The following is a 57,144-nucleotide window of genomic DNA, read 5'->3' as shown; positions in this document are numbered from 1 at the left end:
GCGGAGCGCGAGGGAATACTGGGGGGACGGTGGAGCCGGTCATTCCGGTAAGACCGAAGATCCACAACAGGAGCCTTGAGACCATGACCGAGACGGCAACCAGCGAGCTCGACGACTCGTTCCACGTCTTCGACACCACGCTGCGCGACGGCGCGCAGCGCGAGGGCATCAACCTCACCGTCGCGGACAAGCTCGCCATCGCACGGCACCTGGACGACTTCGGCGTGGGCTTCATCGAGGGCGGCTGGCCCGGCGCCAACCCCCGCGACACCGAGTTCTTCGCCCGCGCGCAGGCCGAGATCGACTTCAAGCACGCCCAGCTGGTCGCCTTCGGCGCCACCCGCCGCGCCGGCGCGAAGGCCGCCGAGGACCCCCAGGTGAAGGCGCTGCTGGAGTCCGGCGCCCCGGTGATCACCCTGGTCGCCAAGTCGCACGACCGGCACGTGGAGCTGGCGCTGCGCACGACGCTCGAAGAGAACCTGGAGATGGTCCGCGACACCGTGTCGTACCTGACCGGGCAGGGCCGCCGGGTCTTCGTGGACTGCGAGCACTTCTTCGACGGCTACCGCGCCGACCCCGAGTACGCCAAGGCGGTCGTCCGCACGGCCGCCGAGGCCGGCGCCGACGTCGTCATCCTCTGCGACACCAACGGCGGCATGCTCCCCGCCCAGGTGCACGCGGTCGTCTCCACCGTCCTCGCCGACACCGGCGCCCGGCTCGGCATCCACGCCCAGGACGACACCGGCTGCGCGGTCGCCAACACGCTCGCCGCCGTCGACGCCGGCGCGACCCACGTGCAGTGCACCGCCAACGGCTACGGCGAGCGCGTCGGCAACGCCAACCTCTTCCCGGTCGTGGCGGCCCTGGAACTGAAGTACGGCAAGAAGGTGCTGCCCGAGGGCCGGCTGCGCGAGACGACCCGCATCTCGCACGCCATCGCCGAGGTCGTCAACCTGACGCCGTCCACGCACCAGCCGTACGTGGGCGTCTCCGCCTTCGCGCACAAGGCCGGCCTGCACGCCTCCGCCATCAAGGTCGACCCGGACCTGTACCAGCACATCGACCCCGAGCTGGTCGGCAACACCATGCGCATGCTGGTCTCCGACATGGCGGGCCGCGCCTCGGTCGAGCTGAAGGGCAAGGAGCTCGGCATCGACCTGGGCGGCGACCGCGAGCTGGTCGGCCGGGTGGTCGAGCGGGTGAAGGAGCGCGAGCTCAAGGGCTACACCTACGAGGCCGCCGACGCCTCCTTCGAACTCCTGCTGCGCGCCGAGGTCGAGGGCCGGCCGCTGAAGTACTTCGCCGTCGAGTCCTGGCGGGCCATCGTCGAGGACCGGCCCGACGGCACCCACGCCAACGAGGCCACGGTCAAGCTCTGGGCCAAGAGCGAGCGGATCGTCGCCACCGCGGAGGGCAACGGCCCGGTCAACGCCCTCGACCGCGCCCTGCGCGTGGCGCTGGAGAAGATCTACCCGCAGCTCGCCAAGCTCGAACTGGTCGACTACAAGGTCCGCATCCTGGAGGGCAAGCACGGCACCTCCTCCACCACCCGCGTACTGATCTCGACCTCGGACGGCTCCGGCGAGTGGTCCACGGTCGGCGTGGCCGAGAACGTCATCGCCGCCTCCTGGCAGGCCCTGGAGGACGCGTACACGTACGGCCTGCTCCGCGCGGGCGTGGCGCCGGCCGAGTAGCCACAGTGGAGGCATGACCTCATACGAGAGTGACGTGCTGTCCCGGGCCCGCGTCGCGACCCGGCTGCCCGCCCGGGACCTGGACCGGGCCCGGCGCTTCTACGCCGAGAAGCTCGGCCTGTTCCCCGTGGACGAGCGGCCGGGCGGGCTGCTGTACCGGTGCGCGGGCGCGGACTTCGTCGTGTTCCGCTCGACGGGGGGCTCGCCCGGCACCTTCACCCAGATGGCCTTCGAGGTGGACGACATCGAGGCGGCCGTAACGGAGCTGCGGCGCCGGGGCGTGGTCTTCGAGGAGGTCGACGTGCCCGGCTTCCGCACCCGCGGCGGTATCGCCGAGATCGAGGGCAACTACCCGAGCAGGGGCGCGCGCGGGGAACGCGGCGCCTGGTTCCGCGACAGCGAGGGGAACCTGCTGGGCATCGGCCAGCTGATCCTGTGAGCGGCCGCGCCGGGTGTCCGGCCGGGGCTCAGGGCGCGCGCCAGATGTTGTCGAAGGCGATGTTCTCGATGCGCCGCCGCTCGCGGACGGCCTCCAGCTCGGTCACCGCGTCGCCGACCGTGGCCAGCACGGTGACCACCGCCTCGTCGGCGGGATCCTCGGGGGCGGGGCGGTCGTCCTCGATGCCCAGGGTGGCGGCGAGGCCGGTGAGGACCGGGTCGCGGTTCTCCCAGCGGTCGGCCGCGTGGCGCCGGGCGGCGGTGTCGGCCGGGACGTCGTCCTTGCCCCGCGGGAACAGCCGGGGCCGGCGCCTGCCGGTGAGCTGCCCGGTGGACTCCAGGACGTCGCGGTAGGCCACGGCCAGCCCCTGCCCGCGCCGCCACAGCCAGTCCTCGACCGTCTCGTACGGCTCCTGCCGCACGAGCGCCGCCCCCGCCTCGTCCAGCAGGCGGTCGCCCGTGGTCAGCACCGGTCCGGGCACGATGGACTCGCCCTCCAGGGTCAGCGCCCGGGCCCCGAGGAGGTCGATGAGTTCGGCGCCGGCGAGCGCCAGTGACAGGTCGCCCTGCTCGACGGGGTGCTCGCCGGACACATCGAGACTGACGAGGAACAGATCCTGCGGTGTGGTCATACCCCCCACCATGGTCCGGCGGCGGCCGATGCGCAGCACGGCACACCGTCGCGGCCGGCACGAGCCGCGAGGGTGTGCCGCTCGGCCGCGGCGTCCCGCGCGGCCCCCGCGCGGCCACGGCCGCGTCCTACCGCCTCACCGCAGGGTCCACTTCTGGTTGGCGGCCCCGGTGCACGACCAGATCTGGATCCGGGTCCCGTTCGCGGACGAGTTGTCCGTGACGTCGAGGCACTTGTCCGCCGCCGTGTTCACCACGTCGCCGGTGGACGCGTTGTACGACCACCGCTGGGCACCGGTGCCGTTGCAGTCGTACAACTGCACCTTGGCCCCGTCCGCCGTCGACCCGGAGGTGACGTCCAGGCACTTGCCGAGCGCCCGCACCGAGCCGTCGGCCTGCACGGTCCACTGCTGGGCGGCGCTGCCGTTGCAGTCGTAGAGCTGCACCGCCGTGCCGTTGGCGTCGGAACCGCCCGCCACGTCCAGGCACTTGCCGGCCAGTCCCGTGAAGGCGCCGGTACCGGCCCCGCCGCCGGACTGGGTGCCGGACCAGGTGAAGGTGGCCGAGGTCTTGCCCGGCAGCGAGTACGTGGCGTGCTGGGAGCCCCAGTTGACGGTCACCGTCCTCGCCGAGGACCCGTCGTTGTACGCGATCAGCGCCTTGCTGCCGTCCGGGTTGCGCCAGGCCACGTTCGGCACGGCGGTGGACGCGGTGGAGGCGATGCGCTGGGCGCCGGGGCGGACGAACTTCGTCAGGTGGCCCATGGTGTAGTACTCGACGGTGTAGTCGACGGTCCCGCTCGCGCCGTCGCCGTTGTGCACGGTGATCAGGCCGGTGCAGGTGCCGCAGCCGCCGTTGTGCGGTCCCCTGTTCTGGTCCACGGCCAGCGACCACTTGGTCACCGACTTCGCCCAGTTGCGGGTGTAGTCGATGATGTTGTTCATGTCCTCGCGCTGCTGGTTGGTGATCCAGGTGCCGCCGGAGTGCTCGGTGCCGAACGCGTCCAGCGCGGGGTACCGGTCGTGCACGGCCGTCTGCTTGCCGACGTCGCCGCCGTAGCCGTGCCACGCTATGCCGCCGAAGTTGGGGTGGCTGCGGACGGCCGGGTCGTCCACGGTCTGGGCGGCGTAGGAGTCGTAGACGTCCCAGTTCCAGTCGTGCGCCAGCACCTTCGTGGTCAGGCCCGCCGACTGCAGCTTCGGCAGCAGCTCGTTCTTGGTGAAGTAGGCGAGCCCGCCGGCGTTCCAGCTCATCGACGGGTAGCCGGAGCAGCAGGTCGGCTCGTTCTGCGCGGTGACGTACGAGACGTCGATCCCCTGGCTCTTGTACGCCTGGAGGTACTTCACGAAGTAGGAGGCGTAGGCGCCGTAGTCCTCCGCCTTCAGCCAGCCGCCGTTGAGCGAGTCGCTGTCCTTCATCCAGGCCGGTGCCGTCCACGGCGAGGCCATGACGGTGAGGGACGGGTTCAGCTGCAGCGCCTGCTTCGTGAGCGGGACGACGTCGGCCAGGTCGTGCGCGATGGAGAACTTCGCCAGGGACGGGTCGCTCTGGCCGGCCGGCACGTCATCGTAGGTGTAGCCGTAGCGCGCCAGGTCGGAGGCGCCCATCGGGTTGCGCAGGAACGACAGGCCGATGCCGTCCACGGGCGAGAACAGCTTGCGCATGGTCGCGTCCCGGGTCGCCTGGGACAGTGCCCCGCTGCTGTTCATCAGCCAGGCCGCGGTGTCGGTGAAGGACGCGCCGCCGCCGGTGAAGGTCTGGTACCGGGTGTTCTCGTCCACGGTGATGTTCTCGCCGCTGCCGCCCGCCCCGGCCTGGAAGGCGAACGGCGCCTGCGCCTGGAGGCCGCGTACGACGTGCCGGCCGGCGGAGTCGTCGGTGGTGGTGAGATAGGCGGTGACCTGCTCACCGGCCGCGTGCGCGGGGGGTACGGCCATGCCGGCACCGGCGGCGGAGAGCAGTCCGGCGAGCAGCAGCCGGACTGCGCGGGGGGTTCTCCTCATGGTGCGTCGCCCTTCCTCTCGGATCGGCAGAGCTGACGGGTCGTCTTGACGGGGGTGTGGCCCCCTAGTTAACTCACGGCGTGAGCTAAGCCCTGAGTGAACCATGAGAGCCGAGGGAAGGTCCATGCGAAGAACCGCCCTGCTCGCCTCCGCCGCACTCCTCGCCGGTCTGCTGCCCTGGGCGGCGACCGCGCGCGCCGCCGACGAGCCGGCCCCCGTTCCCGTCGACCGCTTCGAAGGCGAGGTGCCCTTCGCCTCCCAGCCCGCCGAGGGCATCTTCACCTGGGGCGGCGACACCGACGATCCGCCCACGCTGCGCCTGGCCGACCGCGCCGACGCCCCCGAGGGCGCCAAGGTCCTCGCGGGCGACTACGACATCAGCGGCTACGGCGGCTTCACCCACGACTTCGCCGCCACCGCACCCGCCCACGACTGGTCCGCCCACCAGGGCGTCCGGTTCTGGTGGGAGGGCCGGAACAACGGCAAGAAGATCACCTTCGAGATCAAGGACGGCGGCGCCCACGGCGAGGCCTCCGAACTGTGGACCACCTCCTTCACCGACGACTTCACCGGCTGGAAGCAGATCCGGCTGCCCTTCACCGACTTCGCGTACCGCACCGACTACCAGCCCGTCGGCGGCATCGACCACGTCCTCGGACTGGGGGAGACGTGGGGGTACGCCGTCACCCTCCCGCCGGGCGGCAAGGGCGACTTCGCCATGGACGGCGTGGAGCTGTACGGCCGGGCCGACCAGGCGCTGCGCGCCTCCGTCACCACCGACGCCCCCGTCCACCCGGTCCGGGAGGGCGGGACGGCCGAGGTGAAGGTCACCGTGGCCACCACCGGCGAGCAGCCCCTCACCGCCCCGGTGACCGTCACCTACGCCACGGCGGACGGCACCGCCACCGCCGGCCAGGACTACACGCCCGTCTCCGGCACCCTCACCTTCCCGGCCGGCACCGCGTCCGGCGCCACCCGCACCGTCGAGGTGCCCACCCGACGCGACCGGACGGCCGAAACCGCCGAGACCGTCCCGCTGAAGCTCACCGTCGACGGCGCGAAGGCCCCCGCGGAGACCCCGCAGGTCGTGATCGATGCCCACGGGCTGCCGTACCTCGACGCCGGGCTGCCGGTGAAGAAGCGGGTCGCGGACCTGCTCGGCCGGATGTCCCTGGCGGAGAAGGCCGGCCAGATGACCCAGGCCGAGCGCGGCGCGGTGGGCCAGGGCGGCGACATCACCGCCTACGCCCTCGGCTCCCTGCTCTCCGGCGGCGGCTCCACCCCCACGCCCAACACCCCCGAGGCGTGGGCGAAGATGATCGACGCCTTCCAGCTGCGCACCCGGCCCACCCGCCTCCAGATCCCGCTGGTCTACGGCGTCGACGCGGTCCACGGCCACAACAACCTCTTGGGCGCCACCGTCATGCCGCACAACATCGGCATCGGCGCCACCCGGGACCCCGCACTCGCCTACCGGACCGGCGCGGTGACGGCCGCCGAGGTCCGCGCCACCGGCATCCCCTGGGACTTCGCGCCCTGCCTGTGCGTCACCCGCGACGAGCGCTGGGGCCGCTCCTACGAGTCCTTCGGCGAGGACCCGGCGCTGGTCGAGTCCATGGAGACCGTGATCCAGGGCCTCCAGGGCCGGGCGAACGGCAAGGACCTCGACCGCGGCGACAAGGTGCTCGCCACAGCCAAGCACTTCGTGGGCGACGGCGGCACCGCCTACGGCTCCTCCACCACCGGGACGTACACCACCGACCAGGGCGTCACCGAGGTCACCCGCGAGCAGCTGGAGGACATCCACCTCGCGCCGTACCGGGAGGCCGTCGACCGGGGCATCGGCACGGTCATGCCGTCCTACTCCTCGCTGGACATCGCCGGCGACGGCAAGGGCGCGGTGAAGATGCACGCCCGCGGCGACATGATCAACGGCGTGCTCAAGGACCGGATGGGCTTCGACGGCTTCGTCATCAGCGACTGGAACGCCCTCGACCAGCTCCCCGGTGACCACGCCGCCCAGGTCCGCGCCGCGGTCGACGCGGGCGTCGACATGATCATGGTGCCCTACGGCTACAAGGAGTTCGCCACCACGCTCGCCGACGAGGTGCGGGCGGGCCGGATCGGCGAGCGCCGGATCGACGACGCCGTCTCCCGCATCCTCACCCAGAAGTTCCGGCTGGGCCTCTTCGAGCACCCCTACGCCGACACCTCCGGCGCCGCCGCCATCGGCTCGCCCGCGCACCGGGAGGTCGCCCGCCGGGCCGCCGCCGCGTCGCAGGTGCTGCTGAAGAACGCGGGCGGGCTGCTGCCGCTGAAGAAGAGCGAGAAGGTGTACGTCGCCGGGTCCAACGCCGACGACATCGGCAACCAGACCGGCGGCTGGACCCTCACCTGGCAGGGCTCCTCCGGCGACACCGTGCCCGGCACCACCGTCCTGGAGGGCCTGCGGAAGGCGGGCGGCAACGTCACGTACTCCAAGGACGCCTCGGCGCCGACGGCCGGCTACGACGTCGGTGTGGTCGTCGTCGGCGAGACCCCGTACGCCGAGGGCGTGGGCGATGTCGGCAACGGCCACGACCTGCGGCTGTCCGCCGCCGACCAGGCGGCCGTCGACAAGGTCTGCGCGGCCATGGAGTGCGCGGTGCTGATCGTCTCCGGCCGCCCGCAGATCATCGGCGACCGGCTGGACGGGATCGACGCCCTGGTCGCCTCCTGGCTGCCCGGCACCGAGGGCGAGGGCGTCGCCGACGTCCTCTACGGCCGGCGCCCCTTCACCGGCCGGCTCCCGGTCACCTGGCCCAGGTCGGAGGCCCAGCTGCCGATCAACGTGGGCGATGCGGCGTACGACCCGCAGTTCCCCTACGGCTGGGGCCTGACCACCCTCACCCCGGCCCCGAAGGGCGGTGCGGCCGCCCTGCGCGACCTCGCGGCCCGGGCGGCGGCGGCCGAACGGCACGGGGACGAGCGGACCGGACGCGCGCTGGTGACCCGGGCCCGGCTGATCGTCCAGCAGAAGGCGGCCGGCCACCTCACCCAGGCCGTGGCGAAGCCCTTCGCCGACGCCGAGCACCTGCTGCTGACCGGCCGCTACGGAAAGGCGGTGCAGAAGCTGGCGGAGGCCTACCGCGCCTCCTGACCACAAGAAGGAACCGGACGGAATGACCGGTTTGGGGAGGCTTCGGGTAGCTTCGAAGTATGAAGGCCGTGCTGCGGACCCGAAGTCTCCCCGCCCTGCTGCTGGCCGCCCTGGCCCTGGTGCTGGCGGCCCTGACCGCGCCCGGCGCGAGCGCGGACACCGGCGTCTCCGCCATCGCCCGGTCCCTGCGCGCGAGCCCGGTCTACGTCGACCCGGCGGCCACGGACCAGCTGTCGGCGGCGGACGCCGAGACACTCTCCGAGCGGATCAAGGACGCCGGCAAACCCTTGTTCATCGCGGTCCTCCCGGCCGGCTATCCCACCGCGGACCTCTTCCGCGACCTGCGCGCGGCGACCGGCGTCACCGGCCTGTACGGCATCCGCCTCGGCGACCGCTTCGACGCCCGCGCCGACTCCTCCGTCATGTCGCCCACGGCCCGGCAGAACCTGGTCGCGAGCGTGCAGGGCGAGGACGCCAAGGCCCAGCTGGCCGACTTCACCGACCGCGCCCTGGCCAACATGGGCGGCCACGCCCCGAGGAGCTGGGGCGGCTCCGGCGGCGACGGCGCCTCGACCACGGCGCTGATCACGGCGGGCGCGGTGCTGGTCGCCGGCGGAACGGGCGCGTACCTGCTGGTCCGCCGCAACCGCAGGCGCCGCGAGGAGGAGCAGCGGGCCGCCCTGGACCGGCTGCGGGTGGTGGTGGACGAGGACATCACCGCGTTCGGCGAGGAACTGGACCGCCTGGACTTCCACCCCTCCGAACCGGGCGCGGACGACGCGATGCGCGCCGACTACGAGCGCGCCCTCGACGCCTACGAGACCTCCAAACAGCGCATGACCGCCGCACGGAGGCCGGAGGACGTCCGCACGGTCACCGAGGCGCTGGAGGACGGCCGCTTCTCCCTCGCCCGGCTGGCCGCCCGCCGCGAGCGCCGGCCGCTCCCGGAACGCCGGCCGCCGTGCTTCTTCGACCCCCGCCACGGCCCCTCGGTCGCCGACGCCACCTGGGTGCCGCCCGGCGGCGCCCCGCGCGAGGTCCCGGTCTGCGCGGCCGACGCCACGCGCCTGGCCGACGGCCGGGACCCGGTGATCCGCGAGGTCGACACCGACTACGGCCGCCGCCCCTACTGGGACGCGGGCCCCGCCTACGGCCCCTGGGCCGGCGGCTACTTCGGCGGCGGCCTCCTGCCCGGCCTCCTCGTCGGCACCATGCTGGGCGGCATGATGGCGACGCCCACCTACGCCGCCGACTACGGCGCCGGGTACGGCGACTTCGGCGGTGACTACGGGGGCGGGTACGAGGGCGGCGACGTCTCCGGCACCGACTTCGACGCCGGGGACTTCGGCGGCGGCTTCGGCGACGGAGGCGGCTTCGACGGCGGCGGCGGCGGGGGAGGCGACTTCGGCGGCGGCTTCTAGCGGGCGACGCCGTCGAGGAACTCGCTCCAGGTGGCGGGCGAGAGGCTCAGGACGGGGCCGGTCGGGTTCTTGGAGTCGCGGATGTGGATGGCGGCGGGGTGGGCGGCCATCTCCAGGCAGTTGCCGCCTTCACTGCTGCTGTAGCTGGACCTGCGCCAGGTGTAGGCGAGTTCGAGGCAGTTGCCGCCTTCGTTGCTGCTGTAGCTCGACTTGAACCATGCGAGTGCTGCTGCGGTGTTCATGACTCTCCTAGCAGTCCATTCAGCAGGCGCACGCTCTCGCTGGTTGAGAGGGCCTGTGACCGCAGCATTCCATACTTCAGGTGGTAATCGCTGACCTCGTCGGGGTCGTCCACGAGGAAGCTGGCGCGTTGCACTTCCAGGTACGCCAAGCGCTCGTGTTCGGGAGTTTCCAGCAGTGTCATGGGGCCCGCGAGCCCAGCGTGCGGCATGCGATCCATGGGCATGATCTGCACACTCATGTGGATGGGCTTCATGTACTCAAGGATCTGACGGATCTGCGCCCGCATGACTTCCGGTCCGCCGACCTCCCGTCGCAGGATGCTCTCCTCCAGGACGAAGTGGCCCACGGGCGGCCTGTCCCGCTGCCAGATCAACTGCCGATCCATACGTGCGTTCACCCATTGCTCGGCGGTCTCGCTTCCGAGCGCGGGGTAGCGGGAGTCGAAGGCGGCCAGACAGTACTCCCGGGTCTGAAGCAGGCCCGGCACCATCTGGGTCTCATACGCGAGGATGCTGACCGCCTCCTGCTCGTGATCCACCAGCCCCTGCGCGAACTGCACGATCCGGTCCCGTACCGGCAGCTTGGCCACCACCACGGCCAGTGCGCCGCCGGTGTCCAGCAGTTCGTCGAACTGCTCGGCCCGGTCCGGCTGGAGGGCCAGCCTCCCCTGCTCGATCGACCTCACCGTGTCCACGGCGAGGTTCGCCGACTCCGCGAACTGTTCCTGCGTGAGACGCGCCTTCTTCCGGAAGTGCGCCACCAGCGCACCGACCGCGTACCACGAACCGACCTTCTTGGGCCTCGCTGCCACGTGCATGGCCGTTCCTTTCCCCCATACGCACGCCGAGCTCTCGTAGTGGACTCGTAGTAATCAGGACTACGACTTCACTCACTGACCCACTGTAGTGACGCACAGTGACAATCGCTCTATGAACGCAGAACCCCAACACCCCCACACGCGCCGGGCGTTCTACCGCCGGGACCGCAGGTCGGTACGGCTCGCACGGGAGTTCGCCCGCGCGGCGCTGAAAGACTGGGCCGCGGGCGGGCGCGACGACGACGTACTGCTCTGCGTGAGCGAGCTGGCCACCAACGCCCTCGTCCACGGAGCCCCGGCCGGCCGGGGCTTCCTGCTTGTGCTGGAGCTGCATGCCGACGGTGTCCTCCACCTGGAGGTGCACGACAGCGGGGCGGGCGAGGTCAGGGTGCCGGAGCCCTCCCCGGACGCGGAACACGGCCGGGGCCTGCTCCTCGTCACGGCCCTCGCGGACAAGTGGGGCGTGGGGGAGCGGGACCCCGGCAAGATCGTGTGGTGCGAGTTCGCGGGTGTGCGGTGACCGCGTGGCGGGACGCGGTCAGGCGTTCCGGATCGCCGAGACGTCGAAGACCAGCCTGATCTTGTCGGAGACCAGGACGCCGCCGGTCTCCAGGGCCGCGTTCCAGGTCAGGCCCCACTCGGAGCGCAGGATCTCGGCCTTGCCCTCGAAGCCGACGCGCTCGTTGCCGAAGGGGTCCTTCGCGGAGCCGTTGAACTCCAGGTCGATGGTGAGCGGCTTGGTGACGCCGAGGATGGAGAGGTCGCCGGTGATGCGGTAGTTCTCGCCGCCGAGGGCCTCGGCCCCGGTGGAGCGGAAGGTCATGGCCGGGAACTCGTCGGTCCTGAAGAAGTCGGCCGACTTCAGGTGGCCGTCGCGGTCGGCGTTGCCGGTGTCGATGCTCGCCATCCGCACGTCGAGCGTGGCGGTCGACCGGGACGGGTCGGCGCCGTCCAGGTGCAGCGTGCCGGTGAAGTCCTGGAAGCTGCCCTTGACGTTGGTGACCATGGCGTGCCGGGCGACGAAACCGATCGTGCTGTGCGCCGGGTCGATGGTGTAGTCGCCGGTCAGCGCGGTCAGGTCGGGGCCGGCGGCGGCGGGTGCGGCGGTGGCCGGTGCGGCGGGGGCGGTGGTGGCGGTCCTGCGGCCGAAGAGACCCATGGCGTGCTCCTTGTTGAACGTTAAACGAACTCCGTGGCTCCGACGGTAGACCCATTCAGTTTAGTTTTCAACTTAATCCGCCGCGTGATTCGCTACTCGCGCTCGGTGACACCGGCCGTCCTCTGGCGCACCGGCGGTGCACTCGGGCACCATCTGCCTGCACCACCTGCACAGCCGACCCCACCCCGCACGGCCCACCGCAGGAAGGTCCCCCATGAAGCCCCTCAAGGCCCGCTCGCTGCTGACCGCGCTCGCCCTCGTCGTCGCCCCCGGCGTCGCCGTCCTCGGCACCGCCGGCGACGCCTTCGCGGTCACGAAGATCAGCCACGCCACCGCCACCCAGATGTTCCGCGACGTCGGCATCACCTGGTCGTCCTCCGGCAACTGCTCCGACCGCAACAACCCCACCTGCACCTCGTTCGAGCAGCTCAACCTCGCCACCGCCCAGGGCGCCCAGACCCTCAAGCGGGCCGCCGGCTGCGCGCTCAACATCACCGGCGGCACCGAGACCGGGCACGCCTCGGGCACCTACTCCCACTGGAACGGCTACAAGCTCGACTACGGCAAGACGACGTGCGTGACGTCGTACATCAAGAACAACTTCACCTACATCGGCCTGCGCGGCGACGGCGCCCCGCAGTACAAGTCCGGCTCCGGCAACATCTACGCCGACGAGGGCAACCACTGGGACGTCCTGTACTACAACTGCGGCGGCTGCTGAGCCGGGAGCCGGAGGGAGAGGACGGTGACCGGTCCCATGGGCATGACCCGGCGCGCACTGCTGCTGGCCGCCGCCCTCGCCGCCGCGCCCGCGCCGGACGCGCGGGCGGCCGACGACCCCTACGACGACCTGCGCCGCCGCTGGCTGGACATCGCCCTGGGCACCGGCTACGACCCGGCCGCCGAACCGTACGCCTCCCGGCTCGCCCTGCTCGGGCAGCGCGCCCGGGAGTACCGGGCGTCCATGGCCCCGGCACCCGCCTCCCTCTGGCCCGGCCACCCCTTCGACCCGCCCTCCGGCATCACCTTCAGCTACGGCCGCCTGTGGACCATGACCCAGGCCTACGTCCAGGGCGGCACTGGCGCCACCGGGGACCCGGGCCTCCTCGCCGACGTGCTCCGCGGCCTCGACCACCTCTCCGCCACCGTCTACCACCCCGCCACCACCCGCTACGGCAACTGGTGGGAATGGCAGATCGGCAGCCCCCGGCTGCTCATGGACATCACGGCCGCCCTCCACGGACAGCTCGGCCCGGACCGGATCGCGGCGGCCTGCGCGGCCGTCGACCACTTCATCCCCGACGCGCTGCTCGGCGACTACTCCGGCACCTCCACCGGCGCCAACCGCGTCGACCTGTGCCGCTCGGTGGCCCTGCGCGGCGTCCTCGGCCGCGACCCCGGCCGGATCGCCCGCGCCCGGGACGCGCTCTCGCCGGTCTTCCCGTACGTCACCCGCGGCGACGGCCTCTACGCCGACGGCTCCTTCGTCCAGCACACCCGGGTCGCCTACTCGGGCACCTACGGCCAGGTCCTGCTCGACGGGCTGGGGCGGCTGTTCGCCCTGCTCGCCGGTTCGGCGTGGGAGGTCACCGACCCCGCCCGGCAGAACATCCTGGACAGCGTCGAGCACGCCTACGCGCCCCTCGTCCACGACGGACTGGTGATGGACTGCGTCAACGGCCGTGCCATCAGCCGCGGCCGGCTGCGCTCCGACGACCAGCAGCTCATGCGCGGCGACCACTACCACGGCCACGCCCTGATCGCCGCCATCGCCCTCCTCGCGGGCGGCGCGGGCGAGGCCGAGCGGGAGCGCTGGCACGGCCGGATCAAGGGCTGGATCCAACGGGACACCACCACACCCCTGCTGACCTCGCGTCAGTTCGGGGTCGCCGATCTGGCACGGCTGCACGCCATCGCCGCCTCACCCGTACCCGCGGCCGCCGAACCCCTCGGCCACCGCCTCTTCCCGGCCATGGACCGCGCCGTCCACCGCACCCCCCGCTTCACCGCCGCCCTCGCCATGGCCAGCGACCGCATCGCCCACTACGAGTGCGGCAACGGCGAGAACCCGCGCGGCTGGCACACCGGTGCCGGCATGCTCTCCTGGTGGCCGCGGGGGCGCGGCGACCAGTACACCGACTGGTACTGGCCCACCGTCGACTGGTACCGGCTGCCGGGCACCACCGTGTCGACCAAGCGGCTCCCCGACCGGGCCGGCGGCGAGTGGGGCGCGCCCAGGCCGGACGTCCGCTGGGTCGGCGGCACCACCGACGGCACCCACGCGGCCGTCGGCCGGCACCTCAAGGGCCTCGGCTCCACCCTGGAGGCCCACTCGTCCTGGTTCTTCCTCGCCGACGCGGTCGTCTGCCTGGGCGCGGGGATCTCCTGCGCCGACGGGGTCCCGGTCGAGACCGTCGTGGACAACCGCAACCTCGGCGAGAACGGCACCCAGCGCCTCGTCCGCGGCCGGAACTGGGCGCACCTCGCGGAACACGGCGGATGGATCCTGCCCTGCGGCGGCGAGCTGCGCACCCTCCGCGAGGACCGCACCGGCGCCTGGTCCGACATCAACACCGGCGGCACGGACGAGCGGCGCACCCGCCGCTGGCAGACCCTCTGGCTCGACCACGGCACCGACCCGGTGGCCGCCGGCTACGCCTACGTCCTGCTGCCCGGCGCCACCCTCGCCGAGACCGCCGCCCGGGCCGCCGGCCCGCACTGGCTGTCCGTCCTCGCCAACGACACCGCCGCCCAGGCCGTCGCCGTACCCGGCCTGGGCCTGACCGCGGGCAACTTCTGGCGGGCCGGTACCGTGGGGGACCTGACCGTCTCGTCCGGCGCGAGCGTGCTCCTCGTACGCCGGGGCCGCACGGCCACCCTCTGCGTGAGCGAGCCGCCCCGCACCGGGGCCCCGCTGGAACTGGTCTGGAACCACCCCGTGCGCGCGGTGACCCACGCCGACGAGGGCGTCGAGATCCTCTCGGCGGACCGCCGTCTGAGGCTGCGTGTCACTCCGGGGATGGCATGCGCCACCTCGAAATGTGAGGTGGCTCTCAGCTGACGTCTTTGTCGCCTACCTACAACGAGTCGGCCGTCTGAACAGTCGGAACGGCTGCACGCGGCGATGGTTCTGTTCACTGGTACCAGGAAAACGGGCCGGAGACTGTACAGAGTCGACGGCTCGCTTTTCTTCCTGTACTTCGTAAGGTCGCTACATGACCGTTTTGGAAGAGACGACGGGTGAGCCGACCGGTGAGCCGACGGACGCGCGCGGCCGGGTCGCCGAGCTGCACGAGATCCGCGCCCAGGCCGTGGCCGGTCCCAGCGAGAAGGCGACCCAGGCGCAGCACGCCAAGGGCAAGCTGACGGCGCGGGAGCGGATCGAGCTGCTCCTCGACCCGGGGTCCTTCCAGGAGGTCGAGCAGCTGCGCCGGCACCGGGCGACCGGCTTCGGACTGGAGGCGAAGAAGCCGTACACCGACGGTGTCGTCACCGGCTGGGGCACGGTGGAGGGCCGCACGGTCTTCGTCTACGCCCACGACTTCCGGATCTTCGGCGGCGCGCTCGGCGAGGCGCACGCCACCAAGATCCACAAGATCATGGACATGGCCATCGCGGCCGGTGCGCCCCTGGTCTCCCTGAACGACGGCGCCGGCGCCCGTATCCAGGAGGGCGTCTCGGCCCTCGCCGGCTACGGCGGCATCTTCCAGCGCAACACCAGAGCGTCGGGTGTCATCCCGCAGATCTCGGTGATGCTCGGCCCGTGCGCGGGCGGCGCGGCCTACTCCCCGGCCCTGACGGACTTCGTCTTCATGGTCCGCGAGACCTCCCAGATGTTCATCACCGGCCCGGACGTGGTCAAGGCCGTGACCGGCGAGGAGATCACCCAGAACGGCCTGGGCGGCGCCGACGTCCACGCAGAGACCTCCGGCGTCTGCCACTTCGCGTACGACGACGAGGAGACCTGCATCGCCGAGGTGCGGTACCTGCTGTCGCTGCTGCCGCAGAACAACCGTGAGAACCCCCCGCGGGTGGAGAGCGCCGACCCCGTCGAGCGCCGCTCCGACGTGCTGCTGGACCTGGTCCCGGCCGACGGCAACCGGCCGTACGACATGGCCAAGGTCATCGAGGAGATCGTCGACGACGGCGAGTACCTGGAGGTCCACGAGCGCTGGGCGCGCAACATCATCTGCGCCCTGGCCCGCCTGGACGGCCAGGTCGTCGGCATCATCGCCAACCAGCCGCAGGTCCTCGCCGGCGTCCTGGACATCGAGGCGAGTGAAAAGGCTGCGCGCTTCGTCCAGATGTGTGACGCTTTCAATATCCCGATCGTCACCTTCCTGGACGTCCCCGGGTTCCTCCCCGGTGTCGACCAGGAGCACGGCGGAATCATCCGCCACGGCGCGAAGCTGCTGTACGCCTACTGCAACGCGACCGTGCCGAGGATCTCGCTCATCCTGCGCAAGGCGTACGGAGGTGCCTACATCGTCATGGACTCCCAGTCGATCGGCGCCGACCTCACCTACGCCTGGCCGACCAACGAGATCGCCGTGATGGGTGCCGAGGGCGCCGCCAACGTCATCTTCCGCCGGCAGATCGCCGACGCGGCGGACCCCGAGGCCATGCGTCAGAAGATGGTCAAGGAGTACAAGTCCGAGCTGATGCACCCCTACTACGCGGCCGAGCGGGGCCTGGTCGACGACGTCATCGACCCCGCGGAGACCCGTGAGGTGCTGATCAAGTCCCTGGCGATGCTGCACACCAAGCACGCCGACCTGCCCTCCCGCAAGCACGGCAACCCCCCGCAGTAACCCGGCGGACCCGCCGCGGCAACCCCGCGGACCCCTGACTCACGGAGACTGACACCCATGAGCACTCCTGACATCCGCGTCGAGAAGGGCCACGCCGAGCCCGAGGAAGTCGCGGCCATCACGGCCGTCCTCATGGCCCGCGCCGCCGCCCGCCCGGCGCCCACGGCCGAGCCCCGCCGAGGCCGCGCCAAGGCGGGCTGGCGCCGCCTGGAACGCGAAGGCGGCTTCCGGGCGCCGCACAGCTGGCACTGAGGCATGCGCGCCGCACCACGGCCCCGCCGCTCCTCCGGGAGGGCGGGGCCGCGGTGTGTTCACACGAGAGTGACGGTGACGCCGGGCAGATCCGGCGCGGTGACGGGGCCGCCGGGGGTTTCACAGCTGTGCAGCTCCAGCCAGCGCAGTCGGGGCAGTGCCCGCAGGTCCTCCAGCCGGTCCGGCACCAGGGAGCTGTACAGCCCCAGGCCGGACAGCTCCGGGCAGACCGGCGCCAGCCGTCCGGGAAGATCGCGCGCGTCGGCGTGGTAGAGGGTCAGACCGCTCAGCGACGGCAGCAGGGACAGCGGGCCGAGATCGGGAAGCCGGGTGCGCTCGGCGCCGACGAGGTAGAGGTCCTCGACGCCACCGCACGAGGCGAGCAGGTCCAGGCTGGCCTTCTCCGTCACACCCGAGAGGGCCAGCAGGGTGAGCGCGTGCAGGACGGGGAGGCCCCGGATGCCGTCCGGGCCGGCGAGCGGCAGCTGGAGGACGTAGAGCGCCGGCAGTTCCGCCAGCGCCTCCGGATGCCGGACGGACGCCTCCCCGATCAGCTGGAGCTCCCTGAGCTCGGGGTGCCTCTCCAGCACGGACAGGTCGGCCGTGCCCCGCACACCGCAGGTCAGTCCCTGAAGGGGCGGGAGTTCGCCGAGGACGGACAGGTCCCGCACGGTGCACTTGATCCACAGCGACGCCAGCGACCTCAGCCGCACGGCTGCCCGCAGCTGCGCCGAGTGCGTGATGACCACCGCATGCTGTTCCAGCGGCAGACCGCCCATCACCCGATCGGCGTAAGCGTCCGCGTCGAAGTACGCCCACGCGTCGATCAGGGCGGCCACCACGTCCCGCCGGCCATCCCGCGCGTACCCCTCCAGCACACGCAGGGCCTGTTCCCCGCCGATCAGCGCCACCGTCCGCACCGTCTGCACCGCCGCCTTCGACGACAGTTCCTCCAGCGACCGCGGCAGCCTGCGCAGCAGACTCGTGCCGACCGCCGCCAGCGCGGGCGGATCCGTCTGCCGGCGCGGGGGCAGCAGCGCGGACACCGCCTCCTCCAGCCGCCCCGCCAGCGCGCCGGAGACCTCCGGGACCGTCTCCTGGCAGGCCGCCGCCAGCAGCCGCAGCTTCCTGCCGTACCGGGGTTCCTCCCGCGCCCGGTCCAGGATGCCGCCCAGCAGCTCCTCCCGCTGCGGGCGGTTCCCGTGGCCCGCCGCCATGACGATGGTCTCGCGCCACAGGTCCAGGTGGGCCCGCCCGACCAGGTTGCCGACGCGGTCCTCCTCCGTGGCCTCCTCGGCGGCCAGGTACTCCTGGAAGGTCCGGTGGACGAAGTCCAGGCGGTTCTCGGCGGGGGAGCGGAGGAGGCCCGAGCGGTCCCGCAGCTGCTCCAGCACCTTGCCGCCGTCCTGTTCGTCCAGGTGCCGCATCCCGGCGAGCTTCTTCCCCACGTGCACGGCCGCCTGCTCCAGCGGGATCTCACTGCGGTTGTTGTCCGACAACCGCCAGGCCAGGTCCCGCAGCAGCACCAGCTTGTCGTTCAGACCGAGCCGGCTGTCCACCGCGCTCGGCACGTTCCGGTCCGCGTCCCGCTCGTGGACCAGCGTGTGCAGGGCGTTGCGGTACAACTCCATCCGGTCCCGGGGCAGCTGGCTGCCCCGGTTGAGGTGCATCGCGCACAGCATCGCCGCCAGCAGCGGCGTGCCCGCCAGGGACTGGAGGTGCGGCCGGTCCTTCAGGCTCGTCAGCAACGACTGCTCGTAGCGCGGGAGTTCCTCCAGCGTGCAGGGCAGGTCCTCGCCCAGCTCCCGGACCGCCTGGTGCCACTGCCGCACGAACGCCGCCAGGTCGGGCGGGGTCATCCGGTCCAGGTGCAGCGCGGTGAACTTCTCGCGGCGCAGCCAGTCCGCACGCGCGGCGGCGGGGCGCGAGGTCACGACGACCCGCACATCGCCGTAGGCGGCCAGCAACTTGCGCAGCCAGTCCCGCACGGCCCGCCGCTCGCCGTCCAGCAGCTCGTCCACACCGTCGATCAGCAGCAGGGCGTCGCCGTCGGCGAGCCTGCGCTCCACCCACGCCTTCGGCATGACACCGGTGATCTGGCCGGCCACCGAGTCGAGCAGGGCCTCGGGCACCGGCAGGGTCCGCCCGCTGTACTCGCGCAGCTTCACGAAGATCGGGGTCAGGCCGTTCCAGGAGGCGAGCTCACCGGTGAAGGCACCGCGCGCCGCCGTCACCGCCAGCCAGCGCAGCAGCGTCGTCTTGCCCGAACCGGCCTCGCCCCGCAGCAGCACCCGCGAGGCGTCGCCCAGCGCCGCCTCGACGCGCATCCCCGCGTTGTCGCCGGGCTCCTCCCAGTCGCTCATGTCGGGCCGCAGCACCGGCAGGGAGCGGGCCCGGCGGCGCCGGCCGCCGTCGTCGCCCGTGGCCCGCAGGCTCACATAGGCGACGGACAGCCGCACCTGCGCCCCCGCCCGGTCCGAAGTGCGCCGGAACAGCTCCACCTCGTCCAGGGTGTTGCTGACCAGCTCCAGATAGCGGCGCCGGAAGTCCTCGTCCCGGTCCGTGCCCTCCGGCGCGAACAGCGACCTGTCCGGGAGCCGCTCCAGCACGCGGGCGATCTGCGCGCCCAACGACGTCGTACGGCTGAGGAGTTCGCCCAGCGCCCGCTCCTCGAAGACCGGCAGCCCCCGCACGATCCGGACGTAGTACTCCACGCACTCCGCGAACAGCACCTCGTACAGCCGGCTCTCCGCCTCGCCGAGGCCCACCGGCGGCCGTACGGAACCCGTCACCCGGCGCACGATCTCCGCCGGGTTCACGTCCGCCGCCAGCACCGCCCCGTCCGACAGGTCGGCCGCCGCGAAGGTGTCGCACACCCCGTCGATCACGGCCCGCCTGCCGCTCTCCTCCAGCCCGGGGAACTCCCGCTCCAGGAACGGCGCCAGGCGGTCGTACACCGCGTCCGCGATCTCCTCGAACTGCCGCTGCACGCCCCGCTGGAACCGCAGCCCCGACACCCGCAGCCGGATCAGACCGGACATGTCCATCCGGCGTTCCTGCTCGCGCCGCCTGCCCCCGAGCCACATCCGGGCCGCGGCCTGCGCCACGGTCGTCCCCAGTCGTAATGCCGCCGCCTCGGCACCCATCGTCCGCCCCCTCGCATCCGTACGGGTCCAGTGTGGCAGCGGGGTACGACAAAGGGGCCCTCTCCGGGTGGGAAGGGCCCCTCGTCACGTGGGGGTCGGCTACCGCAGGCGCGCCATCAGGGCGTGCTCCACGAGCGTGATCAGCGCGCTCTTGGCGTCCGCGCGGTGCCGGGCGTCCGTCGTGATGATCGGGGTGTCGGGACCGATCTGGAGCGCTTCGCGGACCTCGTCGGGCGTGTACGGCTGGTTGCCGTCGAAGCCGTTGAGGGCGATGACGAACGGCAGTCCGCTGTTCTCGAAGTAGTCGACGGCGGGGAAGCAGTCGGCGAGCCTCCTCGTGTCGACCAGCACGATGGCGCCGATCGCGCCGCGCACCAGGTCGTCCCACATGAACCAGAAGCGGTCCTGGCCCGGCGTACCGAACAGGTAGAGGATCAGGTCCTGGTCGAGGGTGATACGGCCGAAGTCCATGGCCACCGTGGTGGTGGTCTTGTCTCCGGTGTGGGTGAGGTCGTCGATGCCGGCCGAAGCGGACGTCATGACGGCCTCTGTGCGCAGCGGGTTGATCTCCGAGACGGCGCCGACGAACGTGGTCTTGCCCACGCCGAAGCCGCCCGCCACCACGATCTTCGCGGAGGTGGTGGAGCGGGAAGGACCGCCGCTAGAGCTTGCGAAGTCCACTGAGCACCCTTTCGAGCAGTGTCACGTCTGGCTGGCCACCGGCGTTCTCGTCGCCGCCGGGCTGATGGATGGCGACCAGGCCCGCCTCCGCCAAGTCGGCGACGAGGATCCTGGCCACGCCGAGGGGGATCGTCAGCAGGGCCGAGATCTCGGCCACCGACTTGATCTCCCGGCACAGGTTGCAGATCCGCTGATGCTCGGGCAGCTGGCCCTGCATCTGGTGCGGAGCGGCGGTGGTGTGCACCAGTGCCTCGATGGCGAGCTGGTAGCGCGGGCGGGTCCGGCCGCCGGTCATGGCGTACGGACGCACCAAGGGGTTGTTGGCCGCCGAAGCGGGGGCCGGCTCGGGGCGGCGCTGCGGCTGGACCGGCTGGATACGCGGCGCCGCGGGCTGGTCGTACGGCGACGGACCGGGTCCCTGCGGTGCGTACGGCTGCCGGTGGCTGGGGGCGGAGGGGAAGTTGTACCGGTTCGCCGAACCGTCGCCCTGACCCTGGGCAGGGCCGTACGACCAGTTACCCGAAGACGGACCGCCTGGGGGTGTTGCCACTTTCTCCTCCTCCGACTGCGCCGGGCACCCATCACTGTGGAGCCGCGTCCCGAAACCTTACGGCCCCGGGACACGAATACGCACCGTCCGATTACTAGTTGAGAAGGCTTCCCTGGAGCTCCGCACGGAGATCCGGGGTCAGGACCGTGCCCGCGCGGTCCACCAGAAGCGCCATCTCGTACCCGATGAGGCCGATGTCCGCCTCCGGGTGGGCCAGGACCGCGAGGGACGAACCGTCGGAGATGGACATGATGAAGAGGAATCCCCGCTCCATCTCCACAACCGTCTGGTTCACGCTGCCGCCCTCGAAGATGCGCGAGGCACCGGCGGTCAGCGAGGTCAGACCGGAGGCGACGGCCGCGAGCTGGTCGGCGCGGTCGCGGGGGAAGCCTTCGGACATCGCCAGAAGGAGTCCGTCGGCGGAGACCACCACCGTGTGGGACACCCCCGGGGTGTTGTCCACGAAGTTGGTGATCAACCAGTTCAGGTTCTGTGCCGCCTGGCTCATCGGGCTCACACTAACGCTCCTGGTTGTAGGTGCTGTCAGGACCGAAGCCCTGGCCGTTCGTTTCACTGCCTGCGCTGCGTCCGCGCTGGACGCCCCGACGCAGGTTGCTCAGCCTGCCCCGGACGTCCTCCGGGGCGCGGGAGACCTGTGGGCCTCCCTGGGGGGTGGTTTCGGCGGAACCCTCGACCAGGTTGGCCTTGGGCACCCGCCGCGGCAGGCCGGAGGCGGTGACCCCGCCTGCCTTGGGCTTCCGGAGCTGTGCGGCCTGCTGCCACCGCTCGTCGTTCGCCGAGCGCCAGTCGCCGTCGCCACCCGCCCCCGGCGCGTCGCCCTGGGCGGAAGCCGGCGCTTCCCGCTGCACGCGCGCCGTACCGTTCGCCGGGCCGGCGCCGTGGGAGCCGCTCGCGACGGATCCGCGGCGGGGCAGCCCGGCGTCGGTCAGCGCGTGGTCGGCGGCAGAGGCCGTGTCCGGACGGTCGAAGCCTACGCGGTTCCGCTCACTCGCGTCAGCGGCCTGCGTCGACTCCGCCTCCGGAGCGTACTGGGCCGGGTAGCCGTTCTGGTAGCCGTCCTGCTGGGGCCAGTCGTCCTGGTAGGACGGTGCCTGGGCGGGCTCCGCGTACGGGGCCTGGTGCTCCGGGTAGCCGCCGTCGGGGGAGAAGCCGTCACCGTGCCGCGGCTCGGCGACGGGCGCGTAGTACTGCTCCTCGTACGGCTGCTCGTACGAGGTGTGCTGCTGCTCCTCGTACGCCGGCGCCTCGTACGCCTGCTGCGGCTGCTCGTCGTACGCCTGCTGCTGCTCCTGGTACGTCTGCTGCCCGGTGAACGGGTCGCGGTACCCGGCGGGGGCCTCGGCGGCCTCCTGCTGCGGGTCGCCCGGGTGCTGCCCGTGGCTCTGGGCCTCCAGGGCGGCGCGGCGCCCCTCGCGCATCAGCGAACGGCCGACGGGGTCCAGGTCGCGGAGGTCGTCGGGGACCTCGGTGTACCGGCTGTCGTCGAAGCCGAGCTCGGCGGCGGTGCGCACCGGCTCCACCGGGGCGAAGCTCTCACCCTGGAACTGCTGCTCCGGGATGATCTGCGAGACCGTGAACTCCTCGCGCTCCAGGGACTCGCCGCCACCGCCGTGCGTGATCGCGTCCGGCAGCATGACCAGGGAGGTCGTACCGGCCTGCTCGCCCGAGGGGCGCAGCTGGACCCGGATGCCGTGCCGGTCGGACAGTCGGCCGACCACGAACAGGCCCATGCGCTGGGAGATCGCGGCGTCCACGGTCGGCGGGTTGGCCAGCTTGTGGTTGATGTCCGCGAAGTCCTCGGCCGTCAGGCCGATGCCCTTGTCGTGGATCTCGACCATGATGCGGCCGTCGGGCAGACGGGTCGCGGTGACGCGGACCTTGGTCTGCGGGGAGGAGAACGTGGTGGCGTTCTCCAGCAGCTCGGCCAGCAGGTGCACGAGGTCGGTGACCGCGCGGCCGTGGATCTCGGCCTCCGGGACGCCGGACAGCTCGATGCGCTCGTACTGCTCCACCTCGGAGGAGGCGGCGCGCAGCACGTCGATCAGCGGGACCGGCTGGTCCCAGCGGCGGCCGGGCTCCTCGCCCGCGAGGACCAGGAGGTTCTCGCCGTTGCGGCGCATACGCGTGGCCAGGTGGTCCAGCTTGAAGAGGTTCTCCAGCTGGTCCGGGTCGGCCTCGTTGTTCTCCAGGTCGGTGATCAGGGTCAGCTGGCCCTCGATCAGCGACTGGTTGCGGCGCGAGAGGTTGGTGAAGATCGCGTTGATGTTGCCCCGGAGCAGCGCCTGCTCGGAGGCGAGCCGGACCGCCTCGCGGTGGACCTGGTCGAAGGCGCGGGCGACCTCGCCGATCTCGTCCTTGGTGGTGATCGGGATCGGGGCGACCCGGGTGTCGACCCGGCCGGGGTCGGTGCGGGAGAGCTGGTCGACCAGCATCGGCAGCCGCTGCTCGGCGATGTTGAAGGCGGCGTTGCGCAGCTGGCGCATCGAGCGGCTCATCTGGCGGGCCACCAGACCGGCCAGGAGGAACGCGGCCAGCAGGGCGATGACGACCACGGCACCGGTGATGAAGGCGGCGGTCTTGGCGTCGTCGGCGATGTCGGACGCCTCGTTCACCGCCTTGTCGGCCATGTCCGACTCGATCTGGCGGTAGGCCTTGTACTTGAGCGTGTTGAACGCGAACCAGTTGTCGGCGGTGATGCCCTTGGCGGCCAGCGCCTGACGCGTGAGCGCGCTGGTGTCCTTCATGGTGGCGAGGGCCGTGACCATGTCGGACTCGCCGGACGGCGGAGCGACGTACTGCGGATTACGCGCCTTGGCCTGCTCGACCAGGGCGGCGCCGTCCGTCTTGATCTTCTCCTTGGCGTCGTCCAGCTTCTGCGCGTCGGCCTCGGTGCCACCACCCTTGTACTCCTCGACGGCGATCCGCTCGAGGTAGGCGTACGAGGAGAGGGAGACCCGCTGGGTGGCCAGGTTCGGGGCGTCCGGACCGGGCTTGACCAGCAGGTGCATGCCGATCGACCGCTCCAGCGAGAGCGCCGCCTTGGTCAGCGAGATGGCGTAGACGGTACGGCCGTAGGAGGTGATGTTTCCGGTGCCCAGGCCGAGCTCGTTGGCGAACTCCATCAGGGGGTGGGCGATCGCGACGTAGCCCTCCTCCGTCTGCACGCCGGTCATCTTGGAGGTGTAGGCCGCCTGCCGCAGCTGCACCAGCTTCGGCTCGGCCTCGTGGAACAGCTTGAGCCGGCGTTCCAGGCCCGCCTCGCCCGGCATGCTCTTCGTCGCCTCGTCGAAGGCGGCGGCGGCCTGGTCGGTGGCCTTGCGGGCGTTGTCGACGGTCTGCTTGCCGGTCGTGTCCTGCTTCTTCAGCAGCAGCGGAGCGGCGGTGACGTCACGCTCGTTCTCCAGGGCGTCGGCGTAGGCGAGCGCGGCGCGCACGAGGCGGGCGGTGTTCTCGGCGTCGCGGGCCTGCTGCCAGGTGTCGATCGAGCTCTTCACCTGGAAGCCGCCCATGACCAGGCCGACCGCCACGGGTATGAGGAGGATCGCGTTCAGACGGGTGGGCACCCGCCAGTTCCGCGGGGAGAAGCGGCCGCCGCTGGACGCGGGAGCGGCCGCCGGATCCGCACCGGGCACGGGGGTGGGCGCCGCAGCGCGCGGCGGCGGGGTGAAGTTGCCCCGCGCCGACGGCTCGGGACCGTTCTTGCTTCGCCTCACTCGACCAACAACCTCTCGGCGGTCGGCACCTTCGTCGTGCCGCAGTCTCTCAGAGCCCGGTTCGTCATCGACCACTCAGTACGCACTCAGTACGTCTTCGACCATTGGGCAGTTCAGGCATTCCAGCACGTGGACCAGCGCACTTCCAAACAGTGGAAGCCCGGTGGCGGGGCCTTTGTAAACGCGAGATAAAACGGTCATAAAGAACGAGCCCCGCCAAAAGGCGGGGCGTTCGTGCGCATAGCGGCACCGCGCGACCGCGTCGCGTGGTGATGCCGGGCGATTCCTCTGCCGAACTGTTATGAACACCGGAGCCGACCGTGTCAAAGGCCACAGCCGGCTCCGAACCCCTTACGGCAACTGCCGTACGACCCGTCGCACTTGAGTGCTACCGCAGCCGTGCCATCAGAGCGTGCTCCACCAGCGTGATCAGCGCACTCTTCGCATCGGCGCGGTGCCGGGCGTCGGTCGTGATGATCGGCGTGTCCGGGCCGATCTGCAGCGCCTCCCGCACTTCCTCGGGGGCGTAGGGCTGCTGGCCGTCGAAGCCGTTGAGCGCGACGACGAACGGCAGCCCGCTGTTCTCGAAGTAGTCCACGGCCGGGAAGCAGTCCGCCAGGCGCCGGGTGTCCACGAGCACCACCGCGCCGATGGCACCGCGGACCAGGTCGTCCCACATGAACCAGAAGCGGTCCTGGCCCGGCGTACCGAACAGGTACAGGATCAGGTCCTGGTCGAGCGTGATGCGGCCGAAGTCCATGGCGACCGTCGTGGTCGTCTTGTCCCCGGTGTGGGTGAGGTCGTCGATGCCGGCCGAAGCGGACGTCATGACGGCCTCTGTGCGCAGCGGGTTGATCTCCGAGACGGCGCCGACGAACGTGGTCTTGCCCACGCCGAAGCCGCCCGCCACCACGATCTTCGCGGAGGTGGTGGCCCGACCCGCGTCAGAGCTTGCGAAGTCCACTGAGCACCCTTTCGAGCAGCGTCACATCCGGAGCGCCGCCGTTGTTCTCGTCGCCACCCGGCTGGTGGATGGCGACCAGGCCGGCCTCGGCGAGGTCGGCGACCAGGATCCGGGCCACCCCGAGCGGCATGGCCAGCAGCGCGGAGACCTCCGCCACCGACTTCACCTCGCGGCACAGGTGGCAGATGCGCTGGTGCTCCGGGAGGAGTCCCATGAGCGCTGCCGGGTCGGCCGTCGTGCTGATCAGCGCCTCGATGGCGAGCTGATACCGCGGCCGCGTCCGGCCACCGGTCATCGCGTACGGACGTACCAGCGGCTGGTCGCCCTCGTCCCCGTACGGCTCCGCGTACGGATCATGATGGGCGGTGGGCGGGGTCATGAATCCTCCGGGCGGGACAGCAAGTCGGTGTCGTGCCGTCTGACGGGGCCGGTGGGGGGATTGTGGCGGCCGGACGGTGTTTTCGTGAGGTGGGTGGTGCCGGGCGAGGTCAGTGAAGCAGACTTCCCTGGAGTTCGGCGCGCAGGTCCGGGGTGAGTACCGCCCCAGCGCGGTCGACGAGCAGTGCCATCTCGTAGCCGACGAGACCGATGTCCGCATCGGGGTGGGCCAGTACCGCGAGGGACGACCCGTCCGAGATGGACATCAGGAAGAGAAAGCCGCGCTCCATCTCGACGACCGTCTGCGCCACGGTGCCGCCCTCGAAGATCCGGGATGCCCCGGCCGTGAGGGAGGTCAGCCCGGACGCGACGGCCGCCAGCTGGTCGGCGCGGTCCCGCGGAAAACCTTCGGACATCGCCAGCAGAAGGCCGTCGGCGGAGACCACCACCGTGTGGGACACCCCTGGGGTGTTGTCCACGAAGTTGGTGATCAACCAGTTCAGGTTCTGTGCCGCCTGGCTCATCGGACTCAACTAACGCTCCTGCTGGTGAGTGGGGCTCGGGAAGCTGCCGGTCTGGCCGCTGCCGGCCTGACGGCCCTGAGCGATGCCCCGACGGAGATTGGTCAGCCGTCCGCGTACGTCGTCAGGCGCACGCGAGACCTGCGGACCGGCTTGGTGCTGTTGCTGCTGGGCGGTGCCCGGGACGAGGTTCGCCCGGGGTACCCGGCGCGGCAGGCCGGAGGTGGTGATCCCACCCGCGGCGGGCTGCCGGACGCGCTCTGCCTGCCGGACGAGTTCGTCGTTCGGCGAGGTGCGCCAGGAGCCGGTGCTCGACGCGGACCGCTGCGGAGCCGGCGCGGGCGCCTGCTGCTGCGGCTGCCGCGGCGCGGCCGGGCTCTCCTGCTGCTGACCGCCCTGCTGCTGACCGTGGAACCAGTTGGTCTCCAGCGTGTCGTACAGCGGGGTGCGGCCGTCACCCGGGTTGCCGGCCGGCGGCAGCGCCTCCGGCTCGTGGCGGGCCGGGTACTGCTGCTGCGGGTCCTGGGGGACCGGACGCTGCTGCGGGGCCGCCTGGCGCGGGGCGCCGAAGTCGTCGCGGCCGGCCGGCTGCGGACGCTCGAACTGCCCGGTGTGGCCGGGGTTCTGCCGGCCCGGCAGCGCGTGCTGTCCGGTGGACCCGTTGTCGTAGCCGCCGTCGTACGCCTGCGGGGCCGGGAACTGGCCCGTGTGCTGCCCGCCGTTGTCCTGACCGGCGGGCGCCGAGGTGCCGAACACGTCGGGGCGGACGAAGTTGCCGGTGCCCTGCGCGGCGCCGGGGGCGTCGAAGCGGCCGGGCTCCTGGGCGGCGTCGGGGCGCGCGTACTGGCCGGTGTGCTGCGCGCTGTCGGGGCGCGCGTACTGGCCGGTCTGCGAGAAGTCGTCGGGACGCGCGAACTGGCCCGTGGTGTGCGCGGGACCGCCCGCGCCGGGCAGCTCGGGACGCGGGAACTCGCCCGTCGCGGCCGGACCCTGGGCGTCGATCCGGGGTATCTCCGCGGTCGAGCCCGGACCCTGCCGGTCGTCCACCCGCGGCATCCGCCCGGTCTGCGCCGGGTCCTGCTCGTCGTGGCCGCGCGGGGTGTCCGGCGAGGGGCGCGTCAGCGGGGCCTGGGCGTCGGCCCAGTCCGGGGTGCGGGACTGCGGGGCACCGCCGGGCAGCTCGGCCCGCGCGCCGCCGCGCGGCGGCAGCTGGGCGTGGCGGCCGGACTCGGCGTGGCGGCCGGACTCGGCGGGGGCGCCGGAGCGCTTCCTGCCACGGCCGCCGCCGAAGAGGTCCTGCTGCTGTCCGGCCGGGTTCGCGGCCTGGAGACCCTGCGGGGCGCCGGGCGCCTGACCGCCGAAGCCGCCAGCACCGGCGGGCACCGGCCGGCCCTGCTGCTGGCCACCGGGAGCACCGGGACCGCCCTGCGGACCCCGCGCACCACCCGGCGCACCGGGACGGCCGCCCTGGCCCGCGCCGGGCAGCGCGGCCCGGGGACCCTGGGCGGAGCCGCCCTGGCCGCGCGGGCCGGGACCACCGAGCAGACCGCCGCCGGCCGGGGCACCGCCGTTGTTGCCGGTCTGCCGCCGGGCCGCCGCCGCACCGGCCGCGGCCTGCGCGGCGGCCGGACCGCCGGTCGCCATCGGCGCACCGGGCTTGCCCGTGGGCTTCTTGCCGCCCTGGGCGACGTCGACGGGGAGCATGACCAGCGCGGTGGTGCCGCCCGAGTCGGACGGGCGCAGCTGGATGCGGATGCCGTGCCGCTGGGACAGCCGGCCGACCACGAAGAGGCCCATGCGGCGGGAGACGGAGACGTCCACGGTGGGCGGCGAGGCGAGCCGCTCGTTGATCGCCGCGAGGTCCTCGGGGGAGAGGCCGATACCGGTGTCGTGGATCTCGATCAGCACGCGGCCGTCGGGCAGCGCGTGACCGGTGACCTTGACCTTGGTCTGCGGGGAGGAGAACGAGGTGGCGTTCTCCAGCAGCTCGGCGAGCAGGTGCACGAGGTCGTTGACCACGCGGCCGGCCACCTCGGTGGTCGGCACGGAGGCCAGCTCGATGCGCTCGTACTGCTCCACCTCGGACGCGGCGGCGCGGAGCACGTCGACCAGCGGGACCGGACGGGTCCAGCGGCGGCCGGGCTCCTCGCCCGCGAGGACGAGGAGGTTCTCGCCGTTACGGCGCATGCGGGTGGCGAGGTGGTCGAGCTTGAACAGCGAGGACAGCTGGTCCGGGTCGGCCTCGCGGGACTCCAGCTCGGAGATCAGCGACAGCTGGCGCTGGATCAGACCCTGGGAGCGGCGCGAGAGGTTGGTGAACATCGCGTTGACGTTGCCCCGCAGCAGGGCCTGCTCGGCGGCGAGGCGGACCGCCTCGCGGTGCACGTCGTCGAAGGCCGCGGCCACCTGGCCGATCTCGTCCCGGGAGTGCACACCGACCGACTCCACGGAGGTGTCGACGTCCTGCGGGTCCGACTCCGACAGCTGCTTGACCAGCTCGGGCAGCCGGTCCTGGGCGACCTTGGTGGCCGTCTCCTGGAGCCTGCGCAGCGAGCGGATCATGGACCGGGCGACGACGAAGGCGCCGACCAGCGAGACGCCGAGCACGATGAGGATCAGCGCACCGGAGATGATCGCGTCACGCTGGGTGGCGCTCTTCAGCTCGCGGGCCTTCTGTTCCATCTCCTCGAGCAGCGTGTGCTCGATCTTCTTCATCTGCTCGATCTTGGTCGAGCTGTCGTCCACCCAGTCCTTGTACGACCGCGCCGGCAGCTGCTGGAGGCCGTCGGGGGACTCGAAGGAGCGCTTGGCGTAGGTGTCGGCGGACTCGATCGTCGGGTTGCCCTCGTCGATCGGCTTGAGCAGTTCCTCGGCGTTCTCGTTGGCGTAGATCTTCCGGAAGATCGCCAGCTCGGAGCCTTCGCTCTCGTACGCCGACTGGCCGTAGAGGCGGTCGTTCTCGGAGAGGTCGCCCTTGGAGTCGGTGGTCGCGGGCAGCGCGGCCGCGATCATGGCGCGCTGGACGGAGGCGTACTCCTTGGCGGTGGAGAAGGCCGCCAGGGCGCGCGTGCGGGAGATCATCTCCGGGTTGCTGGACGCCTCGGCCATGTCCTGCGAGAGGCCGATCAGCTGGGTGATGAGCCGGTGGTAGGACTCGACCGTCTGGGTCGCGTTGTCCTTGGAGGTGTAGGCCTTCTGCCGGATCTTGGCCAGGTCGTCCAGCTGGTTGGCGAGACCGACCAGGGCGTCGCGGACGCCCTGGAGGTTGCCGTTCTTGCTCGCCGCGTCGATCTCCTCGGAGGAGTCGAGGAAGTGCTCGCGAGCCCGGTCGGTCTTCTGCTGGTAGCCCTTGATCTGGTAGTCGGTCGCCTTCAGGCCGCCCTGTGCCAGGGGGCCGGCGGACTGGTCGCGCTCCTCCTGGAGCGCCGCGGCCAGCTCGGTGGCCTGCTTGGTCATCTCCGTCAGCAGCTTCATGTTGTCGAGCTGCTGGATGTCGTCCATGGACTGGTCGATACGCAGCGCACCCAGCGAGGTGGCCGCGACCACGGGCAGGGCGAGCAGCGACACCAGGCGCGTGGAGATGCGCCAGTTGCGCAGGGCCAGGCGCGAGCCGGTGCCGGGCGGGCCCTGGACGGGCTTCACCGTCGGGGTGGGGCCTCCCGACGGCCCCGTCGGGGCGGACGACGCGGCCGACGTACCGGAGCGCCCGGAGCGCTCACCGCCGTCCTTGGCCTGACCCGGGTTCTGGGCGTGCTGGGGCGAGGAGCTGACGGCCATGGGGCCAGTCCCGCCGTGCGGCTCCGGCTCCGCCGAAGCGCTGCCATCCCTCTTGAAACGTCCCTGCACTAGCGTCGCAACCTCTGGACCAGGCGCCCCTCCGCGCGAACGGAGGGACACGGTGTCGGCGTTGTGGGGAGCGTCCTGAACACGCCCCCCGGGTGATCTGAGTGACCGGCGCTGGTTCCCCCCTGTCCCGCCGCCGCTCGGCGCTGTTGCGCCCTGCGCGCCGGCTCGATCCCGCGGCGGTCCGTGGAATTCCAGCACAGTGCAGGATCTCCAACAAGGGCAGTGGGTCGAGCTGTGACCTCCGTGACAGCCCGTGAGGGGTAAGTAACCAGCCGTGGAGCCGAATTCCGTTCATAACGGACACATCCCTGCGAGTCGCCGCTGAGTGCCCGGTGTCCCAGTCGCCATGATCAGGAGCGGAATGGTGGCTTCAGGGGGTCAATGTCCGTTTCGTTGGGGCGGATTGTCGGCCGGAATTGACCGGTTTGCCCGTGAGTTCGTGAGCAAACTCACACGATCATCGTGGGCAGTTGGCGGCTTCGCCGGGGAATCGGATGTTTAGCCTGACGCTTTACAGGACGCACGGCTCTGCCAACCCACCCGATCAGAGGGCACAGGACGACAACGGTGAAGACGACGATGATGTTCCGCACGATAGCCAACCCGCGGCGCACGACCCTGGTGCACCTGAAGGACGCCGGCGAGCTGCACACGCCTGAGCTCCCGGAGCACTCCGTCGACCTCCCGGCCCAGACGGCCAACCCCCGGCGCACCATCCTCGAGGAGATCCCGGCCGGCGCGGGCGCCGCGGCGGGCGAGTGACGAACGGCCCGGCCGGGCGCGGCCGGAAGGGAGCCGGCGACGGCCCTTCCGGCCGCGCTTTCGTCTGTGGGGCCGGCTCCGGCTCGGGGTGACCGGCTGCCGCCTTCTGCGGAGGAGCGGCGCGCGGGCTCCGGTGACCCGCCTCTGACCTGCGGCGATGTCCCCGGAAGCGCAGAGTGACGAAGAGCTCCGATAACCTGGGGCGTCAGTACGCCGGTTCTCAGTGAGGGGCGCAGGATCCCGTGCGCATCGCCAGGTTCTCCATCGACGGGAACGTAGCCTTCGGCGCGGTCGAGGGCGACAAGCAGGACGAACTCGTCCTCGACATCATCAAGGGCATCCCGTTCGCGGACTACGAACTGTCCGGGACGAAGGTGCCGGTGAGCAAGGTCAGACTGCTCCCGCCGGTGCTGCCCAACAAGGTCGTGGCGTTCGGCCGCAACTACCGCGAGCACGCGCGCGAACTGGGCAACGAGGTCCCGGACGCGCCGTTCGCCTTCTTCAAGCCGTCCACCTCCGTGATCGGCCCCGGTGACGAGATCCAGTACCCGCCGTTCTCCGAGGAGCTGCACCACGAGGCCGAGCTGGCCGTGGTCATCGGCCGGATGTGCCGCGAGGTCCCGCGCGACCGGGTCAAGGACGTGATCTTCGGCTACACCTGCGCCAACGACGTCACCGCCCGCGACGTGCAGAAGCGCGAGAAGCAGTGGGCCCGCGCCAAGGGCTTCGACACCTCCTGCCCGCTCGGCCCCTGGGTGGAGACGGAGCTGGACCTCGCCCGCGCCAACGACCTGACCATCCAGCTCACCGTCGGCGGCGAACAGCGCCAGCTCGGCCGTACCAGCGAGATGATCCACCCCATCGAGGACCTGATCGTCAACATCTCCGAGGCCATGACGCTGCTCCCCGGCGACGTGATCCTCACGGGCACCCCGGCCGGCGTCGGGCCGCTCACCGTCGGCGACGAGGTCGCCGTCACCATCGAAGGCATCGGCACTCTCACCAACAAGGTTGTCAAGCGTGGCTAGCGCACATGTCCGCGTACGTTTCTGCCCCTCGCCCACCGGTAACCCGCACGTGGGCCTGGTCCGCACCGCCCTGTTCAACTGGGCGTTCGCGCGGCACCACCAGGGCACCATGGTCTTCCGCATCGAGGACACCGACGCGGCCCGCGACTCCGAGGAGTCGTACAACCAGCTGCTCGACTCGATGCGCTGGCTGGGCTTCGACTGGGACGAGGGCCCCGAGGTCGGCGGCCCGCACGCGCCGTACCGGCAGTCGCAGCGCATGGACCTCTACGCCGAGGTCGCCCAGAAGCTCCTCGACGGCGGGTACGCCTACCGCTGCTACTGCTCCCAGGAGGAGCTCGACACCCGCCGCGAGGAGGCCCGCGCCGCCGGCAGGCCCTCCGGCTACGACGGCCACTGCCGGGACCTGAGCGCCGAGCAGATCGAGCGGTACCAGGCCGAGGGCCGCGCCCCGATCGTCCGCTTCCGCATGCCCGACGAGCCGATCACCTTCACGGACCTGGTCCGCGGCGAGCTGACCTTCACGCCGGAGAACGTCCCCGACTACGGCATCGTCCGGGCGAACGGCGCCCCGCTGTACACCCTGGTCAACCCGGTCGACGACGCGCTGATGGAGATCACCCACGTCCTGCGCGGCGAGGACCTGCTCTCCTCCACCCCGCGCCAGATCGCGCTGTACAAGGCGCTGATCGAGCTGGGCGTCGCCAAGGGCATCCCCGAGTTCGGCCACCTGCCGTACGTGATGGGCGAGGGCAACAAGAAGCTCTCCAAGCGCGACCCGCAGGCCTCCCTGAACCTCTACCGCGAGCAGGGCTTCCTGCCCGAGGGCCTGCTCAACTACCTGTCCCTGCTCGGCTGGTCGCTCTCGGCGGACAAGGACATCTTCACGATCGAGGAGATGGTCGCGGCCTTCGACATCTCCGACGTGAACCCCAACCCGGCCCGCTTCGACCTGAAGAAGTGCGAGGCGATCAACGGCGACCACATCCGCATGCTGGATGTGAAGGAGTTCACCGAGCGCTGCCGCCCGTGGCTGAAGGCGCCCTTCGCGCCGTGGGCGCCGGAGGACTTCGACGAGGCCCGCTGGCAGGCGATCGCCCCGCACGCCCAGACCCGTCTGAAGGTGCTCTCCGAGATCACCGACAACGTCGACTTCCTCTTCCTGCCGGAGCCGGTCTCCGACGAGGCGAGCTGGACGAAGGCGATGAAGGAGGGCTCCGACGCCCTCCTGCGCACGGCCCGCGAGAAGCTGGAGTCGGCGGACTGGACCTCCGCCGAGTCCCTCAAGGAGGCCGTCCTGGCCGCCGGCGAGGCGCACGGCCTCAAGCTCGGCAAGGCCCAGGCCCCGGTCCGCGTGGCCGTCACCGGCCGCACCGTCGGCCTGCCGCTCTTCGAGTCCCTGGAGATCCTGGGCAAGGAGAAGACGCTGGCCAGGATCGACGCGGCCCTGGCCAAGCTGGCCGCGTAGCCCGATCGGTCACAGGGGCGGCACCCGGAACTCCGGGTGCCGCCCCTGTCGCGTACCCCACCGGGCGGGTACGTTCGGATCATGAGCATCCGGGCCGTGGTGTGGGACGTGGACGACACCCTCTTCGACTACACGACCGCGGACCGCGAGGGCATGCGGGCGCACCTGGTGGCGGAAGGGCTGCTCGCCGGGTACGGGAGCCCCGAGCGGGCGCTTGCCCGGTGGCGGGAGATCACCGAGGTGCAGTGGGCGCGGTACGCGGCCGGGGAGTGCTCCTTCCAGGAGCAGCGGCGCGACCGGGTGCGCGTGTTCCTCGGTGCCGTGCTGAGCGACCCGGAGGCCGACGCCTGGTTCCAGCGCTACCTGGGGCACTACGAGGCCGCCTGGCGCATCTTCCCGGACGTCCTGCCCGCCCTGGAGGCCCTCGCGGCCAGCCACCGGCACGCGGTGCTGTCCAACTCCAGCCTCGCCGTCCAGGAGCACAAGCTGCGCACGCTCGGCCTGCGCGACCGCTTCGAGACCGTGCTGTGCGCCGCCGAGCTGGGCGTCTCCAAGCCGCAGGCGGGCGCCTTCCTGGCGGCCTGCGAGGCGCTGGGCCTGCCCCCGCACGAGGTGGCGTACGTCGGCGACCACCCGGAGATCGACGGGCGGGGCGCCGCCGAGGCCGGGCTGCTGGCCGTCTGGATCGACCGCGGAGCGGCCTACGCGCGGGCCGTCGGGGAGGTCGTCGCGCACCGGATCCAGACCCTCGCCGAACTCCCGGCGCTCGTCCGCGCGGATACCCGTTTTGGAGCCCCGTCCACCTTCGGGTAATGTTCTTCCTGCGCCGAGGGGAGCGGGCCGAAAGGCCGGAGCCCCGAGGAGCAAGCTAGAACGAGAACCCCGCAGGGGCTTGAGTTCCAGTGGCCTATGGTGTAATTGGCAGCACGACTGATTCTGGTTCAGTTAGTCTTGGTTCGAGTCCAGGTAGGCCAGCTCGCAGAGCTTATCTGCAAAGCCCCCGTTGTGTAGCGGCCTAGCACGCTGCCCTCTCAAGGCAGTAGCGCCGGTTCGAATCCGGTCGGGGGTACTGATCTCGACTCGTCGGGATCGCTAGGGCCCCCGTTGTGTAGCGGCCTAGCACGCCGCCCTCTCAAGGCGGTAGCGCCGGTTCGAATCCGGTCGGGGGTACTGACTGGTCTAAACCATCATTGGTCTATGGTGTAATTGGCAGCACGACTGATTCTGGTTCAGTTAGTCTTGGTTCGAGTCCAGGTAGACCAGCTCGGATCTGCGGAAACGTAAGATCCACGCCCCCGTTGTGTAGCGGCCTAGCACGCCGCCCTCTCAAGGCGGTAGCGCCGGTTCGAATCCGGTCGGGGGTACGCACAGGGAAGGCCCTCCACCTCGGTGGAGGGCCTTCGCCGTTCCCCGGGCGCCCGCCGTTCCCCGGGCGCCCGCCGGCTCACCCGAAGCCGTACCGCCGCGTCGACTCCTCCTCCTGGGCCAGCCGGTGCAGCGCCTTCAGCACCGGCTCATTGAGGATCGCCCCCAGGATCGCGAACTCGACCTGCTCGGCCTCCGACGGGTACGCCTCCATGTTGTCCAGGTCCAGGACGGCCGTGCGGTGCATCAAGTCGGCGTACGGCGCGAGCTGTTCGGCTCCCCAGTCGTAGCCGAGCCGGCGGAACGCGGCCACCCCCACCACCAGCGAGCGGTACGCCGGGGAGATGCTCGTGAGCTGCTTGGCGTTCTCCCAGCCGAGCCGGTCCAGGAGCGCGGCGACCTCCTGGTGCGCGGCCCGGACGTACTCGTCCTCCTCGTCCGGCTCCGGCACCTGCGGCAGCGCCCACAGCGCCGCGCCGAGGTGCATCGCGCCGCCCAGGGAATCGTCGTCGACGTGCCCGAGCACCTCCCGGACCGTCGCCACCGGCACCCGGCCGACCTGGATCATCGCGCGCACCAGCCGCAGCCTGCGCAGGTGCTCCTCGTCGTACTCCGCCGTCGTCGTGTTGACCTGGCGGCCCGGCGGCAACAGCCCTTCGCGCAGGTAGTACTTGATCGTCGCGGTGGGTACACCGCTGCGTCTGCTCAGCTCGGCAAGCCGCATCCCTTGCGTTCCTCCTTGGATAACGGCACTATCCAAGCATGTGCTACTTGGATAGTGCCGCTCACCGATGAGGGGGAACTCATGGTGTCCCGAACGACCGCCGACGCGAAGGGCGAGGTCGTCGTCCTGCTGATCGGTATGCGCATCAACCGCTTCCGGGCGGTGCGCCTGTGGCTGCCCGTGATGCTCGGCATGTTCCGCATGCTGCGGGAGCTGGAGCAGGACCCCGGTCGCGGGCTGCTCGCCAAGGTGATGCTGACGGCGTCGCCGCGCACGTACTACGTCGTGCAGTACTGGGAGTCCAAGGAGAAGCTGTACGCCTACGCGACCGCGCCGGACGCCTTCCACCACAAGGCCTGGGCCGCGCTCAACCGCAAGGAGCGCGAGGGCCGGCTGTGCGGGCAGGTCGGGATCTGGCACGAGGCGTACGTCGTGCCGGAGGGGTCGTACGAGGCGATCTACGCCGACATGCCGGCGTTCGGGCTGGCGGCCGCGCACGGACAGGTGCCCCTGGAGCAGCGGGGCCGGTACGCCAAGGACCGCTTCGCCCACCGGTCCCGGCAGGGGCCGGCGGCGGACCGGGCCGGCTGAGGGGGAATCCGGAGCGAGCGGGGCCGCGGGCCGGCCGAGGCGGGGCGGGGGGCGCAGGAACCGGGGGAGCGGGGGCGGGGGAGCAGGGGGGAAGCGGGGAGGGCCTGCCGCGGCGTTGGGGCAGGCCCTTCCGGCGTTCCGTGCGTCCCGCTCAGCCCGTGCGGCGCAGGGCGTCCGAGAGGCGGGCCGCGGCGTCGATGACCGCCTGGGCGTGCATACGGCCGGGGTGGCGGGTCAGGCGCTCGATCGGGCCGGAGACGGAGACGGCGGCCACCACGCGGTTGGAGGGGCCGCGCACGGGCGCGGAGACGGACGCCACGCCCGGCTCCCGCTCGCCGATGGACTGCGCCCAGCCGCGCCGCCGTACGCCCGACAGGGCCGTCGCCGTGAAGCGGGCGCCCTGGAGGCCGCGGTGCAGGCGCTCGGGCTCCTCCCAGGCCATCAGGATCTGGGCCGAGGAACCGGCCTTCATCGTCAGCGTGGAACCGACCGGGACGGTGTCCCGCAGGCCGGACAGGCGTTCCGCCGCGGCCACACAGATCCGCATGTCACCCTGGCGCCGGTAGAGCTGTGCGCTCTCGCCGGTGACATCACGGAGGTGGGTGAGCACGGGGCCCGCCGTCGCGAGCAGGCGGTCCTCGCCCGCCGCCGCCGCAAGCTCCGCGAGGCGCGGGCCGAGGATGAACCGGCCCTGCATGTCGCGTGCCACCATGCGGTGGTGTTCCAGTGCCACGGCCAGGCGGTGAGCCGTGGGTCGTGCCAGTCCGGTGGCCCCGACCAGACCCGCGAGGGTGGCCGGACCGGACTCCAGAGCGCTCAGGACGAGGGCCGCCTTGTCCAGAACGCCGACGCCGCTACTGTTGTCCATGCAACGATACTCACGTCTCACTCTGTGAAACGCAAGTTCAATTTTCCGTGGAACGCGCCACCCTGGAAACACACAGCGGCCCGCAGACCAACGGGCCCGGCGGCGGACGCCCGGAATCACGACTTCATGGGGCCCCTCACAAGGGCAGTCGCCGCTCCCCCAAGATCTCGAGTTGGGCCGGTGGACGTGTGCCGGCCGGAGGGAAAGCGATGGGTAGGACACTCGCGGAGAAGGTCTGGGACGACCACGTCGTCCGGCGCGCCGAGGGCGAGCCCGACCTCCTCTTCATCGATCTGCACCTGCTGCACGAGGTGACCAGCCCCCAGGCCTTCGACGGGCTCCGCAAGAGCGGCCGCGCCGTGCGCCGCCTCGACCTCACCATCGCGACCGAGGACCACAACACCCCCACCCTCGACATCGACAAGCCCATCGCCGACCCCGTCTCCCGCGCCCAGCTGGAGACGCTGCGCAAGAACTGCGCCGAGTTCGGGGTGCGGCTGCACCCGCTGGGCGACGTCGAGCAGGGCGTCGTGCACGTCGTGGGCCCGCAGCTGGGCCTGACCCAGCCCGGCACCACGGTCGTCTGCGGTGACTCGCACACCTCCACGCACGGCGCCTTCGGCGCGCTGGCGTTCGGCATCGGCACCTCGCAGGTCGAGCACGTGCTGGCCACCCAGACGCTGCCCCTGGCCCGCCCCAAGACCATGGCGATCACCGTCGAGGGCGAGCTGCCCGACGGCGTCACCGCCAAGGACCTGATCCTGGCGATCATCGCCCGGATCGGCACCGGCGGCGGCCAGGGCTACATCCTGGAGTACCGCGGCTCCGCCATCGAGAAGCTCTCGATGGAGGCCCGGATGACCATCTGCAACATGTCGATCGAGGCCGGTGCCCGCGCGGGCATGATCGCCCCCGACGAGACCACCTTCGACTACCTCAAGGGCCGCCCGCACGCCCCCGAGGGCGCCGACTGGGACGCGGCCGTCGCCTACTGGAAGACCCTGAGGACCGACGACGACGCCGTCTTCGACGCCGAGGTCGTCATCGACGCCGCCGAGCTGTCGCCGTTCGTCACCTGGGGCACCAACCCGGGCCAGGGTGCGCCGCTTTCGGCGAACGTCCCCGACCCGGCTTCGTACGAAGACGCTTCGGAGCGCCTGGCCGCCGAAAAGGCCCTGGAGTACATGGGGTTGGCGGCCGGCCAGCCGCTGCGCTCCATCGACGTGGACACCGTCTTCGTAGGCTCGTGCACCAACGGCCGGATCGAGGACCTGCGGGCCGCCGCCGACATCCTGCGGGGCCGCAAAGTCGCCGACGGCGTACGGATGCTGGTCGTCCCGGGTTCCGCGCGGGTCGGTCTGCAGGCCGTCTCCGAGGGCCTGGACGTGGTCTTCAAGGAGGCCGGCGCCGAGTGGCGGCACGCGGGCTGCTCGATGTGCCTGGGCATGAACCCCGACCAGCTGGCCCCGGGCGAGCGCTCGGCGTCCACCTCCAACCGCAACTTCGAGGGCCGGCAGGGCAAGGGCGGCCGTACGCACCTGGTGTCGCCGCAGGTCGCGGCCGCCACGGCCGTCCTCGGCCACCTGGCCTCGCCCGCCGACCTGTCCGACGCAACCGCCGCGCCCGCTGGAGTCTGATCAGCCATGGAAGCATTCACCACGCACACCGGCCGGGCCGTCCCGCTGCGCCGCTCCAACGTCGACACCGACCAGATCATCCCGGCCCACTGGCTCAAGAAGGTCACCCGGGACGGCTTCGAGGACGGGCTCTTCGAGGCCTGGCGCAAGGACCCCGAGTTCGTCCTCAACCGTCCCGAGCGGCAGGGCGCGACCGTGCTGGTCGCCGGCCCCGACTTCGGCACCGGCTCCTCCCGCGAGCACGCCGTCTGGGCGCTGCAGAACTACGGCTTCAAGACCGTGATCTCCTCCCGCTTCGCCGACATCTTCCGGGGCAACTCGCTGAAGAACGGCCTGCTCACGGTGGTCCTGGACCAGAAGATCGTGGACGCGCTGTGGGAGCTGACGGAACAGGATCCCACTGCTGAGGTCACTGTGGACCTTGAGGCTCGTGAGGTGCGTGCGACGGGCATCACCGCCTCCTTCGAGCTGGACGAGAACTCCCGCTGGCGGCTGCTGAACGGCCTGGACGACATCTCCATCACGCTTCAGAGCGAGGCCGACATCGCCGCGTACGAGGCCAAGCGGCCCACGCACAAGCCGCGGACCCTCCAGATCTGATCCACCGCCCCGGACGGGTCGGGTTTCGGCCACCCCAACATCCCCTCTGTACCCCCGATCGCCACGATCGGGGGTACAGCCGTTTCTGCACCCGAACGGCCCTGCCGTGCCCCCCGGTCAGGCCCAACTTCCCACGTTAGGAAGGCCGTTGTGCGGGTACGTGAGTGCTGTGTTCGCGTCCTCCGCAAGTGCCTGGAAGGCCATTTGAGGCGGCAGTTGCCCCCTGGGCAGGCGACAACTCGCCCCAGATGGCACAATCTGTGCATGGAACACGACGGCCAACTCCAGCTGTATACGGCGGTCGCGAACCAGCTCAAGGAAGCGCACGCGAAAGTGCGCGCACTGCAAGTCCCGGAGGGCGTACGGATGGCGCTGACCCGGAAGCTGCTGGTCATTACGGCCGCGGCCAAGCACGATCTCGCCGGTGCGGCAAGGCGGCTCGAGCGGTTCACCGCGGACCTCGACGAGGGTCGGATCCCCGACGAGGACCGCTGAACAGCCCGGGACAACCGAGTCCGTTGCGGCACAAGGGTGATAAGCCCGTTTCGTGTTTGATTTGCGGTATATATCTGCCTAACGTGCGAAAAAGCTTGAACACTTTCGTTCTGGCGATGTCTCCGAAGGGGAAGACGTGAACAAGGCGCAGCTCGTAGAAGCGATTGCCGACAAGTTGGGCGGCCGCCAGCAGGCCGCCGATGCCGTCGATCATGTCCTGGACGCCATCGTCCGCGCGGTCGTCGCGGGCGAGCGGGTCTCGGTCACCGGCTTCGGGTCCTTCGAGAAGGTGGACCGCCCCGCCCGCTACGCCCGCAATCCCCAGACGGGCGAGCGGGTTCGGGTCAAGAAGACCTCCGTGCCGCGCTTCCGCGCCGGTCAGGGCTTCAAGGACCTGGTGAGCGGCTCCAAGAAGCTTCCGCGGGGCGGCGAGGTCTCGGTCAAGAAGGCGCCCAAGGGCAGCCTGTCCGGCGCTCCGCCCACCATCGCCAAGGCCGCCGGCAAGAAGGCCGCCGCCAAGAAGACGGCGGGTGCGGCGAAGAAGACCACGGGTGCCGCCACGAAGAAGGCCGCTGCGAAGAAGACCACGGCCACCGCGGCGAAGAAGACCGCTGCGAAGAAGGCGCCCGCCGCCAAGAAGACCACCACGGCGCCCGCCAAGACCACCGCGGCGGCGGCGAAGAAGACCACCGCCAAGAAGACGACGGCCAAGAAGGCCCCGGCGAAGAAGGTCACCGCCAAGAAGGCCCCGGCCAAGAAGTCGACGGCCCGCAAGACCACCGCCAAGAAGACCACCGCCCGCAAGGCCACCTCGTAAGGCCGCCGAGGCACTCACGCGCCGGGCCGGACTCCCCTGGGGAGCCCGGCCCGCGGCGTGTGTAAGGGCGGTTACAGGGTTTGAAGGGTTACGAGGGTGATCCGGACGGCGTCGCCCTCGCCCTCCGTCTCGATCCGCACCCGCTGCCCGGGACGCAGCAGCCGCAGGTCTCCGGCGTCGAACGCGGCGGTGTCGAAGGGCACCGGGGTGCCGTCGTCGAGGAGTACCTGGCCGCTGCGGGTCTCCGGGTCGTAGGTGTATGCGGTGGCCTGCATGGCAGTCAGCGTAGTGCCTCCGGCCGTTCGCCGCCGGGGCCGCGGTGCGCCCACCGGCCCCCTAAGGTCCCGGGATCGGCAGCCTGGTCGACACCGCGGCCGTGTGCCGGCCCACCCCCAGGGACAGCGCCGCGCGCAGATCGGCCCCCCTGTCCACGTCCTGGCGGACCGAATCGACCCCCGCGAGCGCGAGTTCCGTCGCACCGGAGGCCCGGTGCCGGAAACGGGAATCAATACCGAACGCCGGCCGCAATTCCCGGCCGGGGGCCGTGGCCAGCAGTGTCGTGCCCGAGCCCGCCGCGTCCGCCAGGAATGAGCGGCCGAATTCCGCGGCGGCGGAGAGTACCCGGGAAAGTTCCCGCGCGCGCAGTGCCGGCAGATCGGCGTTGAGGGCCGCGACCGGGGCGGCGGGGCGGATTTCCCGCACCGCGGCCGCGCCGTGCGCCAGAGCGGCGTTCAGACCGTTTGCAGGGGTGTCCGGCACGATCCGCGCGCCCAGGGCGCCCAGCTCGCGGGAGGCCAGCTCGTCGTCCGTGACGACCGCCACATCCGCCACGGCCGGGCACGCCAGCGCCGCTGCCACGGTGTCCTGCGCGAACGCCAGTGCCAGGGCCGGGCGCAGCCCGTCGCCGGCGGTGTCCGCGAGCCTGCTCTTGGCCCGTGTGAGGGGCTTCAGGGGGATGACCAAGCTCCACTGCACCGGCGTACCGTCCCTCTCTCGTCGCGATCATTGTCCCCCGGGCCATCCGGCGCGTCCGGTGGCGGGGCGTACGGTGTTCTCGACAGACCGGCGGCCCGGGGCCACACTTGTGCGGCCCCCGCCGGGGTGGCAGTCCTAGAGGAAGGTGTCCTTGTGTCCCGCCGCAGAATCGGCTTCTGGTACCGCTTCGCCGCGGTGATCTGCAAACCGCCGCTGGTGGCTCTGATCAAGCGGGACTGGCGTGGAATGGAGCACATTCCGGCCGAGGGCGGATTTATCACCGTGGTGAACCACAATTCCCACGTGGACCCCTTCGCGTACGCGCACTATCAGTACAACACCGGGCGGGTCCCGCGATTCCTGGCGAAGAGCGGGCTTTTCAAGAAGGGATTCGTCGGCGCCGCCATGCGCGGCACCGGGCAGATCCCCGTCTACCGCGAGTCCACGGACGCGCTCAGCGCCTTCCGCGCCGCCATCGACGCCGTGCAGCGCGGCGAGTGCGTCGCCTTCTACCCCGAGGGCACCCTCACCCGCGACCCGGACGGCTGGCCCATGACCGGCAAGACCGGTGCCGCCCGCGTCGCCCTCCAGACCAAGTGCCCGGTCATCCCGGTCGCCCAGTGGGGCGCCAACGAACTGCTGCCGCCGTACGCCAAGAAGCCGAACCTCTTCCCGCGCAAGACCCACCACGTGCTGGCGGGCCCGCCCGTGGACCTCTCCCGGTTCTACGACCAGGAGATGACCCCCGAGGTGCTGAAGGCGGCCACCGAGGTCATCATGGCGGCGATCACCCGCCTCCTGGAGGAGATCCGCGGCGAGAAGGCGCCCGAGACGCCGTACGACCCGCGCCGCGAGCGGATCGAGCAGCGGCGCCGCACCGCGGCACAGACGCAGACGCGGGGCAGGCAAGCGGAAGGGCAGAGCAAGTGAGCAACCCTGTGCGGGCGGCCGTCATGGGCACCGGTTCGTGGGGCACCGCCTTCGGCATGGTCCTCGCCGACGCCGGCTGTGAGGTGACCCTGTGGGCCCGCCGTCCGGAGCTGGCCGAGGCGGTCAACTCCACCCGGACCAACCCCGACTATCTGCCCGGCGTGGAACTGCCGGAGAACCTGCGCGCCACCGCCGACCCGGCCGAGGCCCTGCGGGACGCGGACTTCACCGTCCTCGCGATCCCCTCCCAGACCCTGCGCGCCAACCTCGCCGAGTGGACCCCGCTGCTCGCGCCGGACACCGTCCTCGTCTCCCTGATGAAGGGCGTCGAACTCGGGTCCACCATGCGGATGAGCGAGGTCATCGAGGACGTCGCCAAGGTCGGCGCCGACCGGGTCGCCGTGGTCACCGGGCCCAACCTGGCCCGCGAGATCGCCGCCCGCATGCCCGCCCTGGCCGTCGTGGCGTGCACGGACGAGCAGGTCGCCCAGCGGCTCCAGGCCGCCTGCCACACCCCGTACTTCCGGCCGTACACCAACACCGACGTGGTCGGCTGCGAACTCGCCGGCGCGGTCAAGAACGTCATCGGGCTCGCGGTCGGCATCGCCGACGGCATGGGACTGGGCGACAACGCCAAGGGCTCGCTCATCACACGCGGACTCGCCGAGACCACCCGGCTCGGCCTCGCGATGGGCGCCGACCCGCTGACCTTCTCCGGACTGGCGGGCCTGGGCGACCTGGTGGCCACCTGCTCCTCGCCGCTCTCCCGGAACCACACCTTCGGCACCAACCTCGGCAAGGGGATGACGCTGGAGGAGACCATCGCGGTCACCCGGCAGACCGCCGAGGGCGTCAAGTCCTGCGAGTCCGTGCTCGGTCTGGCCCGCCGGCACGGCGTCGACATGCCCATCACCGAGACGGTCGTGAGCATCGTGCACGAGGGCAAGTCGCCGGTCGCCGCGCTCAAGGAACTGATGGCCCGCAGCGCCAAGCCCGAGCGGCACTGACCCCCCGACCGGCACGCACCCTCCGACCGCCACCGCTACCGCCACCGCCCCCGGCGCCCCCGTACCCGGCACGGTCGGCCCCGGTCCGGCCCCGGTCCGGCCGCGGCCCGCACGGGCCCGGCCGGGGGTCCCGTCGGACGCGGCGGGAGTCGTTCCGGTCCGGCCGGCGGCCGTGCCGGAGCCGGTCGGCGCCCCTGCCGGACATCACCTCCGGAGGTTCCCGCGCGACGCTCCGCGACCGTCCGTGCGACGCTGAGCGACGGCCCGGGAGCGCGCGCTGACTTGGGCGCTACCTCCGGGTACTCTCATCGCGATATGAGCACCGAGAACCTTCCCCAGAGCCCTGAGCAGCCGTCGCGCAAGCCGCGCGTCGCCGTCGTGTTCGGCGGCCGCAGCTCCGAACACGGGATCTCCGTGGTCACCGCCGGCGCCGTCCTCAAGGCCATCGACCGGACGAAGTACGACGTCCTGCCGATCGGCATCACCGCGGACGGCCGCTGGGCGCTGACGGCCGACGAGCCGGAGCGGATGGCCATCACCGACCGGCGCACCCCGAGCGTGGAGGAGCTGGCGGAGTCCCATGAGGGCGGCGTGGTGCTCCCCGTCGACCCCGCCAACCGCGAGGTCGTCTACAGCGAGCCCGGCTCCGTGCCCAAGGCGCTCGGCGAGGTCGACGTCGTCTTCCCGGTGCTGCACGGCCCCTACGGCGAGGACGGCACCCTCCAGGGCCTGCTGGAGCTGTCCGGCGTGCCGTACGTGGGCTCCGGGGTCCTCGCCTCGGCCGTCGGCCAGGACAAGGAGTACATGAAGCGGGTGTTCACCTCCTTCGGGCTCAAGGTCGGCCCGTACGTGGTGATCCGGCCGCGCGAGTGGGCCCGGGACGAGTCCGCCGCCCGCAAGAAGATCGTCGACTTCGCGGGCGAGCACGGCTGGCCGCTGTTCGTGAAGCCGGCGCGCGCGGGTTCGTCGATCGGCATCACCAAGGTCGACGACCTCTCCGGCCTGGACGAGGCGATCGCCGAGGCGCAGGCGCACGACCCGAAGATCCTCATCGAGGCGGCCGTACGCGGCCGGGAGATCGAGTGCGGCGTCCTGGAGTTCGAGGACGGCCCGCGGGCCTCCGTCCCGGCCGAGATCCCGCCGCCGGACGCGCACGCGTACTACGACTTCGAGGCCAAGTACATCGACTCCACGCCCGGCGTCGTCCCGGCCCCGCTCACCGCGGAGCAGACCGCCGAGGTGCGCGGGCTCGCGGTCGAGGCGTTCGAGGCGGCCTCCTGCGAGGGTCTGGTCCGGGCGGACTTCTTCCTCACCGAGGACGGCGAGTTCGTGATCAACGAGATCAACACCATGCCCGGCTTCACGCCGATCTCGATGTACCCGCAGATGTGGCAGGCGAGCGGGATCGCCTACCCCGAGCTGGTGGACCGCCTGGTGCAGGCGGCGCTGCGCCGCTCGACCGGACTGCGCTGACCGGCGCCGGACCGCGCTGACCGGCGCGGGTCAGTGCCGCATGGAGGCGAGCCCCTTCGGGACCGCCTTCTTCACGGCCGCCGCCAGGTCCATGAGCACCTGGGCGCTGTCGTCCGGCCCGGACAGCTTCTCCGGCAGCGTCACCTGCACGTACGCACGGCGACCGGACGTGGTGAACCGCCACGTCCCGTCGTCCTGCTTCTCCATCAGCCAGTCGACCCCGTTCACCCCGCCGCCGATCGCGTTCGGGTCGTCGCCGAGGGCGACCTTGGGATCGACCATCTTCGGCGGCCGGACGATGCCGCAGCGCAGTATGATCGCCGGGTTTCCCCAGCCCGCCGTGTAGGCGGACCGGGGCTCGGGGTCCTGGCGGCTTCGCCCGTCCACCTTCCGTGGCAGTGCCTTGTCCAGGTCACGGCAGAGCGGGGCGGTCTTCGCGTCGGGGGTGGGGACCGCCACGGTGACGTCGTCCGCGGTGGAGCAGCCCGCGACCACGATGAGCAGGGCGGGCGCGAGCAGGCCGAGCGGCCGGTGACGGAAGATGTTCACCGGCCAAGCGTAGACGGGGGCTACAGATGCACGACCGGACAGGTCAGGGTGCGCGTGATGCCGTCCACTTGCTGGACCTTCGCGACCACCATGCGGCCGAGTTCGTCGACCGTGTCGGCCTGGGCGCGCACGATGACGTCGTACGGTCCCGTCACGTCCTCGGCCTGGAGCACTCCAGGGATCTTGCTGATCGTCTCGGCGACGGTCGACGCCTTGCCGACCTCCGTCTGGATCAGGATGTACGCCTGTACCACGGAACCTCCAGGGCGGCCACGAGGATCATGTGGGGAAAAGGAACGCCACGGTATCGCGTCGCCGCTCCCCGCGGGGAGACCTGCGGGAACCGGGCTTGCGCGCCAGGGTGCAGGCACGACGGAAGTTGACGGTCACCCGGACCGTTTCGACGGTCGTCGCGGCCGTGCCGGCGGCCGGGACGACCGCGGCGGCGGTCATCTCGACCGTATCGGGGACACTGATGACGCGCGACCGGGCACGGCACGGCAGAGAAGGGGAGCAAGGGACATGAAGGGCACTGTTGGTGAGCTCGGGGAGTTCGGGCTCATCAGGGAGCTCACCTCCCGTCTCACCACCACCCCGGCGGTCCGGGTCGGCCCCGGCGACGACGCCGCGGTGGTCGCCGCGCCCGACCGCCGGGTGGTGGCGAGCACCGACATCCTGCTGGAGGGCCGGCACTTCCGCCGCGACTGGTCCACGGCCTACGACGTCGGCCGCAAGGCCGCCGCGCAGAACCTGGCGGACATCGCCGCGATGGGCGCCGTACCGACCGCGCTGCTGCTCGGGCTGGTGGTCCCGGCCGAGCTGCCGGTCACCTGGCCCACCGAGCTGATGGACGGCCTGCGCGACGAGTGCCAGGTCGCCGGGGCCTCCGTGGTCGGCGGGGACGTCGTACGCGGCGACACGATCATGGTGTCCATCACCGCGCTCGGCGACCTGCGCAACCAGGAGCCGGTCACGCGCGCGGGTGCCCAGCCCGGCGACATCGTGGCCGTCACCGGCTGGCTCGGCTGGTCGGCGGCCGGGTACGCGGTGCTCGCCCGGGGCTTCCGCTCGCCGCGCGCCTTCGTGGAGGCCCACCGGCGCCCCGAGCCGCCGTACCACGCGGGTCCGGCCGCCGCCGCGCTCGGCGCCACCGCGATGTGCGACGTGAGCGACGGGCTGATCGCCGACCTCGGGCACATCGCCGAGGCCAGCAAGGTCCGCATCGACATCCGCTCCGGCGCGATCGACATCCCGACGCAGATGAACGACATCGGGCAGGCCGTGGGCGTGGACCCGCTCCAGTGGGTGCTGACCGGGGGAGAGGACCACGCGATCGTGGCGACCTTCCCGCCGGACGCCAAGCTGCCGGCCCGCTGGAAGGTCATCGGCGAGGTGCTCAACCCCTCCGCGCTGCCCCAGGTGACCGTCGACGGGGCGCCCTGGACCAGCAAGGGCGGCTGGGACCACTTCGGGGACATCGAGTCGTGAGCGCCCACGGAGCGCCGCCCCGGGTGCTGACGGTGGCCGGCTCGGACTCGGGCGGCGGCGCCGGCATCCAGGCCGACCTGAAGACGATGCTGGCGCACGGCGTGCACGGCATGAGCGTGATCACGGCCGTGACCGCGCAGAACTCGCTCGGCGTGCAGGGCGCCTGGGAGCTGCCGGTGGAGGCCGTCCGCGGCCAGTACCGCAGCGTGGTGGACGACATCGGCGTCCAGGCCGTGAAGACCGGCATGCTGTCCTCCGCCGAACTGGTCGAGGCGGTCGCCGAGTTGATCTCCGGCACGGACGCGCCCGCCGTGGTCGACCCGGTGGGCGTCTCCAAGCACGGCGACCCGCTGCTGGCCGCCTCCGCGCTGGACTCCGTACGGACGAAGCTGCTGCCGGCGGCGACCGTGGCCACCCCCAACCTCGACGAGGTGGCGCAACTCACCGGTGTCCGCGTCGAGTCCGAGGACGACCTGCGGCGGGCCGCGGCGGCCGTGCTGGCCCACGGCCCGCGGTGGGTGCTGATCAAGGGCGGGCACCTGCCCGCGGACACCGGCCGGGCGGGCGGGAACCAGGCGGTGGACCTGCTCACCGACGGCGCCGAGGAGCACTGGCTGCGCGCCCCGCGCCACGACAACCGGCACACCCACGGCACCGGCTGCACCCTCGCCTCCGCGATCGCCTGCGGCCTGGCGCGCGGCCTGAGCGTGCCGGAGGCGGCCAGGGCGGCCAAGGAGTACGTCACCGGGGCGATCGCCGCCGGCTTTTCCCTCGGCACCGGTATCGGACCCGTGGACCACGGGTGGAGGCTGCGGCGGGACACCCTCTGAGCCCCCGGCTTCCCGGGGCCAGGACACGGCCGGCGACGGCAGGACACGGCTGTACGCGGCCGGCGACGGCAGGGCACGGCAAAAAGCCGGTCCACCCTGAGGTGGACCGGCTCAGTGCAGCGAACCAGCTGGTGGCCGCGCGCTCAGCTGTAGCGTCAGCGCGAGACCTTGCCGGCCTTGATGCACGAGGTGCAGGCGTTCACGCGCTTCGGCGTCCCGCCGACCACGGTACGCACACGCTGGATGTTCGGGTTCCAGCGGCGGGACGTACGGCGGTGCGAGTGCGAGATGTTGTTGCCGAAGCCCGGCCCCTTGCCGCAGACGTCGCAGTTGGCAGCCACGGGTCACTCCAAAGACTTCAGATGCACTTACGGTTGATCCCGGCATGCCGGGATCGAGATCCTAAAACCGAGATCTTGAGTGGCGCTGCCAGGGGGAATAGCCCGATCGGATCGGGCAACCGGAGCAGCATACAACGGCTGCGCCCGTAGAACGAAACTACCATGGCAGCTCAGGGCCCCTCCCCGGCCCTCTTCCGGAGGACACCGGTCCGGGGTCTACGCTGCGTCCCACGTCCAGCCAGCTCAGGGAGGCGCAGGTGGCGCAGGTGCCGCAGACGTTCGATGCTCTCGCGGTGCGCACCTGGTGCGGTCTGGCGTTGCGGGCACTGGGCCGGGCCCGCGAGGAGATCGACGCGATCAACGTCTATCCGGTGGCGGACGGCGACACCGGCACCAACCTCTACCTGACCCTGGAGTCGGCGGCGACGGCCGTGGAGGCGGTGTTCGCCGGGTACGAGACCGGCTGTGCGGAGCCGTCGCTCGCGGACGCGGTACGAGCCATGGCCCACGGGGCGCTCATCGGGGCCCGGGGCAACTCCGGGACGATCCTCGCGCAGCTGCTGCGGGGCATGGCGCAGGTGCTCGCGGAGAACGGTGACGCCCCTCATACCGACGGGTCCGGGCTGGGGCTGGCCCTGCGCCGGGCCGCCGACTCCGCCCGGCAGGCCGTGGCGCGTCCGGTCGAGGGCACGGTGCTGACGGTCGCCTCGGCGGCCGCCGAGGCCGCCGAGGGGGCCGAGGGCGACTGCGGGACGGTCGCGCGGGCCGCCTACGAGGGCGCGCGGGCGGCGCTGGCGGCGACCCCGGACCAGCTGGCCGCGCTGAAGCGGGCCGGAGTGGTGGACGCGGGCGGGCGGGGGCTGGTGGCGGTGCTCGGCGCACTGGTGGAGGTGTTCACGGGGGAGTCGGTACGGCAGGCGCCGCGCCGGGAGGGCTCGCGCCGGGAGGGCTCGGGTCGAGAGGGCTCGGGTCGGCAGGCGCCGCTCGCGGGGGCCGCGCCGGAAGAGGGGGCGCTCGGGCAGGGCGTGCCGGGGGAGGCGCCGCGCGGGGAGACCTCGCCGGGTGATGCTCCGCGTGCGGGGACTCCGCTCGGGGGGCCCCTGCCCGGTGAGGCCCTCCCCGCGGGCGCCCCGCAGGCACCGGGAGCCGCTCCCGCCGGGCACGCGCGCGGGCAGGACGTTGCCGCACCCGACCTCTGCGCCGACGCGGCGGACGCCGGCGGCCCCGCCTTCGAGGTGATCTACCTGCTGGAGGCCGACGACGCGGCCGTGGCCCGGCTGCGCACGCGCCTCGACACCCTCGGCGACTCCCTGGTCGTGGTCGGCGGCGACGGGCTGTGGAACGTCCATGTGCACGTCGACGACGCGGGCGCCGCCGTGGAGGCGGGGGTCGAGGCCGGGCGGCCGTACCGGATCCGGATCACGCACTTCGGGCTCGGCGACGCGCACACCGGTCGTGGACGCCCGCCCCGCGAGCCCGCCCAGCGGGCGGTCGTCGCCGTCGTACCGGGCGAGGGCCTGGCCGGGCTGTACACCGAGGCCGGCGCCACCACCGTCCTGGCCCGCCCCGGGGAGCCGCCCGCCAGCGGGGAACTGGTGCAGGCCGTACGGCGCGCCCACGCGCGCGAGGTCGTGCTGCTGCCCAACGACGCCGAGCTGCGCCACACGGCCGCCGCCGCGGCCGAGCAGGCCCGCACCGAGGGCATCCGGGTGGCCCTGATCCCGACCCGCTCGGCGGTCCAGGGCATCGCCGCGCTCGCGGTGCACGAGCCGGAGCGCCGGTTCGACGAGGACGTCGTCCAGATGACCTCGGCGGCGGGCGCCACCCGGTACGCCGAGGTCGTCGTCGCCGAGCACCAGTCGTGGACGACGGCCGGGATCTGCCAGGCCGGCGACGTGCTCGGCCTGATCGACGGCGATGTGGCGGTGATCGGCACGGACGTCACCGCCACCGCCCGGACGGTGCTGGACCGCATGCTCCAGGCCGGCGGCGAGCTGGTCACGCTCGTCGTCGGCGACGAGGCGCCCGGGACCGTCGCCGCGCGCCTGGAGGCCCGCGTGCGGGAGTCCTACCTGGCGGTGGACACGGTGGTGTACCGCGGCGGCAGACAGGGCGCGCTGCTGCTCATCGGCGTGGAGTGACGGTCCGGCGGGCTCGGCGCGCCGTCCACCGGCGTGCGGTGGCGCCCCGTGGCTCAGCCCCGCGGTCCGGCCTCGGCACCCGTCCGTTCCCCGTTCCCCTCCTCCGCCGCGGCCGCCGCTTCCGCTTCCGCCGCCGCCTCCAGCAGCTGGTCGGCCTCCGCCCGTCGCGCCCGTACGCTCTCGCCGCCGTCGTCGGTGCCCGCGTAGGCCGCGAGCACCGCACGCGCGCGTGCCGCCGCCCGCGCCGGGCGGCCGAGATCCGCCTCCAGCCAGCCCGCGGCCAGTTCCGCGCCGGTACGGCTGTGCAGCCCGGCCGCGCCGAGCGTGTCGAACACCGCCACGGACCGGGTCATCTGCTCCAGCGCCGCCTCGAACGCGGCCCGGATCGCCGTGTCCTCGGCCTCCTCGGGTGCCGAGCGGGCCAGCAGCTCCGCGAACTGCCGGTGCGTGGCGCCGAGTTCGGCGGTCAGCTCCTCCCGTTCCGCCGGTCCCGCCGCCGCCAGTGCCGTCTCGCACTCCCGTACCGCCCGGGCCATCAGCGCGCGTGCGTCCGCCGGCCCGGGCCCCCCGCCCAGGGCCAGCCAGGCGCGGGCACGCAGCGAGCGGACCAGGAACTGCGCGTTGCCAAGGGCGCGCCACAGGTCGCCCGCGCGCGCGTAGGCGCGGTCGGCCTCCTCCGTCAGGCCGGCGCTGCCCAGCGACTCGGCGGCGAGGTGGGCGAGCGTGGCGTGGTCCTGCTGCTCGGGCCAGTGGCGGGCGAGGCCGGCGGCCGCGAGCCGCTGTTCGGCGGCGGCCCGGTGCTCGCCCAGCTCGGCCAGGCAGTCCCCGAGCCACCAGTGCGCCTGGACGACGATCCCGTCGCCGTGCGTGTCGGCGCTCAGGTCGGCCAGCGCGGACTCCAGCACCTCGGCGGCCTCCGCGTACCGGCCGAGGCGCAGCAGGAAGCCGCCGAGCTGCTGCCGCGCCCAGGCGCCCAGCGTGCCGCTCTCGCCGGCCTCGTCGGCCCAGTGCGCGGCCTCCAGCGCGTGCTCGGCCGCCTCGGCGGCCGCGTCCCGGCCGCCGAGCACCTCGGCGAGCTGGAGGTGCAGCTGGGCCCGCCCGACCGGCTCCACGTACGGCCCGCCGTGCTCCACGGCCGCCCGCAGCGCCTGCTCGGCGCCGGCCAGGTCGCCGGCCTGGTGGGCCAGTGCCGCGATCTGCACCTCGTACTCCACCGCGAACCACGGCAGCCCGGCGGCCACGTACGCGCCGGCGGCCTGCCGGAACAACGCGGCCGCCCGCTCGGCGTCCCCGGTGAGCCCGGCCAGCTCGGCGAGCATCGCCCGCGCCTCGGCCGCCCGTGCCGCCAGCCGTACGTCGCCCCCACCGCGCCCCTCGACGAGCGCCAGCACCTCCCGCACGGCCGCCTCGGCCACGAGGACGGCCTGGTAGGCCCCGGAGGCGACCTGCCCGGCCTCCGCACGGTCGGCACCTGCCGTTCGTCCGGCCTGCGGGCCGCTGCCGGGGGCCTGCCCGCCGTCCGAGGGCTCGGCGTCGGCGGTCTGCCCGGTGCCGGTGCCGGTGCCGGCACCGGCCGCCCCCGCGGTCGGGCCGGCGGCCGGGGCGGTCGGCCCGGTGTCCGCGGCGGCCGGACCCGTGTCCGCGGCAGCCGGTCCGGGGGACCCGGCCGTGCCGGTGTCCGCGGCGGTCGCTCCCGTGTCCGCGGCGGCCGGACCCGTGTCCGCGGCAGCCGGTCCGGGGGACCCGGCCGTGCCGGTACCCGCGTCGCCCGCCCCGGCGGCCTCGTGCACCCGCCGCATCAGGATCCGCGCCCGGCTCATCACCACCGAGGCGGTCTGCCGCACGCCGGTGCCCTCGTCGGCGTAGAGCGCGAGCACCTCGTCGTACAGGCCCGTGACCGTGGCCAGGGCCTCGGCCACTTCGCCGGTGAGCGCGCGGACGTACGCCCCGCGTGCGCGAGCCGCCAGCGCCTCGCCGGGGTCGCCGGCCTCCGCGTACAGCGCCGCCGCCCGCTCGAACAGGGGCAGGCCCTCGGGCCCGCGGGCCATCGCCTCGTGGTCGGCGATCTCCGCGCGGTCGCGCGGTGCCAGCCCGGCGCCGTCCCCCGCGGCCCGCGCGACGGCCGCCCACGCCTCCAGGGCGTGCGGCCGCAGGGCGTCCGACAGGTGCCGTGCCTCGGCGAGCAGGGCGGCCAGGCCGGACTCGCCGGAGCCCCCCGGCGCCCCGGGCGGGCCCGGTGACACCGGGGGCGCGGCCGCCGGTGCGGGCGGCGCAGGGCGAACCGTACGCACCCCGAGCGGCAGCCGCTCCACCAGCGGGCGCTGGGCCATCCGCGCGGCGACCCGGTCACCGACGGACGAGGTGCCGTTGCGGCGGTCGAACCGGCCGGCCAGTTCCGTCGCCTCCGCGCGCGCGTGCGATGCGAGTTCCCGAGCCGTCCAGGTCCGCCCGGCCGGCCCCGGCACCCGCCGCTCGCCCAGCCCCAGCTCGGTCAGCCGGTCCATGAGCAGCGTCACGACGGCCATGAAGTCCAGCCGGCTGCGCGGGTGCCCGGTGTCCGTGAAGTACGCCGGCCGCTCGGCGAGCAGTTCCAGACCGCGCGCCTCGTTGCCGGTCAGCGCGCAGAACTCCACGTGGTCGGCGTACGCGCCGCGCATGCTCTCCATCGGGCGGACCAGCCGGAAGCCCCGCAGGTGGTGCGCCCGGGCCTCCTCCACGCGGCCGAGCCGCAGCAGCGGGGCCAGCGAGGAGGCCAGCACGGTGTGCGGCTCGTGCGCGCAGGCGAACTCGCCCTCCAGCACCGGCCGCCACAGCCGCAGCGCCTCCGCGTCCCGGCCGCACCGCACCTGCCAGGTGCCCTGCGCGTGCAGCTCGCAGGCGTGGCAGTCGGCCATCCGGTCCCGGTCGGCGGCCAGCCACGCGGCGTACGCCCGCTCCGCGCGGGCGAGGTCCCCGATGTGCGCGGCCACGCTCAACTCGGCGCTGCGCACGGCCCGCTCGGAGTGCCCGGCGAGCCGGTAGCGGTGCTCCATCTCGCCGAGCCACTTCTCGATCGAGGCGAGCGGGACGTGCGGCTGGTCCAGCATGCCCGCCGACATCCACTTGAAGACCCAGTGCAGCGAGTGCGCCTCGTACTCGTCGAAGTCCTCGGGCCGTTCGTCCCACATGCGCAGCAGCCGCGCGAACGGGACGAACATCTTGTCCTTCTCGGAGCTGTAGTTGTAGACCTTCAGCTGGTGCCCGAGCGCCTCGATCACGGCGAGCGGGACGTCCAGCCGCTCCGCCTCGGCGAGCAGGTGCTCCGCGCGCGCGTTGCGGGCCGGGCCCTCCGGCTGCTCGGAGTTCTCCGCCAGCGCCCGGCGCAGCGCGTCGAGATCCGTGATCTCACTCATCGTCCGTCACCCTCTCCGTGGGTCGCCCATGCGAGCAGCCCGATGAACGCCCGGTTGAGCAGCGCGGAGTCGGCCGGCCGCAGCGGCCGCTGCGCCATCAGCAGCGCCTGCCCGTACAGCGACTCGGTCGCGGTGCCGATCAGCTCCGGGTCCCGGAGCGCGCCGATCCGCCGGACCAGCGGATTGAGGTGGTTGAGCACCAGACGCGCGCGGGGGGCGCTGCCGCGCAGCGAGCCCAGGATGCCCGCCCACAGGTCGTCGGCCCGCTCCTCGGCCTCCGCCCGGGCCTGCTCGTGCCGGGCCGCCCGGTCGTCCAGGTGCAGCGCGGGCACGGACAGCGGGTGGAAGGCCCGCAGGACCACGTCGCAGCCCAGCGGATCGAGCCGGGCCTGCGCGGCGGCCAGGAAACCGGACAGTGCCAGCTCCTCGCCCGGGTCGACCGCGTCCAGGTGCGCGGTCACGGTGTCCGCGTCCAGTTCGGCGACCACCGTCCCCGGCCGCACCCGCGGCAGCGCCTCGACCAGCTCGCTGTCGTAGGTGTAGCCGCCGTTGACCACGCCGACGCCCTGCGCCGAGGCGATCGGCGCGACCTGCCGGTACTCCTCGACACTCCGCGTGAAGTGGACCACCGGGTGCCGCCGCGCGAACTCCTCCAGGGACAGCTGCCCGTCGGTCGTCTCGAACGGCAGCCACGGCAGCATGGTGCGCAGCATCTCCCGGTCGTGCCGGGCCAGGGACTTCACGCCCAGGTGGTGCACGGCCAGGAAGGCCGACAGGCGCTCCGGGTCACCGGCCGCGAGCCCGGTCAGCCAGGACCGGATCCTTTCGCCCAGCGCGTCCCGTACGGCGGCGAGCGTCTCGTCCTCGTACAGCGACTCGCGCGAGGCGGTGGGCCGCAGACTGTCGGTGTCCAGTACGCAGCGCACGAAGAACGCCCAGTCCGGCAGCAGCTGCTCGGCCCGCTCGGTGAGCAGCATGCCCTTCAGGTGCACGCGGTGCGTCGCCCGCTGGGCCGGGCTGACCGCCGACGGCAGCACGTACGCCACCCCGCGGATCCCGGCCAGCGGCACGTCCAGGTCGATCGAGTCCAGCGGCGTGAACCCGAACAGCTCCCGGCAGTGCCGGGCCAGCGCCACCCTGCGGCCGGCCGGACCCGGGTGGGCGCGGTCCCAGGGGGCGGGCAGCTCGGTGACGGGCTCGTCGCCGACCCGGACGTCGTACGGCAGCAGGGAGCCGAAGTCCCGGGCGAGCGCGCGCACCCGGTCGGGCGCCAGCCACTCGGCCGCCCCGGCCCGCGCCGTCAGGTACACGGTCGTACCCGGCTCGGGGCGCTCCGCGGCGGGCAGCGTCCGCACGGTGTACGAGCCGTCGTCGCGGGCCGTCCACTCCACCGGCGGGGCCCCGGGCGTACGGGCGCTGCGGCTGACCACGCGGATCCGCTCGGCGACCAGGAAGCAGGCCAGCAGCCCGATGCCGAACTGGCCGAGGAACTCGGACCGGGCCTCCGCCAGGCCCTCGGCACGCTTGGAGCTGCGCCCGATGGTCGCCAGCAGGGAGTGCACGTCCGGCTCGGTGAGCCCGACACCGGTGTCCTCCACCCGCAGCCCGCCGTCCGCGGCGTACAGCCGGATCCGCGCCGGGGCATCCGGCTCCGCGGCGCGCCGGGCGGTGACGGCGTCCACGGCGTTCTGCAGCAGCTCGCGCAGATAGACCTTGGGGCTGGAGTAGAGGTGGTGCGAGAGGAGGTCCACCAGACCGCGCAGGTCGACCTGGAACGTATGAGGTGAGTGAGGTGGGTGAGGTGGCTGGGATGCCTGGTGTGAGGGCTGCGAGTCCATCGTCACTGCGCCGGCGGGGGAGTGCGTGGCGGCGCGGGGTCGGGCGGTCCCGGCGGGGCGGTGACCGCGAAGGATGGCCGGAGCGCGTCATCCTAGGCCGGAACAGCCCGCCTGACCAGGAGTTTCCCCGATGTTAACGGGACCGGCCCGTCGAACCCGCCAGGCGGCGTCCACGCATTGTCAGTGCGGTGGTGTGCAATGGATCTCGTGCCCGCACTGGAAGAACCACTGAAGCAGCCCCTGAAGTCAGTGCTCGGCCCCGCCACCGCGAAGGTGATGGCCGAGCACCTCGGCCTGCGCACCGTCGGCGACCTCCTGCACCACTACCCGCGCAGATACGAGGAGCGCGGCCAGCTCACCCACCTCGCCGACCTCCCCATGGACGAGCACGTCACGGTGGTCGCCCAGGTCGCCGACGCCCGCCTGCACAGCTTCGCCTCGGCCAAGGCGCCCCGTGGCAAGGGCCAGCGCCTCGAAGTGACGATCACGGACGGCAGCGGCCGGCTCCAGCTGGTCTTCTTCGGCAACGGCGTGCACAAGCCCCACAAGGAGCTGCTGCCGGGCACCCGCGCGATGTTCGCCGGCAAGGTCTCCGTCTTCAACCGCCGCCTCCAGCTCGCCCATCCGGCCTACGAGCTGCTCCGGGGCGAAGGCGACGAAGCCGTCGAGACCTGGGCCGGCGCCCTGATCCCCATCTACCCGGCCACCGCCAAGCTGGAGTCCTGGAAGATCGGCAAGGCGGTGCAGACGGTCCTGCCCACCGCACAGGAGGCCCTGGACCCGCTCCCGGACTCCCTGCGCGCGGGCCGCGGCCTGGTCCCCCTGTCCGAGGCACTGCTCAAGATCCACCGCCCGCACACCAAGGCCGACATCGCCGACGCCCGCGCCCGGCTGAAATGGGACGAGGCCTTCGTCCTCCAGGTCGCCCTGGCCCGCCGCCGGCACGCCGACACCCTGCTGCCCGCGGTCCCCCGCACGCCCCGGCCGGACGGCCTCCTCACGGCCTTCGACGCACGCCTGCCGTTCACCCTCACGGAAGGCCAGCAGAAGGTCTCCCGCGAGATCTTCGACGACCTCGCCACCGCCCACCCCATGCACCGCCTGCTCCAGGGCGAGGTGGGATCGGGGAAGACCATGGTGGCCCTGCGGGCCATGCTCGCCGTCGTCGACGCGGGCGGACAGGCGGCCATGCTCGCGCCCACCGAGGTCCTCGCCCAGCAGCACCACCGCTCCGTGACCGAGATGATGGGCGAGCTGGCCGGCTGGGGGCTGTGGCGCGAAGCGCCCGGGCAGGAGGGCGGTGGCGGGCCGGGGGAGGGCGTGATGCCGGGCGGCACCGAGCACGCCACCAAAGTGGTGCTGCTCACCGGCTCCATGGGTATGGCGGCCCGCCGCCAG

At 72.3% G+C, this 57,144-nt stretch carries 48 protein-coding genes and 5 tRNA genes (1 of these 53 running past the window's edge); 30 read left to right on the top strand and 23 right to left on the bottom strand.

Going from position 1 to position 57,144, the window contains the following annotated elements:
* Positions 1–83 precede the first annotated feature (83 nt).
* Together cimA and ABZ576_RS14570 are read left to right on the top strand one after the other, a co-directional pair.
* Complete coding sequence (gene cimA, locus ABZ576_RS14575) at positions 84–1,694, top strand: citramalate synthase (protein WP_360739836.1); 1,611 nt, start codon at positions 84–86, stop codon at positions 1,692–1,694.
* 13 nt (positions 1,695–1,707) lie between these two features.
* Positions 1,708–2,133, top strand: a complete 426-nt coding sequence (locus tag ABZ576_RS14570) for a VOC family protein (protein WP_360739834.1) — start codon at positions 1,708–1,710, stop codon at positions 2,131–2,133.
* 28 nt (positions 2,134–2,161) lie between these two features.
* Here the strand turns inward: ABZ576_RS14570 and ABZ576_RS14565 are convergent, their stop codons facing one another.
* Together ABZ576_RS14565 and ABZ576_RS14560 are read right to left on the bottom strand one after the other, a co-directional pair.
* Positions 2,162–2,764, bottom strand: coding sequence for a GPP34 family phosphoprotein (locus tag ABZ576_RS14565; protein WP_360739832.1), 603 nt, complete (start codon positions 2,762–2,764; stop codon positions 2,162–2,164).
* A 135-nt stretch (positions 2,765–2,899) separates the two neighbouring features.
* The gene (locus tag ABZ576_RS14560; RefSeq protein ID WP_360739830.1) at positions 2,900–4,765 is read right to left on the bottom strand and encodes a lectin; all 1,866 of its coding nucleotides are present in this window, start codon (positions 4,763–4,765) and stop codon (positions 2,900–2,902) included.
* Positions 4,766–4,889: 124 nt separating this feature from the next.
* Here ABZ576_RS14560 and ABZ576_RS14555 point away from each other — a divergent pair, with 124 nt between their 5' ends.
* Together ABZ576_RS14555 and ABZ576_RS14550 are read left to right on the top strand one after the other, a co-directional pair.
* Entirely contained in the window at positions 4,890–7,904 is a 3,015-nt protein-coding gene (locus tag ABZ576_RS14555) for a glycoside hydrolase family 3 N-terminal domain-containing protein (protein WP_360739829.1), read from the top strand.
* Positions 7,905–7,963: 59 nt separating this feature from the next.
* Entirely contained in the window at positions 7,964–9,325 is a 1,362-nt protein-coding gene (locus ABZ576_RS14550) for a hypothetical protein (protein ID WP_360739828.1), read from the top strand.
* Here ABZ576_RS14550 and ABZ576_RS14545 read toward each other — a convergent pair.
* Together ABZ576_RS14545 and ABZ576_RS14540 are read right to left on the bottom strand one after the other, a co-directional pair.
* Positions 9,322–9,567, bottom strand: coding sequence for a DUF397 domain-containing protein (locus ABZ576_RS14545; RefSeq protein WP_360739827.1), 246 nt, complete (start codon positions 9,565–9,567; stop codon positions 9,322–9,324). The genes ABZ576_RS14550 and ABZ576_RS14545 overlap by 4 nt on opposite strands.
* Entirely contained in the window at positions 9,564–10,385 is an 822-nt protein-coding gene (locus ABZ576_RS14540; protein ID WP_360739826.1) for a helix-turn-helix transcriptional regulator, read from the bottom strand. Before ABZ576_RS14540 ends, ABZ576_RS14545 begins: the two co-directional genes overlap by 4 nt.
* Positions 10,386–10,497: 112 nt before the next feature.
* Here ABZ576_RS14540 and ABZ576_RS14535 point away from each other — a divergent pair, with 112 nt between their 5' ends.
* Positions 10,498–10,905 (top strand): ATP-binding protein, encoded by a 408-nt coding sequence (locus tag ABZ576_RS14535; protein WP_360739825.1) that lies wholly within the window; start codon positions 10,498–10,500, stop codon positions 10,903–10,905.
* Between the two features lie 18 nt (positions 10,906–10,923).
* On the opposite strand, the gene ABZ576_RS14530 is transcribed toward ABZ576_RS14535, so the two are convergent.
* Positions 10,924–11,544 (bottom strand): YceI family protein, encoded by a 621-nt coding sequence (locus ABZ576_RS14530; RefSeq protein ID WP_360739823.1) that lies wholly within the window; start codon positions 11,542–11,544, stop codon positions 10,924–10,926.
* 214 nt (positions 11,545–11,758) lie between these two features.
* Here ABZ576_RS14530 and ABZ576_RS14525 point away from each other — a divergent pair, with 214 nt between their 5' ends.
* The 4 genes from ABZ576_RS14525 (at position 11,759) to ABZ576_RS14510 (ending at position 16,607) form a co-directional block, all read left to right on the top strand.
* Entirely contained in the window at positions 11,759–12,265 is a 507-nt protein-coding gene (locus tag ABZ576_RS14525; RefSeq protein WP_360739822.1) for a hypothetical protein, read from the top strand.
* Positions 12,266–12,301: 36 nt separating this feature from the next.
* Positions 12,302–14,605 carry a polysaccharide lyase 8 family protein gene (locus ABZ576_RS14520; RefSeq protein WP_360740065.1) on the top strand — a complete coding sequence of 768 codons (2,304 nt, stop codon included), beginning with the start codon at positions 12,302–12,304 and terminating at the stop codon, positions 14,603–14,605.
* Positions 14,606–14,759: 154 nt separating this feature from the next.
* Positions 14,760–16,355, top strand: a complete 1,596-nt coding sequence (locus ABZ576_RS14515; RefSeq protein ID WP_360739820.1) for an acyl-CoA carboxylase subunit beta — start codon at positions 14,760–14,762, stop codon at positions 16,353–16,355.
* 57 nt (positions 16,356–16,412) lie between these two features.
* Positions 16,413–16,607, top strand: coding sequence for an acyl-CoA carboxylase subunit epsilon (locus ABZ576_RS14510; RefSeq protein WP_360739819.1), 195 nt, complete (start codon positions 16,413–16,415; stop codon positions 16,605–16,607).
* A gap of 59 nt (positions 16,608–16,666) precedes the next feature.
* On the opposite strand, the gene ABZ576_RS14505 is transcribed toward ABZ576_RS14510, so the two are convergent.
* The 9 genes from ABZ576_RS14505 to ABZ576_RS14465 all read right to left on the bottom strand — a co-directional run bounded on the left by ABZ576_RS14505 (position 16,667) and on the right by ABZ576_RS14465 (position 30,427).
* On the bottom strand, positions 16,667–19,753 hold the full coding sequence (locus ABZ576_RS14505; protein WP_360739817.1) for an NACHT domain-containing protein: 3,087 nt from the start codon (positions 19,751–19,753) through the stop codon (positions 16,667–16,669).
* 99 nt (positions 19,754–19,852) lie between these two features.
* Positions 19,853–20,434 (bottom strand): ATP/GTP-binding protein, encoded by a 582-nt coding sequence (locus ABZ576_RS14500; protein ID WP_190191055.1) that lies wholly within the window; start codon positions 20,432–20,434, stop codon positions 19,853–19,855.
* Positions 20,415–20,984, bottom strand: a complete 570-nt coding sequence (locus ABZ576_RS14495) for a DUF742 domain-containing protein (protein WP_360739816.1) — start codon at positions 20,982–20,984, stop codon at positions 20,415–20,417. Before ABZ576_RS14495 ends, ABZ576_RS14500 begins: the two co-directional genes overlap by 20 nt.
* 94 nt (positions 20,985–21,078) lie before the next feature.
* Positions 21,079–21,492 carry a roadblock/LC7 domain-containing protein gene (locus tag ABZ576_RS14490; RefSeq protein WP_004983065.1) on the bottom strand — a complete coding sequence of 138 codons (414 nt, stop codon included), beginning with the start codon at positions 21,490–21,492 and terminating at the stop codon, positions 21,079–21,081.
* Positions 21,493–21,502: 10 nt separating this feature from the next.
* Entirely contained in the window at positions 21,503–24,718 is a 3,216-nt protein-coding gene (locus ABZ576_RS14485; protein ID WP_360739815.1) for a nitrate- and nitrite sensing domain-containing protein, read from the bottom strand.
* Positions 24,719–25,106: 388 nt separating this feature from the next.
* A complete protein-coding gene (locus ABZ576_RS14480) occupies positions 25,107–25,682 on the bottom strand; it encodes an ATP/GTP-binding protein (RefSeq protein WP_133930189.1) in 576 nt (191 codons plus the stop codon).
* Complete coding sequence (locus tag ABZ576_RS14475; protein WP_009190816.1) at positions 25,663–26,061, bottom strand: DUF742 domain-containing protein; 399 nt, start codon at positions 26,059–26,061, stop codon at positions 25,663–25,665. The genes ABZ576_RS14480 and ABZ576_RS14475 overlap by 20 nt, the downstream gene beginning before the upstream one ends.
* A gap of 109 nt (positions 26,062–26,170) precedes the next feature.
* On the bottom strand, positions 26,171–26,584 hold the full coding sequence (locus ABZ576_RS14470) for a roadblock/LC7 domain-containing protein (protein ID WP_030346561.1): 414 nt from the start codon (positions 26,582–26,584) through the stop codon (positions 26,171–26,173).
* A 9-nt stretch (positions 26,585–26,593) separates the two neighbouring features.
* Positions 26,594–30,427: a nitrate- and nitrite sensing domain-containing protein gene (locus ABZ576_RS14465; RefSeq protein ID WP_360739813.1), complete on the bottom strand. Its 3,834-nt coding sequence runs from the start codon at positions 30,425–30,427 to the stop codon at positions 26,594–26,596.
* A 567-nt stretch (positions 30,428–30,994) separates the two neighbouring features.
* Here ABZ576_RS14465 and ABZ576_RS14460 point away from each other — a divergent pair.
* From ABZ576_RS14460 to ABZ576_RS14420, 9 genes are all read left to right on the top strand, one after another.
* Entirely contained in the window at positions 30,995–31,189 is a 195-nt protein-coding gene (locus ABZ576_RS14460; RefSeq protein ID WP_360739812.1) for a hypothetical protein, read from the top strand.
* 242 nt (positions 31,190–31,431) lie between these two features.
* Positions 31,432–32,217, top strand: coding sequence for a fumarylacetoacetate hydrolase family protein (locus ABZ576_RS14455; protein WP_360739810.1), 786 nt, complete (start codon positions 31,432–31,434; stop codon positions 32,215–32,217).
* Positions 32,201–33,685 carry a glutamate--tRNA ligase gene (gltX, locus tag ABZ576_RS14450; RefSeq protein WP_360739808.1) on the top strand — a complete coding sequence of 495 codons (1,485 nt, stop codon included), beginning with the start codon at positions 32,201–32,203 and terminating at the stop codon, positions 33,683–33,685. The genes ABZ576_RS14455 and gltX overlap by 17 nt, the downstream gene beginning before the upstream one ends.
* An 81-nt stretch (positions 33,686–33,766) precedes the next feature.
* Positions 33,767–34,498: an HAD family hydrolase gene (locus ABZ576_RS14445; RefSeq protein ID WP_360739806.1), complete on the top strand. Its 732-nt coding sequence runs from the start codon at positions 33,767–33,769 to the stop codon at positions 34,496–34,498.
* A 90-nt stretch (positions 34,499–34,588) separates the two neighbouring features.
* A tRNA-Gln gene (locus tag ABZ576_RS14440) sits at positions 34,589–34,660 on the top strand.
* A gap of 21 nt (positions 34,661–34,681) precedes the next feature.
* A tRNA-Glu gene (locus ABZ576_RS14435) sits at positions 34,682–34,754 on the top strand.
* A 28-nt stretch (positions 34,755–34,782) separates the two neighbouring features.
* A tRNA-Glu gene (locus ABZ576_RS14430) sits at positions 34,783–34,855 on the top strand.
* A 21-nt stretch (positions 34,856–34,876) separates the two neighbouring features.
* Positions 34,877–34,948, top strand: a tRNA-Gln gene (locus ABZ576_RS14425).
* A gap of 28 nt (positions 34,949–34,976) precedes the next feature.
* Positions 34,977–35,049, top strand: a tRNA-Glu gene (locus ABZ576_RS14420).
* Positions 35,050–35,129: 80 nt separating this feature from the next.
* On the opposite strand, the gene ABZ576_RS14415 is transcribed toward ABZ576_RS14420, so the two are convergent.
* Entirely contained in the window at positions 35,130–35,774 is a 645-nt protein-coding gene (locus ABZ576_RS14415; RefSeq protein WP_360739805.1) for a MerR family transcriptional regulator, read from the bottom strand.
* 81 nt (positions 35,775–35,855) lie between these two features.
* Between ABZ576_RS14415 and ABZ576_RS14410 the strand changes: the two genes are divergently transcribed.
* Complete coding sequence (locus ABZ576_RS14410) at positions 35,856–36,365, top strand: DUF4188 domain-containing protein (protein WP_360739804.1); 510 nt, start codon at positions 35,856–35,858, stop codon at positions 36,363–36,365.
* A gap of 151 nt (positions 36,366–36,516) precedes the next feature.
* Here the strand turns inward: ABZ576_RS14410 and ndgR are convergent, their stop codons facing one another.
* A complete protein-coding gene (gene ndgR, locus ABZ576_RS14405) occupies positions 36,517–37,233 on the bottom strand; it encodes an IclR family transcriptional regulator NdgR (RefSeq protein WP_360739802.1) in 717 nt (238 codons plus the stop codon).
* A gap of 209 nt (positions 37,234–37,442) precedes the next feature.
* On the opposite strand from ndgR, the gene leuC reads away from it, so the two are divergent.
* From leuC to ABZ576_RS14385, 4 genes are all read left to right on the top strand, one after another.
* Positions 37,443–38,870, top strand: a complete 1,428-nt coding sequence (gene leuC / locus ABZ576_RS14400) for a 3-isopropylmalate dehydratase large subunit (RefSeq protein WP_360739801.1) — start codon at positions 37,443–37,445, stop codon at positions 38,868–38,870.
* Between the two features lie 6 nt (positions 38,871–38,876).
* Entirely contained in the window at positions 38,877–39,470 is a 594-nt protein-coding gene (gene leuD, locus ABZ576_RS14395; protein WP_360739799.1) for a 3-isopropylmalate dehydratase small subunit, read from the top strand.
* 264 nt (positions 39,471–39,734) lie between these two features.
* Entirely contained in the window at positions 39,735–39,965 is a 231-nt protein-coding gene (locus ABZ576_RS14390; RefSeq protein WP_360739798.1) for a hypothetical protein, read from the top strand.
* 136 nt (positions 39,966–40,101) lie between these two features.
* The gene (locus tag ABZ576_RS14385) at positions 40,102–40,782 is read left to right on the top strand and encodes an HU family DNA-binding protein (RefSeq protein WP_360739797.1); all 681 of its coding nucleotides are present in this window, start codon (positions 40,102–40,104) and stop codon (positions 40,780–40,782) included.
* 71 nt (positions 40,783–40,853) lie between these two features.
* Here ABZ576_RS14385 and ABZ576_RS14380 read toward each other — a convergent pair whose 3' ends face one another.
* The gene (locus tag ABZ576_RS14380; protein WP_360739796.1) at positions 40,854–41,057 is read right to left on the bottom strand and encodes a hypothetical protein; all 204 of its coding nucleotides are present in this window, start codon (positions 41,055–41,057) and stop codon (positions 40,854–40,856) included.
* A 61-nt stretch (positions 41,058–41,118) separates the two neighbouring features.
* Complete coding sequence (gene cofC / locus ABZ576_RS14375; protein ID WP_360739795.1) at positions 41,119–41,757, bottom strand: 2-phospho-L-lactate guanylyltransferase; 639 nt, start codon at positions 41,755–41,757, stop codon at positions 41,119–41,121.
* Between the two features lie 153 nt (positions 41,758–41,910).
* Here cofC and ABZ576_RS14370 point away from each other — a divergent pair, with 153 nt between their 5' ends.
* The 3 genes from ABZ576_RS14370 to ABZ576_RS14360 all read left to right on the top strand — a co-directional run bounded on the left by ABZ576_RS14370 (position 41,911) and on the right by ABZ576_RS14360 (position 45,167).
* Positions 41,911–42,687 (top strand): lysophospholipid acyltransferase family protein, encoded by a 777-nt coding sequence (locus ABZ576_RS14370; protein ID WP_360739794.1) that lies wholly within the window; start codon positions 41,911–41,913, stop codon positions 42,685–42,687.
* Positions 42,684–43,694 (top strand): NAD(P)H-dependent glycerol-3-phosphate dehydrogenase, encoded by a 1,011-nt coding sequence (locus ABZ576_RS14365; protein WP_360739792.1) that lies wholly within the window; start codon positions 42,684–42,686, stop codon positions 43,692–43,694. Before ABZ576_RS14370 ends, ABZ576_RS14365 begins: the two co-directional genes overlap by 4 nt.
* Before the next feature lie 315 nt (positions 43,695–44,009).
* Positions 44,010–45,167 carry a D-alanine--D-alanine ligase family protein gene (locus tag ABZ576_RS14360; RefSeq protein WP_360739790.1) on the top strand — a complete coding sequence of 386 codons (1,158 nt, stop codon included), beginning with the start codon at positions 44,010–44,012 and terminating at the stop codon, positions 45,165–45,167.
* Between the two features lie 30 nt (positions 45,168–45,197).
* Here the strand turns inward: ABZ576_RS14360 and ABZ576_RS14355 are convergent, their stop codons facing one another.
* Entirely contained in the window at positions 45,198–45,716 is a 519-nt protein-coding gene (locus ABZ576_RS14355; RefSeq protein WP_360739788.1) for a DUF3515 domain-containing protein, read from the bottom strand.
* Positions 45,717–45,736: 20 nt separating this feature from the next.
* Positions 45,737–45,970, bottom strand: a complete 234-nt coding sequence (locus tag ABZ576_RS14350) for an Lrp/AsnC ligand binding domain-containing protein (RefSeq protein ID WP_059252806.1) — start codon at positions 45,968–45,970, stop codon at positions 45,737–45,739.
* A gap of 268 nt (positions 45,971–46,238) precedes the next feature.
* Between ABZ576_RS14350 and ABZ576_RS14345 the strand changes: the two genes are divergently transcribed.
* Together ABZ576_RS14345 and thiD are read left to right on the top strand one after the other, a co-directional pair.
* Positions 46,239–47,204 (top strand): thiamine-phosphate kinase, encoded by a 966-nt coding sequence (locus tag ABZ576_RS14345; protein WP_059252807.1) that lies wholly within the window; start codon positions 46,239–46,241, stop codon positions 47,202–47,204.
* Positions 47,201–48,034 carry a bifunctional hydroxymethylpyrimidine kinase/phosphomethylpyrimidine kinase gene (gene thiD / locus ABZ576_RS14340; protein ID WP_360739786.1) on the top strand — a complete coding sequence of 278 codons (834 nt, stop codon included), beginning with the start codon at positions 47,201–47,203 and terminating at the stop codon, positions 48,032–48,034. Before ABZ576_RS14345 ends, thiD begins: the two co-directional genes overlap by 4 nt.
* A gap of 155 nt (positions 48,035–48,189) precedes the next feature.
* Here thiD and rpmB read toward each other — a convergent pair whose 3' ends face one another.
* Positions 48,190–48,375, bottom strand: coding sequence for a 50S ribosomal protein L28 (gene rpmB, locus ABZ576_RS14335; protein ID WP_003993230.1), 186 nt, complete (start codon positions 48,373–48,375; stop codon positions 48,190–48,192).
* 257 nt (positions 48,376–48,632) lie between these two features.
* Between rpmB and ABZ576_RS14330 the strand changes: the two genes are divergently transcribed.
* Positions 48,633–50,516, top strand: a complete 1,884-nt coding sequence (locus ABZ576_RS14330; protein ID WP_360739784.1) for a DAK2 domain-containing protein — start codon at positions 48,633–48,635, stop codon at positions 50,514–50,516.
* A gap of 53 nt (positions 50,517–50,569) precedes the next feature.
* On the opposite strand, the gene ABZ576_RS14325 is transcribed toward ABZ576_RS14330, so the two are convergent.
* Both ABZ576_RS14325 and ABZ576_RS14320 read right to left on the bottom strand, forming a co-directional pair.
* Positions 50,570–53,908 carry a tetratricopeptide repeat protein gene (locus tag ABZ576_RS14325; RefSeq protein ID WP_360739783.1) on the bottom strand — a complete coding sequence of 1,113 codons (3,339 nt, stop codon included), beginning with the start codon at positions 53,906–53,908 and terminating at the stop codon, positions 50,570–50,572.
* On the bottom strand, positions 53,905–55,746 hold the full coding sequence (locus ABZ576_RS14320) for an HSP90 family protein (RefSeq protein ID WP_360739782.1): 1,842 nt from the start codon (positions 55,744–55,746) through the stop codon (positions 53,905–53,907). Before ABZ576_RS14320 ends, ABZ576_RS14325 begins: the two co-directional genes overlap by 4 nt.
* A 198-nt stretch (positions 55,747–55,944) precedes the next feature.
* On the opposite strand from ABZ576_RS14320, the gene recG reads away from it, so the two are divergent.
* On the top strand, positions 55,945–57,144 hold the 5' portion of the coding sequence (gene recG, locus ABZ576_RS14315; protein WP_360739781.1) for an ATP-dependent DNA helicase RecG. It continues 1,080 nt past the right edge of the window; the window shows 1,200 of its 2,280 coding nt (coding positions 1–1,200); it begins with the start codon at positions 55,945–55,947; the stop codon falls past the right edge of the window.

This window comes from Streptomyces sp. NPDC013455, from assembly GCF_040632975.1.
Taxonomy (GTDB): domain Bacteria; phylum Actinomycetota; class Actinomycetes; order Streptomycetales; family Streptomycetaceae; genus Streptomyces.
Note: the sequence above shows the minus strand (reverse complement) of the source record. Positions and strands in the feature narration are given on the sequence as shown.

Coding starts and splice junctions, on each gene's coding strand:
- cimA (WP_360739836.1), top strand. CDS start 84: ATGACCGAGACGGCAACCAGCGAGCTCGACGACTCGTTCCACGTCTTC.
- ABZ576_RS14570 (WP_360739834.1), top strand. CDS start 1,708: ATGACCTCATACGAGAGTGACGTGCTGTCCCGGGCCCGCGTCGCGACC.
- ABZ576_RS14565 (WP_360739832.1), bottom strand. CDS start 2,764: ATGACCACACCGCAGGATCTGTTCCTCGTCAGTCTCGATGTGTCCGGC.
- ABZ576_RS14560 (WP_360739830.1), bottom strand. CDS start 4,765: ATGAGGAGAACCCCCCGCGCAGTCCGGCTGCTGCTCGCCGGACTGCTC.
- ABZ576_RS14555 (WP_360739829.1), top strand. CDS start 4,890: ATGCGAAGAACCGCCCTGCTCGCCTCCGCCGCACTCCTCGCCGGTCTG.
- ABZ576_RS14550 (WP_360739828.1), top strand. CDS start 7,964: ATGAAGGCCGTGCTGCGGACCCGAAGTCTCCCCGCCCTGCTGCTGGCC.
- ABZ576_RS14545 (WP_360739827.1), bottom strand. CDS start 9,567: ATGAACACCGCAGCAGCACTCGCATGGTTCAAGTCGAGCTACAGCAGC.
- ABZ576_RS14540 (WP_360739826.1), bottom strand. CDS start 10,385: ATGCACGTGGCAGCGAGGCCCAAGAAGGTCGGTTCGTGGTACGCGGTC.
- ABZ576_RS14535 (WP_360739825.1), top strand. CDS start 10,498: ATGAACGCAGAACCCCAACACCCCCACACGCGCCGGGCGTTCTACCGC.
- ABZ576_RS14530 (WP_360739823.1), bottom strand. CDS start 11,544: ATGGGTCTCTTCGGCCGCAGGACCGCCACCACCGCCCCCGCCGCACCG.
- ABZ576_RS14525 (WP_360739822.1), top strand. CDS start 11,759: ATGAAGCCCCTCAAGGCCCGCTCGCTGCTGACCGCGCTCGCCCTCGTC.
- ABZ576_RS14520 (WP_360740065.1), top strand. CDS start 12,302: ATGGGCATGACCCGGCGCGCACTGCTGCTGGCCGCCGCCCTCGCCGCC.
- ABZ576_RS14515 (WP_360739820.1), top strand. CDS start 14,760: ATGACCGTTTTGGAAGAGACGACGGGTGAGCCGACCGGTGAGCCGACG.
- ABZ576_RS14510 (WP_360739819.1), top strand. CDS start 16,413: ATGAGCACTCCTGACATCCGCGTCGAGAAGGGCCACGCCGAGCCCGAG.
- ABZ576_RS14505 (WP_360739817.1), bottom strand. CDS start 19,753: ATGGGTGCCGAGGCGGCGGCATTACGACTGGGGACGACCGTGGCGCAG.
- ABZ576_RS14490 (WP_004983065.1), bottom strand. CDS start 21,492: ATGAGCCAGGCGGCACAGAACCTGAACTGGTTGATCACCAACTTCGTG.
- ABZ576_RS14475 (WP_009190816.1), bottom strand. CDS start 26,061: ATGACCCCGCCCACCGCCCATCATGATCCGTACGCGGAGCCGTACGGG.
- ABZ576_RS14470 (WP_030346561.1), bottom strand. CDS start 26,584: ATGAGCCAGGCGGCACAGAACCTGAACTGGTTGATCACCAACTTCGTG.
- ABZ576_RS14445 (WP_360739806.1), top strand. CDS start 33,767: ATGAGCATCCGGGCCGTGGTGTGGGACGTGGACGACACCCTCTTCGAC.
- ABZ576_RS14415 (WP_360739805.1), bottom strand. CDS start 35,774: ATGCGGCTTGCCGAGCTGAGCAGACGCAGCGGTGTACCCACCGCGACG.
- ABZ576_RS14410 (WP_360739804.1), top strand. CDS start 35,856: ATGGTGTCCCGAACGACCGCCGACGCGAAGGGCGAGGTCGTCGTCCTG.
- ndgR (WP_360739802.1), bottom strand. CDS start 37,233: ATGGACAACAGTAGCGGCGTCGGCGTTCTGGACAAGGCGGCCCTCGTC.
- leuC (WP_360739801.1), top strand. CDS start 37,443: ATGGGTAGGACACTCGCGGAGAAGGTCTGGGACGACCACGTCGTCCGG.
- leuD (WP_360739799.1), top strand. CDS start 38,877: ATGGAAGCATTCACCACGCACACCGGCCGGGCCGTCCCGCTGCGCCGC.
- ABZ576_RS14390 (WP_360739798.1), top strand. CDS start 39,735: ATGGAACACGACGGCCAACTCCAGCTGTATACGGCGGTCGCGAACCAG.
- ABZ576_RS14380 (WP_360739796.1), bottom strand. CDS start 41,057: ATGCAGGCCACCGCATACACCTACGACCCGGAGACCCGCAGCGGCCAG.
- ABZ576_RS14360 (WP_360739790.1), top strand. CDS start 44,010: ATGAGCACCGAGAACCTTCCCCAGAGCCCTGAGCAGCCGTCGCGCAAG.
- ABZ576_RS14345 (WP_059252807.1), top strand. CDS start 46,239: ATGAAGGGCACTGTTGGTGAGCTCGGGGAGTTCGGGCTCATCAGGGAG.
- ABZ576_RS14325 (WP_360739783.1), bottom strand. CDS start 53,908: ATGAGTGAGATCACGGATCTCGACGCGCTGCGCCGGGCGCTGGCGGAG.
- ABZ576_RS14320 (WP_360739782.1), bottom strand. CDS start 55,746: ATGGACTCGCAGCCCTCACACCAGGCATCCCAGCCACCTCACCCACCT.